Genomic DNA, 56,446 nt, shown 5'->3' with positions numbered 1-56,446 from the left:
CCAGAGATCGACGATCGTAGAGAGGCCGGCGTCGTTCAGGCCGAGCGCGTCCGCGACGGTCTGATCGGCAGTTGGCGCCACCACGTCGAGACCGCCGACGGTCACGCCGCGAAAGACCACGCCCCGCCCGTTACCGTCCACCACGTAGCCGTCGTGCGTGCGAAGCCAGCGGATCGCATCGGATGACTCGGGCACGGGAGCCGCCGGCGCGGTCGAAGCTTTGGCCGCGGCGGGGGGCGCGGGCGGCGGTGCCGATGGTTTCGCAAGCGCGTAGAGTTGGCGCACCGGTGGCGCAACGACAACACGGCGCTCTGCCTTCGCGGCCGGCACTGCCTGACGCTGCGGCTTCCGGGGCTGAGCCGGCGGTTGCTGAGCCTGTCGTCGTGCGCGCTGTTGCGCCGTCTGCTTCGTCAACGACACGAGCGGCCCGGGCGCGGACGCTGAAGCCGGAACCCGGACCTTCCGGGGCGGCCGGCGCACCACGAGACGCCCGCCGACGGCGAGCCTCGCGATCCGGTAAGCGCGCCGCGCGCCGCGCGGCGAGGCCACCTTGGGGCGCGGGGGGCGTACATGGGACGCGCCGGCCCGGACAGGGCGGCGGCCCGCTGCCCGCGGCTTGACCGGGCGTTCGAGAGCGCGCGGCTTTCGATTCTGCGGCGCCTGCGCCGGCCCCGCAACGCGTCCTCCGGGAGCCGTCGGTCGGACGGCCCCGGCGGCGCGCAGGCCCTTAGAGGGGCGGGTCAAGCGGTAGACGCGCGGAACCGGTGGGCGGGCCGTTGAGAGCGCGATCCTTGACCGACGCGCCCGCGCGGCGGCGCGGACTCGCGGCTGCTCGATCGCCGCGGCCGCGCGCGGCAATGGGCGCTCGCGGACCGATTTCTCGGCGACAGGCCGGGTGGCCGCCCGCTCTGTCCTGACGCGCGCGGCGCGCGCCTCCGCGACACGCTCCGCCCGTTCGCGTTCGAATTGCGCATTCCGGAGGAGTTCCGCCTGCCGCTCCCGGCGCTTCTGCTCACGCAACTCGGCCAGTCTCGCTTCACGCGCCTCGCGCTCGCGCGCCTCGGCTTGCGCACGAAGGGCCCGCTCGGCCGCGAGCCGGTCCAAGAACTCGCGATGTCGCCCCGCCAGGCGCTCGGCCTGCCGGCGCTCCGCCGTCTTCACGAACGAAGCGTCCCGGCGATGCCGGTCGTGGCGTCCAGTGCGGCGGCGAGTGCATACACGTCGCCCGCGACCGGCGCGGTCTTGACGTTCGGTGCGAGGGCGGCCACGAGCGCCGCGAGCGCCGCCGCCGCGGCCGCGTAGGACGCCGCCCGCGGCGACGGAACCGCACCCGCCACGAGCGCCGCGAGCGCCGTTTCGAGCGCGGCGATCGCCGCTGCACCCTGCACCAGAAACACAAAATCCCACGCGGCCGCGGCGGCCAGCACCTTGGCGATCTCCACGACGAGCGACCGCGCGGGCTGCGACGGGGGTACGGCGGCCGTTACGAAGCGGACCCAGTACGGATCGTCGAACATCGCCTGCTTGTCCCGCAGCACCGTGTACAGGGTGCGCGGCGCTGCGACACCGGCCGCGGGCGGCGTCTTCGTGATCTGAAACGACGCCGATCCCGCGGTGCCGGGCGCGCCGAACTCGGGCTGATAGAACCGCAGTGCCGGTGCCGCCGAGGCGGCCGCCGGCGCGACGAAATAACCCTGCACCGTCGCCGCGACCGATGCCACCGCGCGGTCCGCCATGGTGGCCTCGCCGAGGGCCGCGGCCAAACCGAACGACGCGATGAAATGGTCGAGCGGCGTATCCGGGCTCACCTGCCCCGCCTGCTGTGCTCTCAGTTGCGCGTTCACGGCTTCCTGGTCCACCGTACGCTGCGAAAGCCGGTCGGCGACCTCGGCCAGGATCGGCTGCGCGGCCTGGAGCCGCTCGACGGTCGTCTGAAGAGCATCCGCGCGCTGTTCGGCGGACACGGCGCGACCTTCCAGCGCCGTGTAGGCGAGCCGTGCTTCGTCGATGCTGTTGGTAATAAGGGGCATCGGCTCGATCACCCGGGGATCTCGATTAAGACCGGTTCCGGCGACGACCTAAGACGCCGATCCGCGCCGGCGCTCGCCGAGGGCCTCGAGCGCATTGAGGAACCGCTGCAGGCCCGACGCCGGCCGCTTCGGCTCCGGGCGCGCTGGACCGCGTCCACCGGGCCCCGCGCTGGGCTGCGCCGGGCCGGTGGGCCCCGCGGGCTGTGGGCCGCCCCGGCCGGCGGGCGGCGTCCCGCCACCCGCCGGCTGAACAGCGGGCGGCGGAGGCGGGCTCGTGAGCTTCGGAATCGCTCCGAAGGAGAGGGTCATGGTCGAGAGGTGGGCGGGATCGGGGAGGGCCTTCGGATCCGGGATGACGAGCACGGCTTCGTTGCTCGGCGTAACGTTGATCAGGGTCTTGACTTCGATGTCCATCTTCGACAGAGTCGCCTGCACGCCGGTCCCCTGCCGCGCCGCCGCCTGAACCTTGTCGACCACGCTCTTGAGGGACATCGCCAGGTCGAGCGGTGCGACCTGCTGCGGCTGCGCCGCGGTCGCGGCCGCGAGCTGGGACTTGAGCTGGGTGATCTGGGCGTCCTGTGTCGCGACCTGCTGGGTTAGGCCGGTGTTGGCGGTGGTCAGATTGGCAGCCTGGGTCTTGAGGTCGTTGGTCTGCTGGGTAAGCTGGTTGATCTGAGTGTCCTGCTGCGTAATGTGGGTTTGCAGATCGTTGAGCGTGCCGGCCGGGACGTTGGCCTTTTGCAGATCGCCCATGACCCGCTGGATGTCGACCGCCCGAAAGCCTCCGGCGCTGAACATCGCTGGCATGGGCCTCAGCCTCCGCTGATGACGCGGACGGCGCCGGTCGCGTCGTCCACCGCAACCGCGGTGGGCTTCACCGCCGGGTTGGCCGGCGCGTACTGCAGGGCGTACCAGGTGCGGGACGCCGAGTTGAAGTTGACGTCGAAGCGCAGGACGTTGCTCTGGGCGTCGGTGGGGGCCGGCGCAAGCCGGCCCGCTACCATAACCGTCAGGAACTTCGCCGCCGCGGTGCCCAGGGCGGCCGCCTGCACGTCGGCGGCCGCCATTCTCGGCGGTGCGCCGGCCTGGGGCTGCGGCACCGGCACGATCGAGAGGGTGACCTGACTCGCGGCCTGCGCGTCGTAGCTGAAGTGCGTCTGAAACGATGCGCTGATCGGCTGCGCCACGAGCCGCATCCGAAGCGGCGGTGCCGGCCCGCCTCCCCCCGACGGTTGATCCTGGGCGATCGTCAATGACAGCTTCAACTGAAGGTCGACGCGCGGCATCTGATACCACGTCGCCTGCAGCCCGCGCTGCGCCAGCACGGGGTTGCTGTCGATCGCCTCCTGCTGCTGAATCGAGTTCTGATCCATCGCCTGCTGCGCCTGGGCGATGCCCTGGCCGAGCGCGATGATGAGCGATTCGATCGGCGCGGAGAATGTCTCGACCGCGTTCGCCAGCGGGTCGTCTGCCATGGCGTCACCTCACCCCCGCGGCCTAGGGTCCCTCGACGACCTTCGGCGTCGATCCCAGCGCGTTGATCGTGACGGTCGTAGGCACCGTCGGCCTCGGCGGCGGCACCGGCCGCATCACCACGTGCACGCTGGAGGACGCGTCCACCGCGTACGAGTACGTGTTCTGCGTCCGGAAGTTGACGTGTGAGGCGAAGGCGAAGATGCCCGACTGGGTGCTGCCGTCGGTATCGGTCTGGTCGCCCTCGCGCAGCTGAATCGACAGCTTGAGGTCGATCGTGGCCTCGGTGAATTGATAGAACGTGGGCACGATGCCGGCCTGCAGCGCGGTCAGCTTGACGGTCGGAGACGGGACGCCAGACACCCGCACGCCGGTCACCTGCACCGACCGCGGGCCGCCGGCTCCGGACACATTTACGTTGACGCCGGCCGGCGTCAACACCTCCGCGATCTCCGGGATCACGTCCACCATCGTGTTCGACAGGACCACGAGGGTGTTGATGGACGCCAGGTCGAGCGCGCGCTGCCCGTCCGCGATCCCTTGGGCGATGCTGCGCACGATCTCCCCGAAACCCGCCTCCTGCAGTTCGTTGCCGACGCGCGTGAACGGCATCACGCCCTCCGTCTACGTGTCGCTGGTGGTGACGGTGACCTTGCTCGGATCGACCGCGTTCACCAGGATGAATCGCGGCATGATCCGCTTGGGCGGCGGCACCGGCTTGAGGGTCGTGCGCAGCAGGCTCGACCCGTCGACCGAGTACGAGTACTTGCTTGCCGTGGAGTAGTTGACGTGCGAGGATACCGTGGCCGAGCCGAACAGGAAGTTCGCGGAGGCGCTCACGTCGACGCCGACGTCGAGCGAGCTCGACTCCTCCGTCTTGCTCGAGATGGACATCTTTACCTCGATGATCGACTCGGTGAACTGATAAAAGGTCGGGGTGATGCCGGCCTGGAGCAGCGTCAGCGAGACCGGATCCGAGACGGTCGTCGTCGGCCGGACACCGGTCACCTCGATGCTCGTGCCCTTTGGCGTGAACGGGAACGGCTGGAGCACCTCGGTGATCTCCGGCACCCAGTTGAACGACGTCTTGGCCAGGACCATGAGCGTCTGCACCGAGGCCTTGTCGAGCGCCATCTGTCCCTTGGCGATGGCCATCGCCATGTCGAAGATCATCTTCGGGAATGGGACATTGAGTAGTTCCTGGCCAACATCCGGCACGGCAACCCCTCCCTTGGAGTACGGTGTTGACTCGCCCTACCCGGTCTTCGGCGTCTGCAACTGTCTTGTGAGATTCTCAAGAAACACGCGCTGCAGCTGTTGCGCGGCGAACCCGGACGGATCCAGCGTCACACCGCCGACGAACCCCACCCGAGGATGCTTGGCGACCACGGCGACCGCAGCGGGCGGCAGCAATACCAGCGGACCGCTCCGCGTCGCCATGAGAATGAACCCGCCACATTGCCGGACCTGCTCCTCGATGGCCCGCGCCGCCTCGCCGGTGGCCTCGTCCTTGAACGCAACGATGTACATCTGCACGTCCATCCCGGATCAGCCTCGCGCCGCGGCAGGCTCGCGTTGCCGGTCGGCGTGAAGCCGGCGCAGCCAGGCGGCCGCCTCCTCTTCGCTCGGCGCGTACCGCTCGCGGCAGACGGCGCGCGCCGACGCGGCGGCCCGGCGGAAGCGGGCCGCGTCGGTCAGCAGCATGCGGGCCCACCGCAGGGCCTCGGCCCTGTCGCGGGTAGTCAGCTCGGGCCACAAGATGCGCTGGGGCAGGCACGCGTCTGTGCCGATGCAGGGCACGCCGTACAGCGCCGCGTCGATGAGCGAGACGGCGTCGAACGCTCCGCCGACGTTCAAGAGCAGCACCGAACGGGCGAGATCGAGGCGGCACGCTTCCGGCGGGGAGCCCGGGGACCAGCCCTCGATCGACGGGAAGATCGCCGCCAGCGCGTCCAGGGTCCCGCGATCGGGACCGGCCGTGCCAATGTATCCCGGCCGGCGTGGCACTCGGACGCGCGCCACATCACACGGCGGCGGCAGCGTCGGGATCTGCACCTCCGACGAGCGTCCTCTGAGATCGGCGAGAATCGACGCTTCGAGCCTGCCGAACTGGCGCTCGACGACCTTCACCGATACCCTCGCGCCGGGCAGCTGCGGGCCGAACTGCGGGAGGAGCGTCTCGATCGGCGCCGCACGTGCCGCGGCGGGCCGGACGCGCGACCGCCGGCTGCCTATCGAGCGCAGGAGCGCGTCCCACTTGTCGACCACACCCTCCCATCCGTAGGCCGCCGCAAAGTGCCGCGACGCCACCGAACGTTCCCGCATCAGGGCGCGGTCGTCATAATATCGCCCAAGCCGTCGCGCGGCGTCTTCGACGTCGATCAAGGCGCGGCGGATGCCGAACTCGTTCTCGGTCCAGTCCTCGACGGCGATAGCCTCGCCGTGGCCCTCCACCAACTCCCGACTCGCACTGTAACCGCACGCCATCGGCACGGCGCCGGCCGCGGCCGCCTGCAGCGTGGGCAGGCCGAACCCCTCGCCGCTCGACGCGAGCAGATGCACGTCGGCGGCCTGGTAGTAGGCCGCCAGGTCGCGCAGGGGCAGGCCGCCTCCGGCGACCGTCTTGAATCCGGGCGTAAAGCGCACCTGGGACTCGAGGTGGAGGTGACGGACGTCGGCGCGCACGTCGTAGGCGTAGATGCCGGAGCGCGTAAACTCGTCGTCGGGATCCGTGTGGAGGTGCAGCAGCGCGTCGGGACGATCGGCCGCAAACCTGGCGAACACATCCAGCAGGCGCGGCAGCAGTTTGCGGGGCTGATTGCGGCTGTCGGACAGCACCACGAACCGGCCGCGCGCGCCGACTTTCGCCTTGGCCGCTTCGCGGTTCGGCGGCGGGCTGAACACCTCGAGGTCCACCCCGTGGGGAATGTACTCGCAGGAAATCCCGTAGCGGCCGACCACCCGCCGGCCATACCGGCTCATCGCGACGGGTACGTCGACCTCGCGCAGCAGCTGTACCCAGCTCGCCGGCAGGCCATCGCCCTCCGTGTCGCCGTCGATGGGAAAGTACAGGACCCAGGGCGTATCGGTCAGTTCCATCTGCCGCCGCAGGTGCGGAGACGCGAACTGCGGCAGCCACCAAACGTCGCCGAGCGCGACGACCGCGTCGGGGCGCTCCCGGATAAGCAAATAGTGCAGGGCATCGCCGCCGAGCGGATCGCTGCCGGGCGGGTGCACCCGGCAGCCGTTCCAATCGTACGACGCCTTGGTCTGCCATCCGAGAATGCTCACGCGGTAGCCGCGCCGGGCCAATCCACCACACACGAACCGGGTTACGTTGCCGAACCCGGACGGGGTATCCGGATTGTCCGAAACCCAGAGAATGTGCACTACCGCGCTCCTCCGACCGGCGGCTCTGGGTGGGGTCTGCGAAGGCCAGGGGCGCCGCCGTTTAGAGGAGGCCCGCAGTTGTTCTCTGTTACTTTACTTCTCTAAACATTCATGTAAGAAATCTCTAGTGCTGTTTGTTCATCTGCTAATTGTTCACTCATCCATCCAGTTCCTTCTGCTATACTCGTTTGCGTTGACACTCGACGTGGTCATCCCCAGTCTGCGGCGCGACTCCGTTGGGGGCGCCCTCTACAGCCTCGGCAGGGGGACGGCGGTGCCGGACCTGATCACGATCGTGAGCAATGAAGTGGCCCCCTCGCTTGTCCCGGTCGGGTTACGCGTTCGCTTGGTGCGCTTTCGGAGCGCGCGGTATCCGATCGGGACCATGGACGTCGCCCTGCGGCGAAACATCGGCATCTGGGCATCGCCCTGCTCGCACATCATCACGTTCGATGACGACCAGTTGGCTTCGCCGGATATGGTCGAGGCCGGGGCGCGGTTGTTTGAGCGGCAGGCATTCTTCTGGGGACATTACCGGTTTCTCGATTTCGCCGTCCGCCCGGTCGATGAGATTCTCCAACTGCCTGCCTCCGCGGGGCGCCCCCGTGAATTCCCGCCCAACGCCTGGCACGGATGGCAGAGTGCCTACGGCGGGCTGTTCGGCGGGGAGAAATCGATGCTCCAGGCGGCGGGCGGCTTCGACCTCGCCTACTGCGGACGGCACGCGGGCGAAGACCAGCATCTGGGACGCCGCTTGGCCGACGCAGCAGGGCACGCCGGCCGTGTCTTCGTGCACGAGCCCCCCTTTGCGTGGCACCCGACGGCGAAAGTCCCGTGGTCCGCCCCCGCCTACACGAACACGTGTGCCGGCCCGCATCAGTTCGAAGAGCACCGCCTCGGAGCCGTGTCCGTTCAGCAGTGCCGGGTGTGCCCGTACTTCCAGCCGCCGCCGGGCGACGTCCCCACCGGCGAGGTCCTGATGCGATTCGATCCGGCGGCCGTCGATGTCACCGTGGAGGATGCCGCCGCGCGCTAAAGAGCGAGTCCCACGGCCGGGTTGGCACCGTGCGACCGAAGGGGGACCCCGATGACGAATGGACTGGCGCTCGGGATCGACGTCTCAGCATATCAGCCCGCCGACGATTGGGCGGCGATACAAGCGTTCGGCGTGACCAAAGCCTACTGCAAAGCGACCGAGGGCGCACGGTGGGTCGACCAAACGTACTTCGCGCACATGAACGGCGCGCGCGGCGCCGGGATCCAACCGGGCGCGTACCATTTCTGGCGGCCCAACGATCTTCCGGACGCGCAGGCGCATTGGTTCTGCCGGCAGGCCGGGTGGAACCCGGAGTGGATGCCGCCGGTCCTCGATCTCGAGGTATTAGCGCCGGGCCAGTCGGCAGCGGATGCACTGGCGGCGATCAACGTATGGCTCGACATCGTGGGCAGTTTCGTCGGGAGACCATGTCGGATCTATACGAACGTCGCGACGTGGCAGGCGCTGGGGAACCCGACGAATTACAAGCAACACGACCTCTGGATCGCCTACCCGGTGGCGTCGGGCGGTGCGGCCACGCCTCCCGACATCGGCGGATGGGGGGCAGGGGGGTGGACCGGCTGGCAATATACGTTCGGCGGAACGGTCCCCGGCATTTCGGGAGCGGTCGATCTGACGCACTGGCGGGCCTGAGACAACCGCCGCCGAGGACCCGCCGGCTCACCAGGGAAGCAGGCCGGCGCCAACATGATTGAGGCGACGGATGGTCAAGAACACCCCGGCGGTCGTGCCCGGCGTGGCGATCCGGCTCGTGAGGCAGATCGGAACGTTGACATCCCCAGGCCGTGATGACATAATCCTGGATGCTTGCTCGGCAACGTTCCGGGGGGAGGCGGTGCGCATGGTGCTCATCCGACCACAACTCACCGTCGTCCGTCCGGACGCCGCTCCGCACTAACTCCAGCGTCTTCCACCCATAACGCGTCCGGCCGCGGATGACGCCGCGGCGGCCTCGTACTGTCGTTCGCGTTGCGGACGTGTCCTTCGTGCGCGCGCACGGCGCCGTTCAGCTCGCCCAAGGGAAAGGGTGACATCCATGTCCGCCCCGTTGCTCCAGGTGGAAAATCTCGTCAAAGACTACGGCGGCTTTCGCGCGGTCGACCGTGTATCGTTCGAGATCCCGCGGGGCCGCATCATCGGCCTCCTGGGACCCAACGGCGCCGGCAAGACCACGACCATTCACATGCTGCTCGGCATTACCACGCCGACGTCGGGCCGCATTGTCTACTTCGGCCAAGACTTTGCGGCGAACCGGCAGGCGGCTCTGCAGCGTATCAACTTCGCGTCATCGTACAACACGCTGCAAGGCCGGATCACCGTTTGGCAAAATCTGGTGGTCTTCGGCCATCTCTACGGCCTCCGGCGGCCCGACGACAAGATCCGGAAGTGGGCGGAGTATTTCGCCGTCACGCCGCTGATCAACAAGCGCTATTGGGATCTGTCCACCGGTCAGCGCACGCGCGTGAACTTGATCAAGGCGCTGCTCAACGATCCGGAGCTGATCCTGATGGACGAGCCGACCGCGGCGCTCGATCCGGACATCGCCGACAAAACCCTGACGCTGATCGAGGAGATCCGCCGCGACGCCGGCGTCTCGATCCTCTACACGAGCCACCGCATGAACGAGGTCACGCGGATCTGCGACGAGGTGATCTTCCTCGATCGCGGACGGATCTTCGCTCAGGACACACCGCTCGGGCTGACCAAGCGGATTCGTTCCGCCACGCTGCGCCTCACGATCGAGGGCGACCGCGGCACGGTGGCCGCGTTTCTCGGCGAGCGCGCGCAGCCGTTCGACTTCACGCAGGACCACACGGTCGTCATCAGCACGACGGAGCAGCAGATCCCGGACCTCATCTTCGGGCTGAGCGAGCGCGGGGTGTGGATCACCGACATCGAGGTCGAGAAGCCGACGCTCGAGGACGTCTTCTTGAAGATCGCACGGGGTGACGCCGATGTTTGAGCGGATCAAAGCGATACTCTTGCAGGAGCTCTACATCACGCGGGGCTCGCTGGAGGTGATCGTCGACTTATTTTACACGTCCCTGATCACGGTCGTGGTCTTCGGACTGGTGTCCGGGTTTCTGACCGGCGTGATGAACCCGAACACGGGCTCGTATCTCATTCTCGGGATGCTGTTGTGGGACGTGATTCGCGTGACCCAGTATTCGATCACGGTCGGCGGCCTCTGGAACATCTGGTCGCACAACCTCAGCAACATGTTTGTGGCGCCGCTGTCGCTCGTTGAGTACGTCGCGGCGCAGATGCTGTCCGGACTGCTGAAGATGCTGATGATCTTCGCGATGATCTCGGGGATGGCGGCCGTGTGGTTTCATTTCCAGATTTGGCGGGTCGGCGCGATCAACCTCGCGCTGTTCCTGGTCAACCTGACGATTTTCGCTTGGGCGCTCGGATTCGTGCTGCTCGGCGTCGTCTTCTTGATGGGGACGCGAATCCAGGCGCTCGCATGGGGCGCCGTCTTTCTGTTCCAACCGTTGACCGCGGCGTTCTTCCCGCTGCAGGTGCTGCCGCCGGCGGTGCGGACGGTGGCATACGGCATTCCACCAACGTGGGTGTTTGAGGGGGCGCGGCGCGCCCTCGCAAATCCGTCCGTCGACTGGACGGGGGCCGGCATCGCCTTCGGCGAAAACATTGTGTACCTTGGGGCTGGAATCCTCGCCTTCTATCTGATGTGGATGCGGTCGCGCGAGAGCGGGCAGTTTGCCCGCAACGATGGTTAGAAGCTGAGGGGCCGCATGACCTCGATCTTCCTGGTCCTGGCCACGTTTCTCGCGTCCTCCGTCGAAGCCGTGGAGGCGCTCACCATCGTGCTGGCGCTCGGCGTGACACGCGGCTGGCCGTCGGTCCGGCTCGGCATCCTGACGGCGGCCGCGGCCCTTGCGGCGCTCGTCGCGATCCTGGGCCCCGCGCTCCGTCTGATCCCGATCGACGCCCTGCGGCTTGTCGTCGGGTCGTTCCTGCTGGTCTTCGGCCTGCAGTGGTTGCGCAAGGCGATCCTTCGCGCGTCCGGCTTCAAAGCGCTGCACGACGAGGATCGGGCGTACCGGCAGCAGGTCCACGAGGCGCTGGCCGCGGGCGAGACACCCGGGGCCGGCGTGGACTGGTATTCGTTCGTCGTCTCGTTCAAGGGCGTCTTTCTCGAGGGCGTCGAGGTCGTCTTCATCGTGCTCACCTTCGGCGGCGGGCACGGCCATCTGCCGCTGGCCATAGGAGGAGCCGTCGCCGCGGTCGTCCTGGTCTCAGGCGCGGGCTTCGCAGCTCACCATCCGTTGACGCGCGTCCCGGAGAACCTGATGAAGTTCGCCGTCGGCCTCATGCTGACAACATTCGGCATCTTCTGGGCCGGCGAGGGCGTCGGCGTCGAGTGGCCCGGCTCGGACGCGGCGATCCTCGCGATCCTGGCGTTCATGACGCTCTTCAGCACCCTGCAGGTGAGATGGCTGAGCCGCGAGCGCGCCAAGCGGCTCGTCGTCGCCGGCACGGGCGGAGCGGAGGCCCAGTGACGTACCTCGGTTCGTTCTTCGCGTTCTGGAAAGATCTGCTGATCGGCGACGACTGGACGGTTGCCGCCGGCGTCGTCGTCGCCCTCGCGGTCACGGCCTGGCTGGTGCGCACACACGCCGGACTCCTGCCCTGGGTCTTGCTTCCGGTTGGAATCGCGATCGTGCTGACCGCATCGTTGCGTCGCGTCTGACGACGCCTCGCCGGCCGGCCGGTACATCCCGCGCGACGCCCGCGGAAATCCTCGCCCGCTTCGACGCCGAGCGGAGGCTCGAACCGCCGCCAGAGCCGGGGGTCCGGTACGAGCGTGCGGGGGACATTTTGCGGGTCATCGGCGCCTGGAACGCCATCATTCCGTGCGGGCCGCTTGCGGCCGCGACCGCGGATGCCGTCATCTCCGAGCAGGTGGCTTTTTTTCACCGGCTCGCCTCGGCGCGGGACGCACGGAGGGACGGTAACGGTGCCGCGGACCTGCCGCCCCTCGGCGACAGTCCGGAGGTGGAGTGGAAGGTTTACGGGCACGACCGACCGGCCGATCTCGGCGCGCGTCTCGCCGCGGCGGGCTTCGAATCGGACGAGCCCGAGACGCTGATGGTGTTCGATCTTCGGGGCGGCCTCCCGGACGTTCCAAACGACGGCACGATCGCACGCGGAATCGACGTCCGCCGTGTCACGGATGCGCCGGGGCTCGCCGACCTCACCGAAGCCGCCCGCGCCGCATTTGGCCGTGATCCCGCGTGGCGCGCGGAACGCATGAAGCAGTACGAACGGCAGCTGGCCGATCCGGCGGTGAGTTTCTACGTCGTACACGCGGCCGGCCGGCCGGTGGCGAGCGCGCGCGTCGATTTTCCTCGCGGCCGGTCGTTTGCGGGGCTCTGGGGCGGCGGGACCGTCCCGACCTATCGCGGCCGCGGCATCTACCGCGCGCTCGTTCGCGTCCGCGCCGAAGAGGCCCGGCGGCGCGGTTACCGCTATCTCAGGGTGGACGCACGCGAAACCAGCCGTCCGATCCTCGATCGGCTGGGGTTCATGCCGCTCGCACGCATCGTCGAGTGGCGGCTCCGTCTATGAATCTGCGGCCTCCCCGCGAATCTTGGATGCCGCCGCATCGGCGCACTCACGAAGAGTGCCGCCGGTAAGTTTTGGCAGGTTGGTAATGTTTGGTCCGGACGCGCCCTTGTGGTAGTGGCACTGGTGCCACCGATCGGTCTCAACGTTCTGCCATGAGATGTACCCGCGGCGAAGGACCCTGCGCGGCGCGGGCATCGTCCCGGTAAAACTGTAGCGAGTCCGCGGCGCCGGCGCCGGTGCGTAGAACTCCGGAGTCACGAAATCGCTGACCGTGATGCCGTGGATCGAATAGTTGCGATGCTCGCAGGGGTCGCACGCCTCGACGATATATTTGGCGATCCCGGATCCGTCGACGATCCTGCCGCCCTCCAGCTCGATCGATCGTGACGGGTACGTAAGATTGCCGCTCGGATCGACCAGCATCTCGATGATTTCGTGGCTCACCCCGATCGTCCACCGATCGTTCAGGGGCATGACCATCACCTTCGCGAACGGTCTGCGATTCTTAAAATGAAAGCCCGGGGCCTCGCCCGGTGGCAGGACGTCGACCAAGTAGACCGGCCACGTATGCGCCGGCACCCGACGGGTCGCCGGCAAGTAGCCCACCTTCGCCGTGATGCCCCAGAACTTCGGCAGATCACGCGTCACCTGAGTGTTGATCGCTGCGGCGAGGCCGCTCAGTAGATGAACGTCCACCGTACCGGTTCTATCGATGATGGCAATCTGCGCGGCCGGCATGATACGGCGCTACCATCCGTTATCGATGTGCAGCAGTATCACCCGCTTCCAACGGCTCTTGACCCGGGCCTTGTGCACGCGGACGGTGAGGACGCCGGGTTTTCGCGCCACGGAGATGCTGCCGGACTTACCCGCCTGGAGGTGAATCACGCCGCCGCGCTTCGACGGCCGGAGTTTCTGCGCGAGCCTCAAGATGGCGGTCGTGTTCGGTCCGTACTTGGGACGCTTGCGCTTTGCCGCCATACTCCCCTCCCCCCTTCTCTCTGGTGAACGACCTTATCGCCTGTTCCATCGTCCTCAGCCGTTACGAGCCAACGCATAGTCGACCGCCTGCTCCAAAGTCATGGCGGCGCCTTCTTCAATCAACTGGGAAATCATCTCATCGCCGAGGGCGGCGCGCGTGGCCTCAAGTGTGGATTCGTATTGGCTGCGGTCCGGAGTCGTCAAGGATGCGCCCAAGGCCCTGAGTAAGGTACGCGTCGCGCCAATGAGGCGGGCCGCGCGCGGGTGTTCGCGCGCCAGCCCCGCCGCTCCCGCGAGACCGGCGAGATATCCCGCGATCCCGAGCTTATGCACGAGCTGTTTTGCCGACGCGAGGCCCTCTCTGAGGAGCCGCGCGGCGCGCTCGGCGTCGCCTTCTTGGAGTGCGACATAGCCGAGGTTTCCCGTCGCGGTCGCAGCGCCCCGCTGGTCGCCGGCCTCCCGGGCGAGCGCCAGGCTTTCTTCGTACGCGGCGCGCGCGGTTCGGTAGTCACCCTCTGCGCGGGCGACTTCCCCGAGCGAGTTGAGCGAGATCGCGATGGGCCGCTTATCGCCGGCCGCGCGCCGCCGGGCCAAACTTTCGAGGAGTAGAGTCTTTGCCCGCGCGAGATCGCCCTGGTAGAATGCCACGTTGCCCAACAAGTATAAGGCTCCGCCCATTCCGGCCGCATCATCGAGGCCGCGAAAGATGGCCAGCCCTTCCGTGCCGAGATCCGCGGCGCCGGCGTAGTCACCCTGCCGCCACGCGAGAAATCCGGCCTGCCCAAGCACCTTCGCCCGAAGGGCATCGGGGACGAGGTGCCGGCGAAGCATCGTCTCGAGCCACATTCGGCCTTCGCTGAAGTCCCCGCGCACGTACCAGAACTGCCATAGCCCCAAAGCGAGACGCATTCCGGCGCCGGCGGTGCCCTCATCGGACCTGCTCCATTCGAGCGCGGCGCGCAGATTGTCGTATTCGCTCTGAAGCCGGCGCAGCCAGGCCACCTGCTCCGCGCCGCCGAGCTGGGCCTCCGCCTGCTCCGCCAACATGAGGTACCAGTCGCGGTGGCGGCTCCGAATTGACGCCGATTCGTTGGCTTCCACGAGGCGCTCGGCGCCGTATTCGCGAACGGTTTCGAGCATGCGGTAGCGGACCTGCTCTCCATGCGTTTCCATCACGACGAGCGACTTCGCGATCAGTTGTGTTAGAAGATCCAGGACGTCGGACGAGTCGATGCCTTTGCCCGCGCAGATCGCCTCACAGCCCTCCAGGGTCGAGCCACCGGCGAAGACGGCGACGCGCCTCAACAACGCCCGCTCCTTCGGAGACAGCAGATCGTAGCTCCAATCGAGTGCTCCGCGAAGCGTACGCTGGCGCGGTGCCGCGGTCCGGCTGCCGCCGGTCAGCAGGCGGAATCGTTCGTCCAGTCTCGTCGCGATCTGTCCAACGGACAGCACCGGAACGCGGGCCGCGGCCAGTTCGATGGCCAGGGGAATGCCGTCCAGGCGGCGGCAGATCGCCGCTATCGCCTGCGCGTCGTGGCTCGTCGGCGCAAACCCCGGCCGGACCGCCGCGGCACGTTCGATGAACAGCCTGGGCGCCTCGTATTCCATCAACTCGTCGAGCGGGGCCCCGTCGCCGGATGCGGGTAGGGACAGAGACGGAACGGGCCAAACAACCTCCCCGGGCACGTTGAGCGCCTCGCGACTCGTCGCCAAGACACGGACGGCGGGGCACGATCGCGTGATAATGCTCACGAAGGTCGCACAGGCAGCCGCGAGATGCTCGCAGTTGTCGAGAATAAGGAGAAGAGTCCGCGGCCGCAGATACTCGAGCAGCGTTTCCTCGAGCGTCGAAGCGGGACCGGCACGCACATTGAGCGCCGATGCCACCGTATTCAGTACGAGGCCGCCGTCGGCGAGCGCGCCGAGCTCCACAAGCCATGCGCCGTCGGGCAGCGCTTCGACCAGCTCCCGCGCGGTCTCGATCGCCAAGCGGGTTTTGCCGGAACCGCCGATACCCGTGAGCGTCAGGGTGCTCGTCGTCGACAACAGGTGCTCGATTTCTGCAAGCTCGCGATCCCGCCCCACAAAACTGGATTGCCGGGCCGGGAGATTGTTGGGAGCCGCGTCCGCCGACCGCAGCGGCGGAAAGTTATCGGGGAGATCCGGGTGCAGCGTCTGGAAGATCCTCTCCGGCTGCGGCAGATCGCGAAGGCGGTGGGAACCGAGGCCCCGCAGCACAATCGACGCCGCCGGATCTTCCTGAATCACCGTCGCGGCGGCCGCCGACAGGAGAATTTGACCGCCGTGGCCGGCCGCACAAATACGCGCGGCCCGATGCAGGTCCAGGCCGACAAGCTCACCCGCCTCCGAGGCGGGCTCGCCGGTATGGATGCCCATCCTCACGCGCGGGACGATGCCGTCGGGCCACGCGTGCTCGAGGATCGCCCGTTGCGCCGCGACGGCCGCGCGTACGGCGTCCTCGACGCGCGCGAAGGTGACGAACAGGCCGTCGCCCTGGTGCCCGATCTCTTCACCGCCTTCGCGGCGGCAGATTGTCCTGAGCAGCCGGCGGTGTTCCATGAGCACACGGGCGTAGCGTGAATCGCCTAAGCGGCGGACGAGATCGGTTGACCCTTCGATGTCGGTGAAGAGAAGCGTGATCGTCCCGGACGGCTGTCGCGACATGCTGGACCTCCGGGCGCCGGAACCAAGTCCGAACCGGTCATCGAGCGTTCGACGCATGGCCGACCGATCCTCTCGTTCGTAGCGCGAGTCACACGGCTTCGTCGCCGCCGGACGTGGCGACTTCCGATCCGGCACCACGGCACCGCTTCCCTGCGTACGAGCGCGCCGCCGCTCTCATTGTGAACAACGGGTCGGCGGCGGCAATGACGGCGTTTACATCGGCCGTGTGAAACAGCCCACAATCCGGTCACGCCCCGGGCTCCGACGGTGTGATTCGAACCGGCAGGCCGTCGCCCCAACCGTACTTGGCGCGGGCCAAGTCTTGAACTATCGTCCACTCACCGGCGTCGCGCTCTTGATCCAACGCCGCCGCCGTCGCTTCCAAGATGCGGCCGCCGACCCGCACCCTCACATGAGGCGTGTGGGCGACGTTCCTGACCCAATCGGCCCGGTCAAACCCTTCCGCGAAGATGTAGAAGCTGTGGCGGTGGACGACGAACCAGATCTCAATCTCGTGGAGACGGCCCGTCTTTCGGCCTATCGTGGTGAGGTACAGATATTGTTCGCCCTGTACCGCGTCGAGTGAGGGCATGGCCAAAGTGTCGCGTCGATCGAGGACAACGTCAAGACAGAGCCTCAGAAATGCCCGGCGCGCGTGGAGGAAAACCCGGCCGCTCTTTGCGAACAGCCATCCCATGAAAATCGGCGTCGTCTTCCCCCAGATCGAAAGCGGCACCGACCCCGGCTTCATCCGCGACTACGCGCAGACCGCGGAGTCGCTCGGCTACGACTACATCCTCATCTACGATCACGTCGTGGGCGCGAACACGGCGAGCCGGCCCAACTGGAAGGGCCCGTACACGAGCAAGAACATCTTCCACGAGCCGTTCGTGGTCTTCGGCTACATGGCCGCGTGCACCAAGAAGATCGAGCTCGTCACCGGCGTGATCATCCTCCCGCAGCGGCAGACCGTGCTCGTCGCCAAACAGGCCGCGGAGGTCGACGTGCTGACCGGCGGACGGCTCCGGCTCGGCATCGGCGTCGGCTGGAACGCCGTCGAGTTCGAGGGGCTCGGCATGAACTTCCACGACCGCGGCGCCCGTAGCGTCGAGCAGATCAAGCTGATGCGAGAGCTCTGGACCCGTGAGACGGTCACGTTCGAGGGGAAGTGGCACAAGATCACCGACGCCGGCATCAACCCGTTGCCGGTGCAGCGGCCGATTCCCATCTGGATCGGCGGCGAGTCGGAGATCGCGCTGCGCCGCGCGGCGCGGATCGCCGACGGATGGACTTCGAGCCGGCCGATCCGCCCCGCGGGCAAGCAGCCGGCCGGGGAGCCGGCCCGTGACGATCAGGTCCGGCGGCTCCGCGAGCATCTGGCGGCGTTCAAGCGCGACCCGGCGTCGTTTGGGATCGAAGGTCGCGCCGCGACGGCGGGCGGCGGGCCGGACGACTGGCGGCGTCAGATCGAAGGCTGGAAGAAGCTCGGCGCGACGCACCTTGGGGTCAACACGATGCAGGCCGGCCTCCCAAACCCGCGGGCGCACATCGACGCGATCAGGCGCTACCGGGAGGCGGCAACGAGCTAGATCATGAGAACGGAGCCGGGAAGCACGCGCGCCCCGTTGCCACCGGCTCCGGACGTGCCCGAGGCATCGAAGAGCGGTTCGGCCGTCGCCGCCGGCTTCGACCAAGAGATCCGGTTCGCCGTTGTCATGTACGGCGGGATTTCGCTGGCCATTTACATGCACGGCGTCGCGCAGGAGCTGCTTCGCATCGTGCGCGCCACGTCCGGCGCGAATCTGAACACAGACAAAGTGCCCGACGAAGTCGCGCAGATCTATCAGAAGCTCGGCACCATGGTTCGCGATCTACGGCCGTTGGCCAGGGGCGCGGCTCCGGGACAGGAGATCCCGCGACGCCGCACCCGGTTCGTGATCGATATTCTCTCGGGCACGTCGGCGGGGGGCATCAATGCCGTGTTCCTCGCCAAGGCTCTGGCACTCCGCTCGAAGGGGCTCGATGACTTGCGCCGCACGTGGCTCGACGTGGCGGACATCGACAAGATCTTCACCCGCGGCAGCGCCTTCGCCCCGACGCTGTCGTTATTGAACGGCGACTTTATGTATCAGCAGCTGCACGACGCGTTTCGCAAGATGAACACCGGCGATCATGATCCGGAGCGCGGCTACAGAGCAGTCGAGCAACTCGATCTGTTCGCCACCACGACGGACTTGAACGGAGTCTGGATACCGCTCCAGCTCGCGGACATGAGCGTTCCCGAGCCGGCCCATGCGGGATTTTTCCACTTCCGCTACGACAACATCCCGCTGTCCGGCACCGCGGCCGCCGCCAAGGTCGAGGGCCCGCTGACGAAGCCTCCGCTTCAACGCAACGACTTCGCTCCGGACCTCGACGCGATGCTGGCGTTCGCCTGCCGGTGCACGTCGTCGTTTCCGATCGCGTTTGCCCCCATGAAACTGAGCGATATTCGCCGGTCGATCGGCAACGGAGACTATCGAAAATACGCCGAGCGGTACCAGGGATTCTTCGGTTGGATCCCGCGCGACAAGCTGGTGGACATCGAGCGCCCGTTGACAACCGAGGAGCGCGAGTTGGCCGACGGAGGTTATCTGGACGACAAACCGTTCGACCACGCGATCAACGCGATGAAGTTTCGCGCGGCCCCGTTGCGCCACACTCGCAAGCTGCTGTTCATCGATCCGTTTCCCAAGAACGCCGCCGCGGCATCGGATCAGGCCCACTTCAACTTCCTAGAAAACACGATCCTGGGATCGATCACGCTGCCGCACGATCGCCCGATCCGGGATCAGATCAACCGCATCAAGGCGTCGAACCGGCTGCAAGAACGGCTGCAGGCGGTCCAGGACAGGACGATGACGCCGGATCCGCGCGTGTTGCCGATTGCGCCGGTCAGGGATCTCGCCGCCATATATGGACCGATGTATCAGGCGTACCACGCGGTACGGCTGCTTGACTGCACGGACGACCTCGCGCACACGTTCGGTGGGTTGCCGGAGGGGAGGCTCTCTGAAGACGCCCAGCTCGCCGTGCGGTATGTGGTGCAGGCCTGGCGGGACGCGACGTATGCGCCGAACCCCGTGGCGGGAAGGAAACTGGAAACCCAGTTCTTCGACGAGTTCGACTCCAATTTTCGCATGCGGCGCGCAAGACATCTATTGGAATGGGCGCAGGGCGCGGAGTTCTGGGACGATGCCCCGCAGCCGCGGAACGCGGCCTTACGCGATTTGCTCGTCATACATCTGACCCGCCTGAACCGCAAGCGCGACCAACTGGCGCTTGCGGGCCCCGACAACCCGGCGTGGAACGAACTCGCGGCGCTCGGCGGCATCGTGAACCGTAAGGCGATCGCGCGCATCCTTGAGCCGATCAACGACGACGACCGCCTGGCCCGGGCGGCGGAGATCGTGTCTCAGTCCCTCGAGGAGTTTCGCCGCGCAGCGGACGCCGTGTCACGGAACTGGAATGAATTGTTCGGCCTCAATCGCCGCGAGCTCAAAGAGTTCCTCGACAATGATCCCGACGTGGAGCGCCAGTACCGTTTCTTCGACTTTCATGACATGGTGTCGCTCCCGTTTCTTGAAGGCTCGGATGTCAGCGAGCACACCGAGACCGAGATCTATCGCATCAGCCCCGCCGACGGGATTCAACGCCCGGGCGGCGTCCGGAACAAGCTCGCCGGATATGGCGTGGACGCATTCGGCGCCTTCCTAAAGCGCGAATGGCGCCAGAACGACATCCTGTGGGGCCGGCTCGATACGTGCGAGCGTCTCGTGTCGGCCGTGCTCACGCATCCCGACGATCAGGCGCTGCGCGACGCGTTCGTGAGCGACTTGCGGAGCGCCATCATCCGGCAAGAAGCCGATCTTCGCAGTTCCGCCGATCTCGAGCCGGCGCTTCGAGCGATTCGGGACGGACGCCTGGCCGATTATTTGACCAACCGGTATACGCTGCCGCCCGATCCGCCGCCGGGCGATTCCGCGCGGCGGCTCGGGCGCGCCGCGGACATCCTCGGCCGGATGATCGAGGACGACCTGCAGGTCAAGAATCGGATCACCGGGTTGCTTCGGGGCTTCGGCAGCTTTGTTGTCCAGGCTGTCGCCTTGCTCACGCCCGGAACATTGGGCCGCGTCTTCGTAAGATACTGGCTCGAGTTACTCGCCTTGTCCGCCGCTCTCGTCCGCGCATACGCATGGCTCGCCGGCGACGGATACGCGAAGTCCCTTGGGAACGCGGGGCTGGCGCTCGTGGTGGTGCTGTGGCTCGCGTCCTGGGCCGCCGGCAGCGTCCTCGAGAGTCCGCGCCTCCCGTTTTGGGCGCGTTCGTTGAAGTGGCTCGCGGCGATCCCGCTGGTTGTGGTTCTCGCGATCGTCGTGCGCCACTGGCGCGACGTGCTCGACGTCTGGCCATGGCTGTGGCGCATGGTGGCGGGGCGATGACCGCGTTTTCCGGCTCGGTCGAGAGCCGCCTTATCGCCTGACCGCGACGACCTCGAGGTACTCCGACGGGATGATCACCGTCCCGTCCCGCGCCCGATTGTGCCGGCGGAGCAGCTCTAGCAGATCGCGCTCCAACGCATCCCGCTGCGCGGCGTCCAACGACTCAAAAGTCTTGCGGGCCGGACCGCAGAATTTGCGGCCCTCGATCCATTTCTCCTCCGACGCCGCGCGCAAATGCTGGTACCGGGATTGCACGTGAAGGGACGCCACGCCTGGGTCGAACAGCGTCCGTACGTGGTCCTCGGTGCCCCACAGGACCGGCGGCCGGAGACCCCGCGGCGGAGGCGCGTACCGCGCGTTGATGGCGAAGCTCTGGCCCATGAAGCCGCTCGGCGTCCAGGCGGTCAGCGCGACCGTGCCGCCGGGCCGGCAGACGCGGAGCAATTCCGCCGCCGCGCGCTCATGGTTCGGGGCGAAGATCACACCGACGGTCGACAGCACCACGTCGAAGGTCGCGGCGTCGAACGGGAGATCCTCGGCGTCGCCCTCGCGGAATTCGATCTCCAGCCGTTCCGCGGCCGCGCGCTCGCGGGCGCGTTCGAGGAGCGCCGGCACGAAATCGATGCCGGTGACGCGTCCGCCGCGGCGCGCCGCGGCAAGCGCGGTGTTGCCGCTGCCGGTCGCAACGTCCAGCACCGTCTGCCCGTAGTGCACGTCCGCCGACTCGCAGAGCAGCTCGCCCATGATGACGACGCCCGTGGCGGCGACAGAGAAATCGCCGGTCGCCCAGGTCTCCTGCAGCCGTTTCTTGACCGCGTCGAAGTCGATCACCGCCGCCTCACCTCTCGTGGAACCCGCGTGCCACGCGCGCCCACTTTTCCGGCTCCTCGAGCGTGAACGGCCAGTACGAGGCGACGCGATCCACCAGCCCGGCATACCGCTCGCGCAGCTGATGGCCGACCTCTTCGTAGGTGCCCTGGATCGCGATGGCGTTCAGCAGGCCGTCCGGCACCTGTCCGGCGATCTCGTTCATGCGCCCCTGCGCGACCATCTGCCGAAGCCGGTCGGCCACGTCGGCGTAGCCGAGAATCTCCAGCAGCAGCCGGTACGTCGGCGTCGAGCCGTAGAAGGCGATTCGGGCACGCGCCCGCGCCAGCGTTTCGGCCCGCTCCGCCGCGGTGTCGCCGGGAGCGATCATCACGGGAGCATATAGTTGAAGATCCTCCCGCGACCGGCCCGCCTTCGCCAGGCCCTCGGCCAGGTGGGGCAGCACGAACTCGCGGACGTACGTGACGGAGTGAATCGGGTGCAGGATGAAGCCGTCGGAGACCTCGCCGGCCAAGCGGCAGAGGACTTCGTTGACCCCGGCGATCAGAATCGGGACGGCCGGCTGAGGATTGGGGCCGGGGTTGAAGAACGGGCCCATGAGGTTCAGGTTGTAATACGTGCCCTTGACGCGGAGCGGCGCCCCCTCCTGCCACGTCCGCCAGATCGCGCGCACCGCATGAATGTACTCGCGCAGCTTGGGCGCGGGCGGATCCCAAGCCATCCCGAAACGACGCTCGATGTGCGCCCGCACCTGCGTGCCGATGCCGAGCAGAAACCGCCCGCCGGAGAGCCGCGCGAGGTCCCACGCCGTCTGCGCGGTCAGCATCGGGCTGCGCGAGAAGGCCACCGCGATGCCCGTGCCGAGCTCGAGACGTGACGTGTTGAGCGCGGCGCTCGTCAGGGCCACGAACGGATTGTGCTTCGTATCGTTGGCCCACAGCGCCGCGAATCCCGCGTCTTCGGCCGCGCGCGCGACGGCCGGGACTTCGGTCAGGGCGTCCATCGCGAGCGCGCAGTCGAGCTTCACCGGCGGGCTACTTCCAGGACATCACCCACACTTCGCGGCTCTTGGGCAGCTTGTCCCGGTCAACGGTGACGGTGTGACCGGCGTTCTTGGTCTGCCCTATCACACCGGTGAAGTTCTCCAAGGGGCCGATCGGCCAGCCGGCGTTCACCTCGGTCTTATAGTGCATCGGAATCACAACACGCGGCTGGATCTGATCGAGGACCTGTTTGGCCTGGGCCGCGTCGATCGTGAAATGGCCGCCGACCGGGATCATGACGACGTCCGGATGCCCGATCGCCGTGACCTGCGATTCGTCGAGCAGATGGCCGAGGTCGGCGAGGTGGACAATGCGCAGGCCCTCGCCTTCGATGATGAAGACGGTGTTGCGGCCGCGCTGCGAGCCCTTGGTGTCGTCGTGGTACGTCGGCACCGCCGAGACGCTGACCTTGCCGATGGGCTGCTTCACAATCTTGCGCCAGTCGCCATCCGACAAGCCCCGAACAACGTCGGGTTTGCCCTTTGCCATCGCGACGTTCGTGTGGTCGCCGTGCTCGTGGCTCACAAGAACGGCATCGGCATCCACCGACGGAATCGGGTACCCCACCTTCTCATCGAAGGGGTCGATTAAGATCTTTGTGCCGCCGCTCGTGACGAGAAAGGTCGCGTGGCCAAGATAGGTGATCTGCATTGCGCCCTCCTTTCGCGTGCTCCGGAAGACGGGGAACCTGCGGGGTGAACGGACCCGGGCGACGCGTAGCTTGGTCCGGCCTTCGATGCGGCGCGACGGGTCTCCCGCATCGCGCGGCCCGGCGAGCCATTCCGCGCAAATCGGCGATTCTCGACGGCTGCAGACGCCCGGCGGCGCATAAGGCTCATATCGTACAAATGTTCGGGTCATAGGTGGATTGCTTACCGTACATTAGTTCGATATTATCCACTCTGGAACTATGCCACGCCGGAGGTATCGGATGAAGCGCAATGGCGGTCTGACGCCGCGGCAGCAACAAATCCTGGATTATCTTGTCAAGACGATCCAGGACAAGGGGTATGCGCCGTCGGTCCGTGAGATCGGCGATGCACTCGGCCTGAGCTCGCCGTCGACCGTACATCAACACCTCACCGCGCTTGCCGAGAAGGGCTTCGTCCGCCGTCACGGTGACCGCATGCGGGCGCTCGAAGTCGTCGACAAGACACTCATCCACGACGGCGATTCTGTCCGGCTGCCGCTAGTCGGCCGCGTGTCGGCCGGGACGCCCGTGCTGGCCGACGAGCAGGTTGAGGACCGGATCGAAGTACCGCGCCGCCTCGTCGGAGACGTGCGCGACTGCTTTCTGCTACGCGTCCGTGGCGACAGCATGATCGGCGCCGGGATCATGCCGGGGGACATCGTGATCGTGCGGCGCCAGCGGGCGGCCTCGGCCGGAGACATCGTGGTCGCCGTGATGGGCGAGGACGCCACCGTGAAGCGGCTCGCGACGCTCGAGGGCACGCCGATCCTCAGGCCGGAAAACCCGGCGTACCAGCCGATTCAAGGGGAGTTCGAGATCGCCGGTCGCGTCATCGGGTTGATGCGCGCCTATCAGGGGGTACGGGGATGATGCTTCTGACGACCCGGCGCCGCACCGGGTGGCCTGCCGCCGGCCGCCGGAAGACCGGCGCGCGCGGAAGCCTCAGGCACGCTGCGACCTACCATCGCGGAGCCCCGCCGTTACGCGCCGTGCGGTCATCGGGGACGACGGCCGGGGCCGCGTGGTGGCACCGCGCGATGGACGATCAGGAACTGGTGGGCGCGAAGCTCCTCACGCTCGCGGCGCTGCTCGCGCTTACCGCGGTCCTGGAGCGGGTAGTGTAAGCATAGGAGACGGTGATGGCGATGCTGCAGCTGAACGAACCGAGGACGTCGCCGAAGCTCAAGGTAATTCATGCCTACGTCGCGGCCGCGGAGCCCGTCGACGGCCGGAGCGGCATGGGCGTCGTGTTCGTAGACTCGCGGGGACGTGTCCTCAAGCGCATCGGGCGCTCGCTGCCCGGCGTACGCTCGCACAGCCTTGCCGCGTTTCGCGGAATCCTCTACGCGCTCTGGAACTCGCGCCGCTTCGGCGTGCGCCATGTCGTCGTCCACAGCGACACGCCGGTCGTGGTGGCGCAGGTCAACGGCGACCGCGAGATCGTGAACGACTTGGTCGGCCCGTACCTCGAGGTGCGCGCGCTGCTGCACGCCTATCGCGAGGCGCGCGTGCTGGCCGACAGTTCCGCCTGGGGGCGCGAGGCTGCGGCCATCGCCACCGTCGCCCTCCAGCACAACACCGACGACGTCGTCGAGGACGATCTGCCGCTTTGGTCCGACGCGCCCGCGGCCGGTTCTTCCACTAAATAGCCCGCACCAACCTCGCGCAAGCCCGCTCCGTACACCCTGTGCTATGATCGTGGGGTGGAGGCACCGGACATGGCTCTTCGCAACCTGGAGATCGCGATGGTGCAAATGCTCGGGTTGATGATCATTTCCATTCCGCTGCCGATCGCGCAGTCAATCGGGCACTGAGTATCAGCGCCATCGAGTGAACGCCAAAGACCCGTCTCCCTTCATCGCGCAGGGCGAAGAACGCCGGGCGGCCGGCGATCTCCAGGGCGCGCTGGACGCGTTCTCGAGCGCGTGCGGCGCGGCGCCGGCGTCGGCGCACGCGCACAACAAGCTCGGCACGTGCTACGTCGACCTCGAGCGGTGGGACGACGCGTTCGCGGAGTTCTCGAAAGCGGCGCAGCTGGATCCACGCTACGCACCGGCCCACAGCAACCTCGGCAACGTCTACCGGGAGCGGGGGCGGCTCGATGAGGCGGTGGCGTGCTACCACCGCGCGATCGCGATGGATCCCGAGTACTGGGTCGCCCACCAGAACCTCGGCGTCGTTTTCAAGCAGCAGGGCCGGATCGGCGACGCGGTGCGGGAGTTCAAGGCGGCGACGCGGCTGTCGCTGCGTGCGCCGGCCCGCGGCGAGCCCGGGGCGGGCGCGCGGGCGCCGCGAGGCGGCCGGGCCGGCTGCCTCGGATCCGGAAGCGCGATGCTGATGCTCGTGCTGGCGGTGTTCGCATTGGCACGTCGATAGGCGGCGGTCGGGAATAAATCGAATCCGGGCGGGGTTCTACCCAGGCGGATGACCCTTCTCGCAACGAAAGGAGCCGCTAAATGGCGGGCAAGGCTGTCGCAGTAACGGAGAAGAGTTTCGACGCGGACGTGCTGAAGTCACAGGTTCCGGTGCTCGTCGACTTCTGGGCGACCTGGTGCGGGCCGTGCAAGATGATCGCCCCGATCGTCGAGGAGTTGGCGGGCGAGTACGAGGGCAAACTCGCGGTGCGTAAGCTCGACGTGGACGAGAACGGCACGATCGCCGCCCGGTACAGCGTCATGAGCATCCCGACGCTCGGAATCTTCCGCGGTGGGGAGCTGATCGAGCGGATCGTCGGCTACATGCCGAAGGAGCAGCTGAAGCGCCGAATCGACGCGGCGCTGACCTCCAAGGTCTAAACCCCAGACGACTCGCGTACGGCGGCCGGGCCTCCCGAGAGGCCTGGCCGCCGCGTTTTCGGGACGCCCGCGGATCGGCCGCGTCCCCGGTCCGGGCGGGCGTGACCTTCCTCGGGCCCTTGGTTTTCACGCCCTCCAGAGGCTCCCAAATGCTTGACAATATCATTGTCAACTCTATTGACAGGAGTATCAGCAACTGCTATGCTAACCGAGGACTTCAAAGAGTTCCGAAGACCAGGATCGGGTCGGATGGACACGCAGGATCGGTCGACTCGCAAGACGCCGCACGAGCAGAGGAGCGTACCGGGTGTGAAGGAACGCAGGCCCGACACGCCGGTGTACGTCATCAGCATCGCCGCAGACCTTCTCGGTTGCCATCCGCGCACGCTTCGCATCTACGAAGAGCACGGTCTCATGTCGCCGTCCAGGCGGCGCCGGATTCGTCTGTATTCCGAGCGCGACATCCAGCGCGGCCGGATGATCCGATACCTGATCGAGGAACGCGGCTTGAACCTCGCAGGGGTGCGCCTCATTCTCGAGATTCAGCAGCACTACCACGAGGAGATGACCTGGGTCTTCGACGACGACGAGTCGCCGGACGAGACGCAGGACCACGGGACGACTCAATCTGCGGCCCACAGGGCGCGCAGCAAGGGAGGGAGCTAGGCATGAGCGGTATCATTCGCTGGGACCCCTTCGCAGAGATCGGCACGCTGCGGCGGGCGATGGATCGGCTGCTCGACGACGTCGTGGTGGGGACACGTGCCCCGCGGACGCCGGACAACGGCCTGCCGGCGGCGGCGTGGGAAGCCCCGGTCGAGATGTACGAGACGGGCGACGAGGTCGTCGTGCGGGCGGAGATGCCCAACGTCGATCCGGCGAACGTGGACGTCACCGTGACCAAGGAGGCGATCACGCTGCGGGGCACGGTCCGCCGGGCAGAGGAGAAGGAGGACCGCGCGTACTACCGGCGCGAGCTGCGGTACGGTTCGTACGTCCGCACGCTGCCGCTGCCGGCCGAGGTCACGGGCGGCGAGGCGAAGGCCACGTACAAGGACGGGGTCCTGGAAGTGAAGATCCCGAAGTCGGAGCGGGCCAAGCCGACCACGGTGAAAGTGCAGGTCGCACAGTAAACGCGATGGCGGAGGGGCCGAGCCGCGGCCGCGCCGACGGGCTGCGCGCCGACACAGCGGCGCGCAGCAACGTCATCACAGCCGTAGGCCCGGTCCCGACCGGCACAGGAGGAGCAATCACATGGCAAAGGTAGTGGGGATCGATTTGGGCACCACCAACTCCGTGATCGCGGCGATCATCGGCGGCGAGCCGACGGTCATCGCCAACGCGGAGGGGAGCCGGCTCACGCCCTCGGTGGTCGCCTTTACGAAGACCGGGGAGCGGCTGGTCGGCCAGATGGCGCGCCGTCAGGCGATCCTCAATCCGGAGAACACGGTCTACTCGATCAAGCGCTTCGTGGGCCGGCGCTACAGCGAGGTCGAATCGGAGCGCCGGATCGTGTCCTACAAGGTCGAGGAGGGCAAGAACGGCGCCGCGGTCGTCAACATCCCCGCCGCCGGCAAGACCTTCACGCCCGAAGAGATCTCCGCGATGATTCTGCAGAAGCTGAAGACCGACGCGGAGGCGTACCTCGGCGAGAAGATCGAGAGCGCGGTCATCACCGTCCCGGCCTACTTCAACGACGCGCAGCGCACCGCGACGCGCAACGCCGGCGAGATCGCCGGGCTCAAGGTGCTGCGCATCATCAACGAGCCGACGGCGTCGGCGCTGGCCTACGGCCGGCAGCTCGAGGAGAAACACGCCAAGACGATCCTGGTGTTCGACCTCGGGGGCGGGACGTTCGACGTCTCGATCCTCGAGATCGGCGAGGGCGTCTACGAGGTCAAAGCCACGAACGGCGACACGCACCTCGGCGGCGACGACTTCGACGAGCGCATCGTGAACTGGCTCGCCGACGAGTTCAAGAAGCAGCAGGGCATCGACCTGCGCCAGGACCGCCAGGCGCTGCAGCGACTGCGCGAGGCGGCGGAGCGCGCGAAGATCGAGCTCAGCACCGTCGTGCAGACGTCGATCAACCTGCCGTTCATCACGGCGGACGCGACCGGCCCGAAGCACCTCGACATGACGCTGTCACGCGCCAAGTTCGACGAGCTGACGGCGGACCTGGTCGAGCGGTGCATCGGCCCGTTCAAGCAGGCGCTGTCGGATGCGAAGCTGACCGAGAAGGACCTCAACGAGGTCATCCTCGTCGGCGGGGCGACCCGGATGCCGAGCGTCCAGGAACTGGTGCGGCGGCTCACCGGGACGGAGCCCAACAAGGAGGTGCACCCGGACGAGGTGGTCGCGGTCGGCGCGGCGATCCAGGCCGGCGTGCTGGCGGGCGACGTTCGCGAGGTCGTGCTGCTCGACGTGACACCGCTCTCGCTCGGCATCGAGACGCTCGGCGGGGTGAACACGATCCTGATCCCGCGGAACACGACGATCCCGACGCGCAAGGCGGAGACGTTCAGCACCGCGGAGGACGGCCAGACGGCCGTGGACGTGCACGTGATGCAGGGCGAGCGCCAGATGGCGCGCGACAACCGGACGCTGGGCAAGTTTCAGCTCGACGGCATCGCGCCCGCGCCGCGCGGCGTGCCGCAGATCGAGGTCACATTCGACATCGACGCCAACGGCATCTTGAACGTGTCCGCGAAGGACAAAGCCACCGCGCGCGAGCAGTCGATCAAGATCACCGGCACCGGTACGCTGGACAAGGCCGAGGTGGACCGCCTCGTCAAGGACGCCGAGGCCCACGCCTCGGAGGACCAGAAGCGGCGCGAGGAGGCCGAGGTCAAGAACCGCGGCGACACGCTCGCCTACCAGACCGAGCGCATGCTCAAGGAGGTCGGCGACAAAGTACCGGCCGACGAGCGCGCCAAGGTCGAGACGGCCCTCGCGGAGCTCAAGGAGGCGGTAAAGAGCGCCGACAACGATCGCATCAAGCGCGCGACGGATACGCTGCAGCAGACGAGCTACAAGATGGGCGAAGAGATGTACAAGCGCCAGACGGCCGGGGCGGGCGCGGGGCCGGGCACGGGCGGCGCGCAGGCAGGCGGCACGGGACAGGGCGGCGATGACGTGATCGACGCCGAGTTCAAGCCGTCCGACAAGTCCTAGGCCCGAAATCCAATGATGTTCGCATGCCGCCCCTCGCGGGCGCCGCTAGGCGACTCCGCGCGGGCAAGGTCGCGAACGCAGAGGTAGATACCGATGGAACACGAGGCGCGGCGCGAGGAGCCGGCCCCCGAAGCCGCGGAGGCACGGCCGGAGTCCTCGCGCCAGAACGGCCCGGACGAGCTCGAGGGTCTTTCTATGGAAGATCTGCGGGCGCGGGCCCGAGAGGCAGGCAACGAGGCGCGGCGGAACTGGCAGCAGTTTCTCCACTCCGCCGCCGACCTCGAGAACTACAAGAAACAGGCGGCCCGCGATCGGCAGGACGCGATCGAGCGCACGCGCCGGCAGATGCTGACGCTCGTGCTCGGGGTGCTCGACAACCTCGAGCGGGCGATGGCGTTCGCGGGCGTGCCGGACGGCCCGGCGAAGTCGCTGCTCGAAGGGCTCCGGATGACCCACCGCCAGATCCTCGACCAGCTGCGGGCGATCGGCGTCCGGCCGATCGAAGCGGCGGGGGCGGCGTTCGACCCGCGCCTGCACGAGGCGGTCGCGGTGGTCCCGGCGGAGCAGTCCGCCCAAGCGGCCGGCACGGTCGCCGGCGAAGTGCTGAAGGGCTATCTCCTCAACGACGAGGTGCTGCGCCCCGCGAAAGTCGCGGTGGTCGGCGACGCGTCGAGCGCGAACGGACGCGCCGGCCCGAGCCACGAGGCCGGGCGCTAGATCCGGGCGGCGGGAACGTCGCGCCGCCGCGGAGATGACGATGGAGTTCAAGGACTACTACAAGATCCTGGACGTGCCGAGGAACGCGGACGAGAAGGCGATCCGCCAGGCGTTCCGGCGGCTCGCCCGCCAGTACCATCCCGACGTCAACAAGGACAAGGACGCCGAGTCCCGCTTCAAGGAGATCAATGAAGCGTACCAGGTCCTGAACGACAAGGAACGGCGCGCGAAGTACGATCAGGTCCTGGAGATGCGGGAGCACGGCGGCGGATGGGAAGACATCCTCCGCGGCGCGGGCGCCGGAGCCGGACGCGACGGCTCGACCTTCCGCGTCTACACGACCGGCGACCCCGGACAGTTCAGCGAGTTTTTCGAGCAGCTCTTCGGCGGGCTCGGCGGAGGCGGCTTCGGCGAGAGCGCCTTCGGGACCGCAGCGCGGCGCGGCCGCGCACGGACGCGCCCCCGCGGGGACGCGGGGATCGACATCGAGGAACTGCTCCGGCGGCAGCAGGCGGATCATGCGCCGGCGGACGTCGAAGGCACGGTCGAGATCACCCTCGAGGAAGCGTTCCGCGGGACCAAGCGCACCGTAACCCTTCCGGCGGCGGACGGACGGCCCGCCCGCTCGCTGGACATCACGATCCCGGCGGGAGTGCACAGCGGGCAGCGCGTCCGCGCGGCGGGCGCCGGCCACGGCGGGGACCTGTATCTCCGCGTCGAGGTGCTGCCGCATCCCGTCTTCGCGCGGGACGGCGACGACATCACCTGCGCGGCCGACGTGCCCGTGTGGACCGCGGCGCTCGGCGGCGAGGCGCAAGCGCCGACGCTCGGCGGGCCGGTCACGGTGACGATTCCGGCGGGGACGCGCGAAGGTCGGACGCTCCGGCTCCGCGGTCGCGGGATGCCGCACGTCCGCGGCGGCGGCGCCGGCGACGAGCTGGTGCGCGTGCGCCTGACGCTGCCGCAGCCGCTCACCGACCGCGACCGGCAGCTGTTCGAAGAGATGCGGCGGCTGCACGGCACCGCCACGCCAAACACGTAGCGAGGAACCGCCATGGCAATGCGATTCGACAAGTTCACCGAAAAGGCGCAGGAGGCGATCGTCGGCGCCCAGGCGCTGGCGCGCGAGTACAACCACGGCCAGATCGAGGCCGAGCATCTGCTGCTCGCGCTCCTCAACCAGACCGACGGCGTGCCCGCCGCGATCCTGACGCGGGTCGGCGCGAACCCCGCGGCGCTGCGCAAGACGCTCGAGCAGGCGCTCGCGCAGACGCCGAAGGTGTACGGTCAGGACGAGCCCGGGACGGGCGCGTCGCTGCGCCGGGCGCTCGAGGCCGCGCAGCAGGACGCCCAGCGCCTCACCGACGAGTACGTCAGCACCGAGCACCTGCTCCTCGGCATCGTCGCGGACCGGAACACCGGGGCCGGCCGGCTGCTCGCACAGGCGGGCGTCGACCGCGAGAAGATCTACGCCGCCCTCCAGACGATCCGCGGCGGCCAGCGGGTCACCGACCAGACGCCCGAGTCGAAGTACCAGGCGCTCGAGCGGTACGGCAAGGACCTCACCAAGATGGCCCGGGAGGGCAAGCTCGACCCGGTGATCGGCCGGGATGAGGAGATCCGCCGGGTGATTCAAGTGCTCGCGCGCCGGACGAAGAACAACCCGGTCCTGATCGGCGACCCGGGCGTCGGCAAGACCGCGATCGTGGAAGGTCTCGCCCAGCGAATCGTGCGCGGGGACGTCCCCGACACGCTCAAGAACAAGCGCGTGATCCAGCTGGACCTGGGGGCGATGATCGCCGGCGCGAAGTACCGCGGCGAGTTCGAAGACCGTCTCAAGTCCGTGCTGCGCGAGGTGACGGAGGCGGCCGGCGAGATCGTCGTGTTCATCGACGAGCTGCACACGGTCGTCGGCGCGGGCGGCGCCGAAGGCGCGATGGACGCCGGCAACATGCTGAAGCCGATGCTGGCCCGCGGGGAGCTGCACGCGATCGGCGCGACGACCCTCGACGAGTACCGCAAGCACATCGAGAAGGACCCGGCCCTCGAGCGCCGGTTCCAGCCGGTGCTCATCGAGGAGCCGAGCGTCGAGGACACGATCTCGATCTTGCGCGGCCTGAAGGAAAAGTACGAGAACCACCACCGCGTCCGGATCACGGACGCGGCGGTGATCGCGGCGGCAACGCTGTCCAAGCGCTACATCACCGAACGGTTTCTGCCCGACAAGGCGATCGACCTGATCGACGAGGCCGCGAGCCGCCTTAAGATGCAGATCGACAGCAAGCCGGCCGCGCTCGACGAGGCGGACCGGCGCATCATGCAGCTCGAGATCGAGCGGCAGGCCCTGCGCAAGGAGACCGATCCCGCCTCGCGCGAGCGGCTCCAGGGCATCGAACGGGAGATCGCGGGGCTGCGCGAGGAGAGCCAGGCCCTGCGCGCCCGCTGGGACCAGGAAAAGAAGATCATCGCCGGGCTGGGGGAGACAAAGCAGAAGATCGAGGAGACGCGCGTCCAGATCGAGCAGGCGGAGCGGGCCGCGGATCTCGAGAAGGCCGCGCGCCTTCGGTACGGCACGATGCGCGAGCTCGACGCGACGCTGAAACGGCAGGAAGACGGCCTCAGGGCGCTCGGCGAGGGCCGGCTGCTCAAGGAAGAGGTGGACGCGGAAGACATCGCCGAGGTCGTGAGCCGCTGGACCGGCGTGCCGGTGACGCGGCTCATGGAGGGCGAGATGCAGAAGCTGGTCCACCTGGAAGACCGGCTGCACGAGCGGCTGGTGGACCAGGAAGAGGCGGTGCGCGCGGTGGCGGACGCCATCCGGCGGTCGCGCGCGGGCCTCGCCGATCCGCGCCGCCCGTTGGGGTCGTTCCTGTTCCTCGGCCCGACCGGCGTCGGCAAGACCGAGCTCGCCCGGGCGCTCGCGGCGCTCTTGTTCGACAGCGAGGACGCGATGGTGCGCATCGACATGTCGGAATACATGGAGAAGCACACCACGAGCCGCCTCGTCGGCGCCCCGCCCGGATACGTCGGCTACGACGAGGGCGGGCAGCTCACGGAGGCGGTCCGCCGGCGGCCGTACCGGGTGATCCTCTTCGACGAGATCGAGAAGGCGCATCCGGACGTGTTCAACATTCTGCTCCAGCTGCTCGATGACGGGCGGCTGACCGACGGCCACGGCCGGACCGTGGACTTCCGGCAGTCGATCGTCATCATGACGAGCAACCTCGGCGGCCAGTACCTGCGCAACCTGGATCCCGAGGACATGGCGGCGTTCGAGCTGGTGCGCGTGCAGATCCAGGAGGAGCTGCGGCGCAGCTTCCGCCCGGAATTTCTCAACCGGATCGATGAGACGATCGTGTTCCGTCCGCTCAGCCGGCGCGATCTCGAGCAGATCGTCGGCCTGCAGACGGCGACGCTCGTCAAGCGGCTCGCGGATCTCAAGATCACGCTCGAGGTGACACCCGCCGCGCGCTCGTTGCTGGCGCAGGAGGGGTACAACCCCGACTACGGCGCGCGGCCGCTCAAGCGGCTGATCCAGCGCAGCATCGAGAATCCGCTCAGCCGGAAGCTGCTGGCCGGCGAGTTTCGCGAAGGCGACACCGCCGTCGCCGACGCGCAGGGGGCGGAGATCGTGCTGCGGAAGGCCACTCCGGCGCCGGCCAAGCGAGGACCTCAGACCGCTCCCGCATCCTGAGTCCTGCGGCCGGGACGGGGAGGGCCCCAGATCCTCGAAGTCATCGTCTTCATCAGCGGCGGCGTGCTGCTCGCGCTCGAAATTGTCGCGAGCCGCGTCGTCGCTCCGTACTTCGGCAACTCCGTCTACGTCTGGGGCAGTCTGATCGGGGTGTTCCTCGCGGCCCTGAGCCTCGGCTATTACCTGGGCGGGCGCATCGCGACGCGATGGCCGCAGCCGGGCCCGTTCCTGGCACTGGTGCTGGCGGGCGGCGCGGCGACGTATCCGATCCCCCACGTCGCCGGAGCCGTGCTCGCCGACATCGCCGGGCGCGACCTCGGCCCGCGGTGGGGGCCGCTGCTCGGCAGCACCGCGCTCTTTTTCGTCCCGGCGGTGCTGATGGCGACCGTGTCCCCGTACGCGGTCCGGCTCAAGGCGCGCACCGTCGAGGGTGTGGGCAACGTCGCCGGCGCGCTCTACGCGCTCAGCACTCTCGGCAGCATCGCGGGTACACTCCTCGCCGCGTTCGTCCTGATCTCGTGGCTGGGCGTCCATGCCATCATCCAGCTGCTCGGCGGGATCGAAATGGGCCTCGGTGTCGCCGGCTTCTTCTTGGTCCGCCGCGACGTAATGCGGGCCGTCGGGGCGGCCGGCGTCACGGCGCTGATCCTGTTCCTCGCCTCGGCCGTCCCGCCGGACGCTCCGGACGTCGTGTACGCGCGCGACACCGTCTACCACCGCATCACGGTGAGCGACGAGGGTGTGATCCGCTACCTCCGCCTCGATCGCTACTGGCAGAGCGCGCGCGACCGCGCGGCGCCGCTGCGCACGGTCTTCTCCTACACCGACTACCTGCATCTGCCGCTCGCGCTCATTCCGCACCCCAAGCGCGTCCTGTTCGTCGGCATGGGCGGCGGCACGGCGCCCTCGCGGTTCTTCCACGACTACCCGGACCTCGCGATCGACGTCGTCGAGATCGACCCCGCCGTCGCCGAGACCGCCAGGCAATACTTCGCCCTGCCGCGGTCGCCGCGCCTCACGGTCCACGTGCAGGACGGACGGCTGTGGCTGCGGCGCACGGCGGACCGCTACGACCTGATCGTGTTGGACGCGTACCTGATCGACACAATTCCCTTCCACCTGGCGACGCGCGAGTTCTATACCGAAGCGGCCGCGCGGCTCGCGCCGGGAGGCGCCGTCGCCGCGAACGTGATCGGGGCGCTGCGCGGGCCGCAGAGCCGGCTATTTCGCGCGATCGACAAGACCTTCGCGTCCGTGTTTCCGGCGGTCTACGTCTTTCCGGTCGACGGCGACGCCGGCGAGTCGCTCCAGAACATCATCATCGTGGGGACCGCCGGGCCGCGGCTCGGCCCCGCCGCCGTGCAAGCACGTGCCCGAGAAGCCGCCGCCTCGGGCCGCGTGACGATCGCGAGATTTGAGCAGGACGCGGCGACACTCGTCGACCGGCCGATCGGGACCGGCGACGTGCCGCTGTTGACCGACGACTTCGCGCCGACCGACGTGCTGGCCGCGCCGAGCCGCTAGGTCCCGATGCCGGTCCTCAAACTGGCCCTCGGCGACATCGTCCGCACGCGCAAGGCCCATCCCTGCGGCGGGGACCGTTGGGAGATCGTCCGCTTGGGCGCGGACATCGGGCTTCGGTGCCTGCGCTGCGACCGGAAGGTCCTGATGCCGCGCTCCAAATTGGAGCGGCGAATCAGGGAGTTCGAACGGCGCGGACCGGACGCCGCGCCCGCCGGATAAAATCGCAACCGCGTAAGAATACTCGAGGGCGTGTCTGAGGACCACCGTACTCGTGCATAAAATCGATCATGCACGGCGGCGCTCTGAGTTTGGCGGCACCGTTGCTCCCGGAATCCCCCACCCAACTTCCCCCAATGCCGGCGACGACGGCCGCCGCACCGCGGAGTCGGGCGTGAGCTCCGCGCACGACGTGACCGCGGTCTTCGCGTTGATCGCGGACAGCGCCCGCGACGTGCTCGGCGCGGACCGCTGCGGGATCTTCCTCGGCGAACCGGGCCGGGCCCCGACCCACGCCTTCTCGCGCGGCCTATCGGAGGAGTACGCCGCGGCCGCCGCGGCCATGGTCGCCGCCGGCACCGGCGCGGCGTCGACGGCGATGTCCCGCCGCGAGCCGATCGTCATCGCCGACGCGCCGCGGGACGCGCACACCGAGCCGGCCCGGCTCGCCGCGGCGAAAGCGGGCTTCCGGACGGTGGCGCTCTTCCCGCTGTTGTACCGGGACCGCGTGATCGGCGTGCTCCGCCTGTACCACGACCGCGTCCGCGCCTACACGCCGGCCGACGTCGCGCTCGGCGCCGCGTTTGCGAACCAGGCGGCGATCGCCGTCGAACACGCCCGGCTCCTCGACGACGCCGAGCGCCGCGCCCACGACCTCGCCGTCCTCAACCGCGTCATGGCGCGGATCGCCGCGGCCCTGCGGACCGAGGAGCTGTTCGACACCCTCGCCGAAGAGCTGCAGGCGACGTTGCGCTATCCGCTCGTGACGCTGTTTCTGTTGACGGAGGACGGCGCCGCGCTGCGGGTGGTCAGCCGGCGCGGGTACGGGGCCGGCCTGCCGTCTCAATTCCCGGTCGACCGGGGCGTCGCCGGCCGCGTCGCACGGACCGGCGTCGCGATGCTCGTCCCGGACGTCACCGTGGATCACGACTATGTGGCCGTGGATTCGCGGGTCAGGCAGGAGGCCTGCGTACCGATCGTCGTCGGCGACCGGGTCGCCGGCGTCATCAACGTGGAGACGACGGAAGAGGTCCTCGGGCGGTCGGATCTCGAGCTGCTGACCGCGCTCGCCAACGAAGTCGCGGCGGCGATGCGCAACGCCGCGCTGTTCTCGCAGGTGCAGGCGGCCCGCGACGAGCTGCAGGCCCTCCACGAGGCCGCCCAGACGCTCAGCGCCTCGCTGGAGATGCCGGCGGTGCTCGAGGCGCTGGTCAAGGTGACCTGCCGCCGGTTCGGCTACGACCGCAGCGCGATTCTGCTCGCGGACGACCGGGGCGATCTGGAGGTCCGCGCCGCCTGCGGTGCCGGCCACGCCCTCGGCGCCCGCATTCCGGCGTGGGAGGGCGCCGAAGGACAGGCCGGGCGCGACCGGAGCACGGTCGTGGTCACCGCGCCGGGCGCGGACGGCGAGCGGGTCGAGGCCACGGTCGCGCTGCCGCTGCTGCGCGAGGGACGGCTCATCGGCGTGTTCAGCGTCGGCACGGCGGACCCCGGCCGCCTCGACGCGCGTGCGCGCCACACGCTGACGACCCTCGCGGGCTACGCGACGGTCGCGATCGAAAACGCGCGCCTCTACGAGCAGACGCTCGCGCTGGCCGCCACGGACGGCCTGACCGGCCTCGCGAACCACCGCGCGTTCATCCAGACGCTCGACCAGGAACTCGAGCGCGCCCGGCGCTACGCGATGCCGCTGTCGGTGATCATGATCGAGGTCGACCGGTTCAAGCGCTACAATGATACCTACGGGCATCTCCGCGGCGACGACGTGCTGCGAATGGTGGCGCGCATTCTCGAGAAGGAGCACCGGAGACACATCGACTTCGTGGCGCGCTACGGAGGGGACGAGTTCATGGTGCTGCTGCCGCACACGTCGCGCGCGAACGCCGCCTACGTGGCGGAGCGCATCCGGCACGCCGTCGCGGATGCGCCGTTCATCGTCGGCCGGGAGATCACCTCGGTCACCGTCAGCCTGGGCGTCGCGGCGTTCCCGGAGGACGGGGACACGACAATCACGCTGATCGACGCCGCGGACCACCGCATGTACGCCGCCAAGCAGGGCGGCGGCAACTCCGTCACGGCCTCCGCCCCCTAGGGACCGCATCCCCGTCGATGGCCCTGGCCTGCGGCCTCGTCGGTCTGCCGAACGCGGGCAAATCGACGCTCTTTCGAGCACTGACCGCCGCTCCCGCCGAAATCGCGCCGTACCCGTTCACGACGGTCGCGCCGGGTGTCGGCGTGGTGCCGATTCCCGACCCGCGGCTGGAGGAGATCGCGCGCGTGGTGAAGCCGGACCGCCTCGTGCCGGCGACGATCGAGATCGTGGACATCGCGGGGCTGGTGCGCAACGCGCACCGCGGCGAGGGCCTCGGCAACCAGTTCCTGGGCCGCATCCGCGAAGTGGACGCGATCGTCCACGTCGTGCGGTGCTTCGGGGGGCCGGTCGCGCACGTCGAAGGCGGCGTGGATCCTGTCCGCGACATCGAGATCGTGGAGACTGAACTCATGATGGCGGACCTCGACACGGTACAGCGGGCGCGCGCGGAGATCGTGCCCCGCGCCCGGACGGGCGACCGCGCCGCGCGCGACGAGGACGCGGTCCTCGGACCGCTCGAGGCGCACCTCGCCGCGGGCCGGCCGGCGCGGACGTTCACGGGCGGCAAGGGCGCCGCGCCCGCGCTCGGACGGCTGCATCTTCTGTCGTCGCGGCCCGTGCTCTACGTCGCGAACCTCGACGAAAGCGATGTGTCGGGCGGCGACCTCGCCGGCGGGGCGTGCCTCGAGGCGGTGGCCGCGCGCGCCCGGGAGGAACGCGCCGCCGCGCTCGGCCTCTGCGCCCGTCTCGAACTGGAGCTCACCGACCTCGATCCGGCGCAGGCGGGAGAGTTCTCGAAGGAGCTCGGCCTCGCGGAGCGCGGCCTGCCGCGCCTGGCCCGGGCCTGCCTCGAACTGCTGCGCCTGCGGACGTTCTTCTCGATCGCGTCCCGCGAGGTGCGGGCGTGGACGGTTCCGGCCGGCACGCACGCGGCGGAGGCCGCCGGCCGCATCCACACCGACATGGAGCGCGGGTTCATCCGCGCGGAGGTGGTGAGCGCGGGCGACCTCGTCGCGAGCGGGTCCCTCGCCGCCGCGCGCGAGCACGGGCGTGTGCGCCTCGAAGGCCGCGCCTACGAGGTGCGGGACGGCGACGTGATCACGTTCCGGTTCGCGGCCTGAGAGGCCCTATGATATAATCGGTTGGTCTACCCAAGGCACCCTGTGCCTTCCTGCCCTGTCCCGCGCCGCCCGGCGTGTCGGCCAGGGCCGCCGGGGATCGCGGGCCGGCAGTCCATCAGGAAGGATGTGAGACGGATTGGCTAATTACGAGATTGTGGCCGTGCTGCGCCCGGACCTCGAGGACGACGCGATCGAGGCGGCGGTCGGGCGCATCCATCAGCGCATCACCGAGCAGGGCGGCACCGTTGCCAGCACCGACCGCTGGGGCAAGCGGCGGCTCGCCTACGCGGTCCAGAAGTACCGAGACGGGTACTACCTCTTTTCTGTGTTCTCGCTCGAATCGCCGCAGGTCGCCCGCCTCCGCCAGACGCTCGGCCTCAACGAAGACCTGTTGCGCTTCGTCGTCGCGGACCACCACCCGGCGCCGCCGCGTCCGGCGGCCCCCGCCGCCGCGGGGCATACGGCCGCGGCCCCTCCGGCGGCCGCGCCGGCGACGGCCCCTTCGGCATCCGCACCAGCCCCGGTCCCCGCGGCTCCCGCTTCCACCGGCAGCGAATCATCGGGGCCGGGCAGGGGAGAGAACAATGTATAACCGCATCATCCTGATCGGCCGGCTGACGAGAGATCCGGAACTCCGGTACGTGCCGAGCGGTGCGCCCGTCGCCAGCTTCACGCTTGCGGTCGACCGGCCGTTCCAGAACCAGCAGGGCAACCGGGAGACGGACTTCATCGACGTCGTCGCCTGGCGGAAGACCGCGGAGCAGGTGAGCCAGTACCTGACGAAAGGCCGAATGGTCGCCGTCGAGGGACGGCTGCAGATCCGGTCCTACGAGACGCAGGACGGACAGAAGCGCAAAGTGGCCGAGGTCGTCGCCGACGGCGTGCGGTTCCTCGACCGTGCGAAGCCGGGCGCGGGGCCCGGGGCCGCCGAGCCGGCTGCGACCCCGGCCGGCGGGGGCGACGACACCGCGCAGGGCGGCCCCGACGAGGACGTCCCGTTCTAAACCGCGCGCGACACAGGGAGGATTGGAATGCCTGAACCTAAGGACAGAGAAGCGCGGCCGCGCCGCGATTACCGGCGGCGGCCCAAGCGCAAGGTCTGTTCGTTCTGCGCCGAAAAAGCGACGTACATCGACTACAAGGAGATCAACCGCCTGCGCCGGTTCGTCACCGAGCGCGGCAAGATTCTTCCGCGGCGGGTCTCGGGCAACTGCGCGCGGCACCAGCGGGCGCTCGCCGTCGCGATCAAGCGCGCGCGCGAGCTCGCGATGCTGCCGTACACGGGAGAGTAGCGCTCTGACTTCCCGCTTTACGCGTCAGCCGACCCGCGGCCTGACCGAAGGCGCGATCCTCGCCGCGCTCACCGCGATCATCGCGGCCGTCGGCCTCATCGCGCCGCCCGTGGCGGTCCTGCTCGCGCCCCTGCCGATCATGCTGCTCGTGATCCGGTGGGGGCTGCGCATCGCGGTGCTGGCCTCCGTCATCGCCGCGGCGGCGCTGTTCCAGTTCGGCGGCCCGCTCAACGCGATCTCCGCCGTGGCGATGTTCGCCCCGCTCGGCCTCACCCTCGGCTGGGGCGTGCGCCGCGGGCTCGCGGCGCAGTGGACGATCCTCGCCGGATCCGTCTCGTTCTTCCTCGCGACGCTGGCGATGCTGGCCGCGGCGCAGGGGCTGGTGCATCAGGACGTGATGGGCGAGTTCATCACCGGCCAGGTCAAGGCGCTGCAGACGGCAATGGACGTGCAGCGCCGGCTCGGCGCGCCCGCGGCACAGATCGAGGAGATGCGCAAGCTCACCGAGATGATGCCGCAGTTCCTGCGGACCGCGCTGCCGGTCGCCCTCGCCCTCGGCGCGATCCTGTGGGCCTACCTCTGCTACAAGGTCGCGCGGTCGGTGCTCCGGCGCGTGGGCCACCCGCTGCCGGCCGTGCCGCCGATGCTGACCTGGCGGCTCTCGACGTTGCTCTCCACCGTCATGCTCTGGGGCGGCGCGCTCGCCTCGCTGGCCGCGATCCGGGCCCCGCAGCTCGGCGGGATCGCGCTGGACGCGATGCTGGTCAACCTCTTCGTCTTCGGGTTCCAAGGCACGCTCGTCGGGGTCACCTGGGCGAACCGCCGCGGCTATCCGGCGTTCATCCAGGTTCTGTTCGGCTTCATGCTGCTGGGCGCCGGCATTCTGCCGCTCCTCGGCCTCGCGATCCTCGGGATGCTGGATACGTGGTGGGACTTCCGGCGGCTGCTGCCGCGCCCCGGCGCCGCCGCGGGCGGCGCCGACGCACCGGCGCAGGCCCCGGCGGCGCAAGACGACGCCAAGGGCGCGCGACCTCGGCCGGCCTCCAAGGTGGTGCATCAGCGATGAAGGTGATTCTCTTGAAGGACGTCGCCGCGCTCGGCCACGCGGGCGACGTGCGCGAAGTCAAGGACGGCCACGCGCGCAACTATCTGCTGCCCCGGGGGCTCGCGGCACCGGCCACGGACGCGAGCCTGCGCGCGCTCGAACAGACGAAAGCGGCGGCCGGACGGCGCGAAGCGCGCCTCGGCGAAGAGTTGCACGCGCTCAAGGACAAGCTCGAGGCGCTCGTCGTCGAGGTGCGCGCCCGGGCGGGCGAGGACGGGAAGCTCTTCGGCTCGGTGACGGCCCAGGACGTCGCGGACGCGATTCAGCGGCAGGGCATCGACGTGTCCAAAAAACAAATCGAGCTCGGGGAAGCGATCAAGAACACCGGCTTCTACAAAGTGCCGGTGCGCCTGCACCCGAAGGCCACCGCTAAAGTCGAAGTCAACGTGATCGCGGCCGGCTGAGTAGACCACCGAGGCCTCGGGGGCACCATGGTGCGTCTCTGCCTGCTCGTGCTCGCTCTGGCGGTCGCCGCCCCGGCGGCCGCGGCTCCGAACCACGCCTATCTCGTCGTGCCGGGCCGCAGCGTGGGTTCCGTCGCGATCGGGATGCGGCTCGAGACGGTTGAAGGCCTGCTCGGCAGGCCGTCCAAAGTCGACCCCTCCGGACGTACCCAGTGGTATGAGTGGAAGGATCCGGAGGACCGGTTCCGTTCGATCGCTGTTGAGACGCTGCGAAATAGCGTGGTCTTGATCAGCCTCGCCCACGATCCGCGATATCGCACGCGCGAAGGACTCGGGGACGGCACGCCGCTCGCGGAGGTCGAGCGTGTACTCGGCCGGCCTTCGTCGGTGATGCGCCTCGGCGGCTTTTCGATCGTGCAGTACCGAAGAATGGGCATCGGCTTCGTAACCGACGGCTCCGGCCGGGTAACCGGCATCATCATCGCGCCCGGGGTCTGAGGGCGACGCCGAGCGCGCCTCCCGCACAACGAGTCCGGACCGAACAGTCTAGACGGTCGGCCGCGTGGGCATAGTGTACCTTCGCCGGGACATCCGGGGGGATGCCGGATGAGTGATTCATGTCCAGCGCACATCCAGGCAGCCGAGCGAACTATCGCGTCGAGAACGTCGGCCCCGCAACGGTCGTCCGCGTCTTCGACGACATCGACATCGCGAACGCCGGCGGGCTTGGGGACGCGCTGTTCGCCGAACTCGGACGCGACCGACCGCTCGTCGTAGACATCGGCGGCCTCAACTACATCGACAGCATCGGCCTGCACGTCATCCTTCGTGTCTTTCAACGCGCCGGCGTCGTCCGCGTCGACGCCGTATTGGTCGCCGCGGGGCCGAGCCTGCGCCTCGTCGAACAAGTCGGCCTGAACCGGATCGTTACGGTCGTCACGGACGTCGACGCGGCGCTCCAAGCGCTGCGGATTAAATCACGCCCCGCCGCCGGCCGCCGCTGACGGCCGCATCACCGCGGGTCCCCAGGTTATCCGGAGCCTGTGCACGAAATATGAAGCGATAATCACAGAATTTTCCTGCGCTTCCCCCAATTACCGCACAAGGACAGAACCTGCTCGCTATGGCATGTACTAGCTCGTTCATAAGGCGTAGTTCAACTGCTCACGCGGGATAGACAGAGGCGAACATATGTTCTATGATCGGTCCAGGCCCGTCGCCGGAGTCGTGGCATGAGCATCGCGCAGCAACTGGAGCGGGTTCCTCCGCAGAATCTCGAGGCCGAGCAGGGCGTCCTCGGCTCGATGTTGCTCGACAGGGACGCCATCGCCCGCGCCATCGAGGGCCTCCGCGCCGACGACTTCTACCGCGACGCGCACCGCGTCATCTTCCAGGCGATGGTGGAGTTGTTCGAGCGCGGCGAACCGGTCGACCTCATCACCGTCACCAACCGCCTCGCGGCGAACGGCAAACTGGACGACGTTGGCGGGGCGACCTACGTCGCCTCGCTCCCCAACGCCGTGCCCACCGCGGCCAACGTCGACTTCTACGCCAACATCGTCCTCGAGAAGTCGATGCTGCGCGCGTTGATCAGCGCCGGCACGCACATCGCCGCGATGGGCTACGACGGCGCGGACGACGTCGCGGCGATGATCGACCACGCCGAGAAGCTCGTCTTCGGCATCGCCTCGCGCCGCAGCGTCCAGGACTTCGAAGCGATCAAGGAAATCCTCAAACAGAGCTTCGAGAAGATCGACAAACGCTACCAGGAACAGGGCAACGTCACCGGGATCGAAACCGGGTTTTCGGATTTCGACATGCAGACCTCGGGACTGCAGCCGGCCGACATGGTCATCGTCGCCGCGAGGCCGTCGGTCGGCAAAACCACCCTGTGCTTGAATATCGCATCGCACGCCGCGGTCGCAAACAAGGTACCGGTGGCGATTTTCAGCCTCGAGACCAGCAAGGAGCAGCTCGTCGAACGTATCCTCTGTGCCGAGGCGCAGGTCGACAATACACGGCTTCGGCGCGGCTACCTTGCCGACGAGGACTGGCGCAAGCTGGCGCGGGCGATGGGCAGCCTCAGCGAGGCACCGATCTTCATCGACGATTCGGCGACGATGTCGGTCATCGAGATGCGGGCCAAGGCGCGCAAGCTGAAGGCCGAGCACGGCCTCGGGCTCATCGTCATCGACTACATTCAGATGATCCAGTCGTACAAGCGCACGGAGAACCGCACGCAGGAGCTCAGCGAAATCGCGCGCAGCATCAAGTCGCTGGCGAAGGAACTGGACGTTCCCATCATCGCGATCTCCCAGCTGAGCCGCGCGGTCGAAGCCTTGGGCCAGAAGAGGCCGATGCTCAGTCATTTGAGGGAATCGGGCGAGATTGAGCAAGTGTCAGACCTCGTCGTGTTCTTGTACCGCGAGGATTACTACGATCAAGAGAAGGCGCAGAAAGAGAACAAGGAAAACATCTGCGAATTGATCATCGCAAAGCACCGGAACGGGCCGATCGGGACCGTCGAGCTGTACTTTCACAAAGAGCACAGCAGATTCGCGAACTTAGAAAAACGCCGGCAGTAAAGGGGGCGGTGTAGTAACGACGGCGGTAGACTTTTTCTTATGACTTCTCCATGGCACGGTATCGTCGGAGCGCCTCGGTCAACCGGCGCAGCGCTTCGGGCGTGTACGGCTCGCATTGGAACATGATGTGTTGCACGCCGATTTCCGCGTAGCCGCGCATCGCCGCGGCGATCTCCTGCGTCGTCCCCGTCAAGGGATGGCCGAAGAAGCTCGGCTTCTTTGCCTGCAGATCGGGGAACCAGAGCCCGATGAACGCCGAGACGCCGATCGTGGCCGGATCGCGCCCGACCTCCCGGCACGCGGCTTCCATTCTGGCGAGCGGCTCCGCCATGGTTTCCGGTGGGCCCATATAACCGGCGTTCCATAGGTCGGCATACCGTGCGGTCAGCTTGAGCATACGCGGCCCTTGGGTTCCCACCAGTAACGGCGGCCCTGCCGGCCGGGGACCCCGCGGGACGTTCTCGCAGTTTCGGGCCTGATAATACCGTCCGGCGAAGTCGGCATACCCGTCACGCAGCAGCGGCACGAGAATCTGCAAGGCTTCTTCGAAGCGATCGACGCGATGATCGAAGGGCAGTCCGAACGCCCGATACTCCGGCTCGTTCCATCCCGCGCCGACACCCAGGATCAAACGCCCGTGGCTCACCTCGTCCGCGGCGGTCGCCATTTTCGCCAGAATCGCCGGATTGCGGAAGGAATTGCATAACACGAGCGTCCCGATTTCCACGCGCCGGGTCGCCTCCGCCAGCGCCGCCAGCATCGTCCAGCATTCCCAAATACCCCTGGTCGGCTCACCCGGATTCCGATATAAGAGGTGGTCGGCGAGCCAGACGCTGTCGAACCCGTCCTTCTCCGCCTGCTGCACGACAGCGCGGATCGTATCGTAGGGGCGCTTGCCGTAGCTTTCGCGGTCGTTCGCCAGGAAGACCATCAGTCCGATCTTCACCGTCGTTCACCCCCAACTGCCAGTTGCGCCCCCGGGTACCGGTGGATGGAGCGACATCCACATCCTACAACCAGCGCCGGACACCCGCCTTGTAGCTCGTGTACTCCGTACCAAAGCGGGCTTCGAGATATCGCTCCTCGCGGGGGATGACGACGAGGGACATCACGGAAATCGCCGGGACGAGCGTGATGAAGATCCACGCGTCGGCGACCCCGAGCGCGATCCCGGTCTGAAACAGCGAGAACGCGAGGTAGATGGGGTTTCGACTGAAGCGGTACGGCCCGACCTTGACGATGGCGGTGGTGGGGCGATTCCCGGCGACGGGTGTGCCCGCGGCGCGTAATGTTCGGCTCGACCAGATGAAGAGCGTGCCGGCAAGAGCCGCGATCAGGGCGCCGATCGGCACTGCCGGTCTGAAGACGAACGAGATCGGCCGGGCAAGATGCAGCGCTAAGCCCAGGGCGATCGCGATCAGATAGATGGCTGGTGGACGCGCCAGGCCGACGTTCGCGGCAAGGGGCCTGGCGTGCCGGTCCTGCGAACCCCGCCGAGTCCTCCGGACCGTGACACGGCCCCCTTTCCAGCCTACGTCATGCCGCCATCGCTACGACGAACTTGGGCTGTGCATCAGCGTCGGCTCGATCTTCGTGGCCGCGCGAGGCGGCGGCCGGTCCGGCGCACCACGTCGACCAGCGCGGCGAGGTCCGCCTCCGTCGTCGCGTAGTGGAGGATGCAGGCGCGGAGCGCAAACCGGCCCCGCAGGACGGCGTTCGTCAAGAACGCCTCGCCGCCGGCCTGCACCTCCTGCATGATCGCCTTGTTGAGGTCGTCGAGCCCGCCGTCGCCGCCCCGGCGGCCGTCCGGCGCGTACCGGAAGCAGACGATCGACAGCGTGACCGGTGCCATCAACTCCAGGTCCGGCGCGGCGTTCACCATCTCGCCGAGCCGCCGGGCAAGCGCGATGTGGCGCGCGACATGCATCGCCGCGCCGCGGCGACCGAGGTGCGCGAGCGTCATCCACAGCTTCAGCGCGCGAAATCCGCGCGTCTGCTGGAAACCGTACTCGGAGTACCAGGGCAGACCGCCGAAGCCTTTGCCTTCCTCGGTCTGCAGGTACGGCGGCACCAGACTGAACGTCTCGCGCAGCAGGCGCGCGTCGCGGACGAAGGCACAGCCGCACTCCACCGGCACCGAGAGCCACTTGTGCGGATCGACCGCGAGCGAATCCGCCCGCGCCATGCCCGCGTACCGGCCGGCGGCCGACGGATCGAGCACGCCCGGGGCGCCGTACGCGCCGTCGACGTGGTACCAGAGCCGCTCCGCGCGGCAGATATCGGCGATCGCCTCCAGCGGGTCGATCGCGCCCGTGTTGACCGTGCCCGCGCTCGCGCACACGCAGAACGGCACGCGCCCCGCCTCGCGGTCCTCCGCGATCGCCTCCCGCAGCGCGCCGGCGTCGAGCCGCCACGCCGCGTCGACCGGAACCGTGCGGATCGCCTCCGCGCCGAGCCCGAGCAGCTCGGCCGACTTGCGCAGGCAGCTGTGCCCCTCTTCGGACATGTACAGCACGAGGCGGGGCCGCCCAACGAGCCCCTCCCGGCGCACGTCGCCCCCGAGCGCCGCCACCGCGCGCTGACGGGCCGCGGCGAGGCAGGTCAGCGACGCCATCGAGCCGCCGCTCACGAGCAGGCCCGTCCCGCCCTCGAGCGGATACCCGAGCAGGGCGGCGAGCCACCGGACCGCGCAGCGTTCGAGATAGATCGCGGCGTGGTCCCCGCCCGCGCAGCTCGGGTTTATCGCCGCGGCGAGCAGCTCGCCCAGCACCGCGACCGGCGCCGGCGGCGCGTTGACCCACCCGAAGAAGCGCGGGTGGCCGTTGCCCATCGGATGGGGCAGCACGGATTCCTGAAGCCGGCGAAGCGCCGCTTCGGGGGAGAGGCCGTCGTCAGGGAGCGGCTGCTCGAGCAGGGCGCGGCGCTGCTCGACGGTCATCGGCCGGTACACCGGCCTGTCGCGAGCGCCGGCGAGGTACTCCGCCACCAGGTCGACCGCGCGGTGGCCGAGGCGCCGGAACTCCGCGGGGCTCATCGCGAGCGTCCGCGGCTCGTCGCGGGGCGCGGCGCCGCCGCGTCCGGTATCGACCGCGGCCGCCGATCGCACCTTGACACGAGCACGGCGGCGGCGGGTCATCGACGGGGCCCGCGCCGCCGCTGGCCGGAGAGATGGCCGGCGCGCCTCGGATCTCCCGCCAGGTCCATCGCGAGGTAGTAGACGCACGGCACGCGACCAGGGTTGGCAAACTCGTGCCGGCAGTTTCCATCGTAGTAGATGCTGTCGCCGGGACGAAGTGTATACGGTGTTCCGCCGATGGTGAGCCGCAACGCGCCCTGCTCGACGGCGACGTATTCGCGGGACCCCGGCGCATGCGGGGAAAATTCGCCCGCGTTGACACCGGGACCGATCGTCGTGCGCATGAACTCGAACTCGACGCCTCGAAGCACGGGCGAAAGAATCCGGCGTTCCCAGCCGGACGGATCTCGCGCCACGTCCTGATCCTCGCGGCGCAACAGCACGACGTCGCGCGTCTGCGGCTCGCCGAGCAGCCGGGCGATGCTTGTGCCGAGGCCCGTCGCGATGCGGTCGAGGACGAGGACCGTCGGTACCTTCTGCCCCCGTTCGACGCCCGACAACATGCTTCGGCTCACACCGGCGCGTCCGGCGAGATCGGCGAGCGACAGCTCACGCCGTTGACGTTCCTCGCGAATCCGGATGCCAAGGTCGAGGATGTTGACACCGGTTACCGGACGAACGGCGACCGCCATGGCGTCGATTGGAGCTATTCCACTATAGAGGAATACGTTCCTCTATAGAGAACCGAGGCGTCTGTCGGCCTTCGGCGCATTCCTCAACGCGCGGTCGCCTTCAGCGTTCCCGAATCGGCGCCGCACGCCCCGCTCGGCGCGACGTCGTAATGACCGGACAGAGATCGAGGCGCGCCGGTCGAAATGGCCACTGTGGCTGTAAGCCGGACCGCGCCGTCTGCCGCCTTGGCGGTGAGGAGATACTCGCGCCCGCGGTAGTAAGTGCCGGACGCCTTCAATCCGCCCACACATCGGTCTCCGCCGAATTCCAACGTCCCAACGATTTCCGCGCCTCCCCACCACGCGGGCTTTCTCGACAACGTGGCGGAGAAATGTCCGTTGGCCGGGAATTGAGCGCTCTTCCAGGTCCCAACCCAGCGGCCGGCGAGACCGGCGGGGGCCGCCGTCGCGGGAGTAGCCCCCGCAAATCCAGGCAGCACGGCCGCGGCGAGACCCGCTCCAACCCGCCACCCCCCGAGAAAAAGCGCAAACTCTATCAGGACGAACGTCACGACCAGCCGACGCGGCCTTCTTGCCTTGGGATTCCCCATGCATTCAGGGTAGCAAGTGATTGGTGGCGTTTGTCACGTCGGCAGAGCTCCGCTCGTCATGGTGGTGACGACACGCGAAAGGAGCAGATGATGCGGGTTTTCGTTGTGGGAGCAAGCGGTGCAATCGGTACTCGACTCGTCCCTCAATTGACCGCTCGAGGCCACGAGGTGATCGGCACCTTCCGATCGCCGGGGCACGCCGAACGTGTGCGCGCGCTCGGCGCGGAGCCGATCCGGCTTGATCTGCTCGACGCCGGCGCCGTGCGCAAGGCGGTGCTCGAGGCCAAACCCGAGGCGATCGTCCACGAGGCGACCGCGCTGACGAACCTGCGCGACTTCAAGCACTTCGACCGCAGTTTCGCGCAGACCAATCGGCTGCGAACCGAAGGCACCGACGCGCTCCTGGCCGCCGCGCGCGCGGCCGGCGTTCGGCGGTTCGTCGCCCAGAGCTTCGCCAGCATGCGGTACGCGCGCGAGGGCGGGCCCGTCAAAACCGAGGACGATCCGCTCGACCCCACGCCCGTGGCGGCGATGCGGGAAACCGCCGCCGCGATGCGCCGCCTGGACGAGACCGTCACGGGCGCGGGTGGGATCGCCCTTCGCTACGGCGGCTTCTACGGCGCGCCGAACGATGGAATGCTCGAGGCGGTGCGCAAAGGGAGGTTCCCAATCGTCGGCGACGGCGGCGGGATCTTCTCGTTCATCCACCTCGAGGACGCCGCGGCGGCGACCGTGCTCGCGCTCGAACGCGGCCGCGCCGGCATCTACCACGTCGTTGACGACGAGCCGGCGCCGATGCGCGAGTGGCTCCCGGTGCTCGCGAGCGTGCTCGGGGCCAAGCCCCCCCGCCGTGTCTCCCCCTGGCTTGCACGGCTGTTCGCGGGCGAAGCCATGGTCGTGATGGCCACCGGGTCCCGCGGTGCCTCGAACGCGAAGGCGAAGCGCGAGCTCGGTTGGACGCTGCGCTACCCGAGCTGGCGGGAAGGCTTCGTGGCCGCCTTCGCGCCGGCGGGCCGAAGGGCGGATGCGGGACTCGTCGCAAGTTAGCGCGCTCCGCGGGCGGCCGGCGATCGCGCGCCCGCCAAGCGCCGCCGATAACGTGGCCGGCTTCTACGTCGTGCTCCACACGCCGTGAAGCTAGCGGGCTCGCCTGCCGTTGGTTCGCCGGCGATCCGGCTTGTTCGCGCCCCGGAGATTGAGGGCCACCGCGGCGCGGATAAGAGCCTTCAAGGCCCCCTCATTGAGCTTGTCCCCTTCGTGGATGTCGATGGCGCGCCGAACACCGCCCTCCAGGCTGGAGTTGAATAAACGTGAAGGATCATTCAACGCCGCCCCCCTGAAGAACGTCAGCTTGACCGCGTGCTTGTAGGTCTCGCCCGTACAAATACCGCCGTTATGGGACCAGACCGGGATCCCAGGGTTCGTGGGTTTCACCCATTTCCACTCCTCGACGATCTCGGGGGCCGCCTCATGGATCAGCTCGCGCACTTTTGCGAGCGTCTTCCCGCGCCAGTCCCCCAGCGTCTTGATCCTTTCGTCGATTTGTGCCGAGGCGGATTTCATGGGTTCTTCCCTCCACGCATCAGGCTACGGGGCGTGCGTCGAGCTCGGCCTGAAAGGTGACTCGATCGACCACGGCTCGGCGCACCCCGGGCAGAGTGCCGAACCCGGTACTGTATCTCCCCAAGTTCGCGATCACGCCTCGCAAGGATAGGGGCGGGTTCCCCTGGAATCGAGAGCCGACCCCAGACGCCCGCAACCCGCCGCCTTCCCTGGGCCCGGGAAACAGAGGAGGAATGGGATGCCTCGTGTTCTCAGAGCCGTGACCGCGGTCCTCGTGATTGCCGTCGGCGTCGCCGCCGCCTACGGCACCGTCTTCTCGAGTCCCGGGACGCCCCTGACGGTGAACGACTACGTCGGCGGGATTACCAGCAGTGCGCCTCAGGACTTTGCCGCGGACGCGGAGGGAATCTTCGCCAAGCACAACCTCAGGGTGAACTTCGTAATCCTGGAGGGCACCTCCCAGGCCGTCCAGGCCGTCGCGGCCGACCGGACGGGCCGCGCCTTCGTGCAGGGAGATATCCTGGACGAGATGCTGCTGGCCGACAAGAACCCCAGCGCGCCCCCGCTCATCGGCATCGCCGGGAACGAGCCGAGGAATCCGGTGGCCCTGATCTTCTTGCAGTCGAGCGGCATTAAGTCCCCCCGCGACCTGGCCGGCAAGACGATCGGGGTCCCGACCGGCAGCCTGTCCGAACAGTACCTCGACATCTTCCTCCAGAAGCAGGGGATCGCCAAGGACAAGGTGAGGATTCAGAACATCGGCTTCGGCGCGCTCCATCCGGCGCTGATGCAGAAGCGGGTCGACGCCATCTGCGAGTTCGCGCGGGGCCTGGCCAGCCTCGACATCGTCGCGAAGCAGCAGGGCCAGCAGATCGGATCGTTCCTGTTCGGCGATTACCACATGCCTTCGCCGCTGGGCGCCGTGGTGGTCCAGAAGGGCCTCGTGGACAGGAATCCGGGGACCGCGGGGGCGATCGCCGCCGCGCTCAACGAAGGGCTTTACTTGTGCGTGGTCAAGCCGGATCAATGCATCAAAGACTTCATCGCCAAGAATCCGGGCCGTGACTACGATCAGACGCTGGCGGAGTGGAAGGTCGCGCTCAAGGCGCAGTACGGGCTGGACGCCGGGACGGTCCGGAAGATGAAGCCGCTCCAGCTGGGGTGGTTCGATCCACAGCTCGTCGCGGCGACGCTTCCGGAGCTCAAGGCGATGTTCAAGATCGAGAAGGCCTTCAGCCCGACAACCCTCTACACGAACCGGTTCGCCGAGCACCCGTAGCGGGCCTGGGGCGTGGCGCCGATCGGCAGCCCGAGAAAACTTGGCCTGCCGGGGCTGGCCGACTACGGCCTGCCGATTCTCTCTTTCGTCGCCGGCATCGTCCTGTGGCAGCTCGTGGTGCAGCTGTTGCGAATCCCGGCGTACCTGTTCCCGTCGCCCTTGGCGATCGCGCAAGTCTTCTTCACCGGCCACGTCAACTGGCTGCAGCAGACGCTGATCACCCTGAACGAGGCCGTCACGGGCTCCGTAATCGGCATCGTCGTGGGTTTTGCGATCGCCCTCGTGATCACGCTCTCGCCGATCCTGAGCAAGATCCTCATGCCGTACATCGTGGCGCTTCAGGTACTGCCGAAGGTGGCGATCGCGCCGATCATCTACATACTGCTGGGCTTCACCAACACGTCGAGGATCCTGCTGATCGTGATCCTCACGTTCTTTCCGATCGTCATCAACGTGAGCACCGGCCTGACCGACGTCGATCGCAACCTGATCTACCTCCTGCAGTCGCTCCGCGCCGGCAGGGCGACGATCTTCTACAAGGTGCGGCTCCCCAATTCCCTTCCGTACTTCTTCGACGGACTGAAGATCGGCGTGTCGGGCGCCCTGGTCGGCGCGATCGTCGCGGAGTTCGTCAGCTCCAACGCGGGCCTCGGCTTCCTCATTCTGAACTCGCAGTATACGTTCAACACCGTGGCGGCGTTCGGCGCGTTCACCATCCTGACGGCGCTGGGCCTGCTGCTGTACGGCATCGTCGTGGTGCTCGCGCGGCAGCTCATGCCGTGGTACCGGTCGAGTTAGGACATGAACTCCGTCGTCGTCCTGGAGCACGTCAGCAAACACTACACGACCGTCAAGGGGAACGAGGTCCAGGCGGTCAAGGACGTCTCCCTGTCGGTGCGCACGGGCGAGACCGTCGCGATTGTCGGACCGAGCGGGTGCGGTAAGAGCACGCTCCTCCGCCTGATCGCGGGGGTCGAGCAGCCCGGAAGCGGGAGCATCCGCCGGGAGACGGCCGGCGGGCAGTTCGTCGTCGGGTACGTCTTCCAGGATTCGAGCCTGATGCGGTGGAGGACCGTCTACGACAACGTCAAGCTGCCGCTGGAGGTCGTCAAGAAACAGGATTTGGGGACCGTCGACCGGCTGATCGGCATGGTCGGCATGAAGGGGTTCGAGCGGAGTTATCCGATCGAACTGTCCGGCGGCATGCAGCGGCGGGTCTCGATCGCGCGCGCCTTCGTGCACGAGCCGTCGATCGCCCTGATGGACGAGCCGTTTACCGGCGTAGACGAACTGACCAAAGAGGCCCTGCAGACCGAGCTGGGCACCCTGATCCGAACGCTCCGCGCCACCGCCCTGCTCGTGACCCACGACATCGAGGAAGCGGTTTTCCTCTCCGATCGGATCCTCGTCATGTCGCCCAGGCCGGGCGAGATCGTCGAAGAAGTGCCGGTGCGCCTGCCGCCCGCCAGAGATCCGGCGATGCGCTCCCACGTCGAATTCGTCGCCGCGGCCAACAAGGTCCGCGCGAAACTCCTGGAGATGCATGCGATGCGGGTCGACGCGGCTACCTGAACCTCGGCATCACTTTTTCGGCGAACGGCACGATCACTTTCTCGTGCTCCACCTCGGACCGCGGAGCGGAAAAGCACCGCAACCAGATCTCGTCGATGCCGAAGGACCTGATCTCTTCGATTTTTTTGATGCAATCCTCGGCCGTGCCCGCGACCGAGAACCGCTTGATGACCTCGTCGGTGAGATACCGCCGGTCCCGGTACGCCGCCTCCAGCCCCGCCCGTCCCCGCTCCCGGCACTGCACGAGGAAGGGCGGCAGGGCTTCGTCAAAGCCCTCGAGGATGGCGGGGTAGGCCTCCGGGGAGGTATTCACCAGCGCCTGCGTTACGAACGGCCTGACGTTCTCCACGGCCTGCCGTCCGTCGTCGGAGATCGAGGTGTAGACCCACGAAATCAGCCGGACGTCCTCCAGGCGCCGGCGCGCCTTCCAGGCTCCGGCCCGCACCCGCTCGATCGCGAACGCCAGCTGCGCCTTCGACACGTAGGTCGCGATGATCGCGCCGTCCGCGATCTCGCCCGCGAGCTCGAGGTTCAGCGGACTTCTGCTCGCGATGAGAATCGGGATGTCCGGCCGCACTTCAAACCGCAGGCGGGCGTTGGTGAGCTTGAACAGCCGGCCGTCGAAGTTGACCGCTTCACCGCTGAACAGCCCCCGCACCATGGTGATCGTTTCGCGGAGGGCCTCGTTGACATGCTTCCGCTCGAGGTGCATCTCCGCGAATCCGGATCCGCCGGCGCCCAGGGCAAGGAGGGCCCGCCCGCCCGAAAGTTCGTCGAGGCTCGCGACGGCGGTGGCGAGCATCGCCGGGATCCGGCAGTACGGATCGGACACGCACGGTCCGAGCTTGATCGTCGTGGTGCTCAGAGCGTCGGCGGCGAGCGTCACGAAGACGTCCTTCTCACCCGAAAATCGCTGATCGGCGTGGACGAAGTGTTCGAAGCCGAGTTCCTCGGCCAGTCTCGCCACCGAAACGACTTTCTTCAGCGGCTCCACCGGCGCCATGCCGAGTCCAAACCTGACCATCGGACTAGGCGAGGCTGAGGCGCATCTTCCCCATGCCTTCGCGACGCATCCGCGGGGCCTCGTGCGCGAGGGCGTCGATCCCCTCGGTGATCCTCCCGACGAGATTCGTCGCGAGCGGGCCGTCGATGCCCCGTACCGCGCTGTCACGCTCGTAGATGAAGCCGATGACGAGCACGTCGCGGACGTGCCTGGGCCACTCGGGTTCGACGAAGATGGCCGGTTTGTAGTACAGGAACAGATCACCGACGGTCTGGTAGATCGTCTGATTCTCTTCCGGGACGCGGCCGGGAGTATCGAGCACGGCGTAAACTTCGCGGCCGTTCTCCATGCTGTGGATCGCCTGCGCCTCGATCGGAAGCATCTTCTTGAGCCATTTCGCGCTCTCGGGCGCGTCCTGCTCGGCCAGTTCCGCGAACGCCTCGACGCTTCCCAGCGTGATTTTCACCCGCGTCATTGGTCGAGTCTCCTCACGACGAGCTTCTGCAGGCCGTGATGGCGGATCGCTTCGCACTTCCGCGCGAAGGCCTTGGGGATGTCGATGAACGCGGCGAAGAGCGTGGAAACTTGAAGGATCGAGTCCCGGCCGCTGCGCGCCGGGTCGTCCGCGGCCCGGCCTCCGGCGGCGGGGTCGCCGTAGAAGATGGCGAGCTCGGACAGCTCCCGCTGGAACTCCGCGCTGTAGGCCAGCTGCTTGCCGCGCGACATCCGGGGGGATCGCCAGAAGTACACGATGTCACCGGGTGCGGTGGTGCCGCGCCGGGCCGGCCCTTCGGGGGGCAGTCGAAGGATCTTCTCGCCGTGAAGATGCAGCATGATCTCGCGGCTCGACCAGTTGGCGTGGATCGCCATCCCTTCCAGCGGCAGCGCGTTCCAGACGGCGTCGCAGGTCTTCGGCACGACGTCGTCGTGCATCTCGGCGACGGCGCTCGTTCCGCTCAACTCGAAGAGCAGCTTCCTCATCCCGGTCACCCCAATTTCTCGATGAGGAGGTCTTTTTGGCCGCGGTAGATCATGTCTTCGCACGCCTCCGCGAAGCCTTCCAGACCGGCGGAGATGTTCGCAAAGAGGTTGACGGCTTCCGGGCCCCGCGGCCCCTGCGGCCGCGTGTCCCGGTCGTAGACGATGCCGATCTCCGCCGATTCGGCTCGCCCGTAGGGCGAGCCCCGGAAGTAGTGCGCGGGCCTGTAGTAATAGAAGATGTCGCCCGGAACGGGCAGGTAGGTGAGGACGTTTTCGGGCGGCAGCACGAACTTGTTGTCGAGGTGGGCCAACACCAGATGCCCGGACCAAATGTCGTGAATCGCCTTCACGCGCAGCGGCAAGAGGCGCCAGATCGCCTCGCAGGTGTCGGGGCAGTCCTCGTCGAGAAGGTCGGCGATCGCGGAGATGTCGTCGCCCGGCAAAGAGATCCGGATTTTACGTGACAGACGCACTCCCCCTGTGTTCGGCGCGGTAGCGAGGGTCTTTCGAGTCTTCTCTCCCGCCCGCCGGACTCCCCGCTGCCGGCGACTCGGCCGCTATCGCAGGAACCGGCGCAGCTCCGGTCCCTTGCCCGGCTTCGCTTCGCACCGATTGACGCGTGTGATGCTCATGTTCCGCGCCCGCCGTGCCGGCGTCTTGTTACAAAGACGTGCCACGTGACCGCGTCCCAGGCATTATGGATCCCGATGAACAACAACACCAGCACCGCCGTCGCGACGCCGAACGGGGCCTCGCGGACGTGAGCGCCGGCCGCGTACGCCGATGCGGTCAGCAACGCGTAGGCGACAATAGGAAGCACGGCATGGAACGCCCAGTCCTCATAGTCCGGGCGATATGACGTCTGCGCCCGCATGCGCCGGCACACGATGCCGGAATAGCCAAGCCCACCGAGGCCGACGAGTCCCAAGAACAGCGCCGCGGCGCCGCTCCCCGGCCACGGAGCGCTCAAACCGGCCGAGAGCAGCAGCGCGGCCGCGAAGTGCATGATGGTCGGTGTCGCAAACGCGCTGCCGGCCTGCGCCGACGCGACCGGCGTGTCGGCAATGAGCGTCATGACGACGAACTGCAATCCGATCAGCGCGCCGGCGGCCGACCCGACGATGACATAGAAGTTGTCCCAGCCCGCGAAGGGTCCCATCCCATCACCGATCAGGGACGTTCAGCGCGGGCGCGCGCGATCACCTCTTCCATGCGGTAACCGAAGATCTGCGGCGCGCCGATGCCGGCCGCCGACAGCCGGCTGTTCAGCTGGCTGCGGTGATGAATCTCGTGCTCCGCCATGCCCATCAGCAGGCGCCAGACCCGGACCTCTCGGCCTTCGAGATCCCGAACCCGGTCCCGCAGCCGCGCATCGGGCAACGCCAGAAGCCGAGGCATCTGCTCCCGGTGAGTGGCGGCCAAGAGCTCGCGAGACGCCTCGAGGTCGAGCCTCGGTCCGGGGTCGAGCGCGTCCGTCCAGCGGTCTTCAGCCACTTTGACCACGAAGAACCGTTCGGCGCCGGCGAGATGCCGGATGATGGTGCCGCAGTCGAGTGCGCCCGGCCGGGGCGCCCAGTCGAGGATCCCAGGCGTGACGCGGTCCACCGCGGCGAGCGTTCGGCGGCGGACACCCTCGAAGTACCGAACGAACTCCGGGATCGACGTCAGCACGACGCCGCTCCTACTCTTCGATCGCGCCGCCGATGCGGCGCAGAT

Annotated in this window: 63 protein-coding genes (2 of these 63 only partly in view); 36 read left to right on the top strand and 27 right to left on the bottom strand. The window is 68.0% G+C overall.

Annotated features, from left to right (window positions below):
• From VFL28_11370 to VFL28_11335, 8 genes are all read right to left on the bottom strand, one after another.
• Positions 1 to 195 carry the start of a cellulase family glycosylhydrolase gene (locus tag VFL28_11370; GenBank protein ID HET7265261.1) on the bottom strand. Its footprint begins 738 nt before the window's first position, so the window shows 195 of its 933 coding nt (coding positions 1-195); the start codon lies at positions 193 to 195; the stop codon falls past the left edge of the window.
• 962 nt (positions 196 to 1,157) lie between these two features.
• The gene (locus VFL28_11365; protein HET7265260.1) at positions 1,158 to 2,042 is read right to left on the bottom strand and encodes a hypothetical protein; all 885 of its coding nucleotides are present in this window, start codon (positions 2,040 to 2,042) and stop codon (positions 1,158 to 1,160) included.
• 36 nt (positions 2,043 to 2,078) lie between these two features.
• Positions 2,079 to 2,837: a hypothetical protein gene (locus VFL28_11360; GenBank protein HET7265259.1), complete on the bottom strand. Its 759-nt coding sequence runs from the start codon at positions 2,835 to 2,837 to the stop codon at positions 2,079 to 2,081.
• A gap of 5 nt (positions 2,838 to 2,842) precedes the next feature.
• Complete coding sequence (locus VFL28_11355; GenBank protein ID HET7265258.1) at positions 2,843 to 3,505, bottom strand: hypothetical protein; 663 nt, start codon at positions 3,503 to 3,505, stop codon at positions 2,843 to 2,845.
• A gap of 22 nt (positions 3,506 to 3,527) precedes the next feature.
• Positions 3,528 to 4,115 carry a hypothetical protein gene (locus tag VFL28_11350; GenBank protein HET7265257.1) on the bottom strand — a complete coding sequence of 196 codons (588 nt, stop codon included), beginning with the start codon at positions 4,113 to 4,115 and terminating at the stop codon, positions 3,528 to 3,530.
• A gap of 12 nt (positions 4,116 to 4,127) precedes the next feature.
• On the bottom strand, positions 4,128 to 4,721 hold the full coding sequence (locus tag VFL28_11345; GenBank protein HET7265256.1) for a hypothetical protein: 594 nt from the start codon (positions 4,719 to 4,721) through the stop codon (positions 4,128 to 4,130).
• A 36-nt stretch (positions 4,722 to 4,757) separates the two neighbouring features.
• Positions 4,758 to 5,045 (bottom strand): hypothetical protein, encoded by a 288-nt coding sequence (locus VFL28_11340; GenBank protein HET7265255.1) that lies wholly within the window; start codon positions 5,043 to 5,045, stop codon positions 4,758 to 4,760.
• A gap of 6 nt (positions 5,046 to 5,051) precedes the next feature.
• A complete protein-coding gene (locus VFL28_11335; GenBank protein ID HET7265254.1) occupies positions 5,052 to 6,893 on the bottom strand; it encodes a glycosyltransferase family 4 protein in 1,842 nt (613 codons plus the stop codon).
• 127 nt (positions 6,894 to 7,020) lie between these two features.
• Between VFL28_11335 and VFL28_11330 the strand changes: the two genes are divergently transcribed.
• The 7 genes from VFL28_11330 (at position 7,021) to VFL28_11300 (ending at position 12,543) form a co-directional block, all read left to right on the top strand.
• Positions 7,021 to 7,929: a hypothetical protein gene (locus VFL28_11330; GenBank protein ID HET7265253.1), complete on the top strand. Its 909-nt coding sequence runs from the start codon at positions 7,021 to 7,023 to the stop codon at positions 7,927 to 7,929.
• Between the two features lie 51 nt (positions 7,930 to 7,980).
• Positions 7,981 to 8,583, top strand: a complete 603-nt coding sequence (locus tag VFL28_11325) for a GH25 family lysozyme (GenBank protein HET7265252.1) — start codon at positions 7,981 to 7,983, stop codon at positions 8,581 to 8,583.
• 403 nt (positions 8,584 to 8,986) lie between these two features.
• Positions 8,987 to 9,913 (top strand): ABC transporter ATP-binding protein, encoded by a 927-nt coding sequence (locus VFL28_11320; GenBank protein HET7265251.1) that lies wholly within the window; start codon positions 8,987 to 8,989, stop codon positions 9,911 to 9,913.
• Positions 9,897 to 10,691 carry a hypothetical protein gene (locus tag VFL28_11315; GenBank protein ID HET7265250.1) on the top strand — a complete coding sequence of 265 codons (795 nt, stop codon included), beginning with the start codon at positions 9,897 to 9,899 and terminating at the stop codon, positions 10,689 to 10,691. The genes VFL28_11320 and VFL28_11315 overlap by 17 nt, the downstream gene beginning before the upstream one ends.
• Positions 10,692 to 10,706: 15 nt before the next feature.
• Positions 10,707 to 11,474, top strand: a complete 768-nt coding sequence (locus VFL28_11310) for a hypothetical protein (protein ID HET7265249.1) — start codon at positions 10,707 to 10,709, stop codon at positions 11,472 to 11,474.
• Positions 11,471 to 11,665: a hypothetical protein gene (locus VFL28_11305; protein HET7265248.1), complete on the top strand. Its 195-nt coding sequence runs from the start codon at positions 11,471 to 11,473 to the stop codon at positions 11,663 to 11,665. Before VFL28_11310 ends, VFL28_11305 begins: the two co-directional genes overlap by 4 nt.
• A 128-nt stretch (positions 11,666 to 11,793) precedes the next feature.
• Complete coding sequence (locus VFL28_11300) at positions 11,794 to 12,543, top strand: GNAT family N-acetyltransferase (GenBank protein HET7265247.1); 750 nt, start codon at positions 11,794 to 11,796, stop codon at positions 12,541 to 12,543.
• On the opposite strand, the gene VFL28_11295 is transcribed toward VFL28_11300, so the two are convergent.
• From VFL28_11295 to VFL28_11280, 4 genes are all read right to left on the bottom strand, one after another.
• A complete protein-coding gene (locus VFL28_11295; protein ID HET7265246.1) occupies positions 12,538 to 13,281 on the bottom strand; it encodes a hypothetical protein in 744 nt (247 codons plus the stop codon). The two genes, VFL28_11300 and VFL28_11295, sit on opposite strands and share 6 nt — an antisense overlap.
• Positions 13,282 to 13,290: 9 nt before the next feature.
• Positions 13,291 to 13,524, bottom strand: coding sequence for a hypothetical protein (locus tag VFL28_11290; GenBank protein HET7265245.1), 234 nt, complete (start codon positions 13,522 to 13,524; stop codon positions 13,291 to 13,293).
• 54 nt (positions 13,525 to 13,578) lie between these two features.
• Complete coding sequence (locus tag VFL28_11285; protein ID HET7265244.1) at positions 13,579 to 16,212, bottom strand: tetratricopeptide repeat protein; 2,634 nt, start codon at positions 16,210 to 16,212, stop codon at positions 13,579 to 13,581.
• Between the two features lie 247 nt (positions 16,213 to 16,459).
• Positions 16,460 to 16,804 carry a nitroreductase family deazaflavin-dependent oxidoreductase gene (locus tag VFL28_11280; GenBank protein ID HET7265243.1) on the bottom strand — a complete coding sequence of 115 codons (345 nt, stop codon included), beginning with the start codon at positions 16,802 to 16,804 and terminating at the stop codon, positions 16,460 to 16,462.
• A gap of 103 nt (positions 16,805 to 16,907) precedes the next feature.
• Here VFL28_11280 and VFL28_11275 point away from each other — a divergent pair, with 103 nt between their 5' ends.
• Both VFL28_11275 and VFL28_11270 read left to right on the top strand, forming a co-directional pair.
• Entirely contained in the window at positions 16,908 to 17,801 is an 894-nt protein-coding gene (locus VFL28_11275) for an LLM class F420-dependent oxidoreductase (GenBank protein HET7265242.1), read from the top strand.
• 54 nt (positions 17,802 to 17,855) lie between these two features.
• Entirely contained in the window at positions 17,856 to 20,693 is a 2,838-nt protein-coding gene (locus tag VFL28_11270; protein ID HET7265241.1) for a patatin-like protein, read from the top strand.
• Between the two features lie 30 nt (positions 20,694 to 20,723).
• Here the strand turns inward: VFL28_11270 and VFL28_11265 are convergent, their stop codons facing one another.
• The 3 genes from VFL28_11265 to VFL28_11255 are packed head-to-tail and all read right to left on the bottom strand — an operon-like array spanning position 20,724 to position 23,215.
• The gene (locus VFL28_11265; protein HET7265240.1) at positions 20,724 to 21,524 is read right to left on the bottom strand and encodes a class I SAM-dependent methyltransferase; all 801 of its coding nucleotides are present in this window, start codon (positions 21,522 to 21,524) and stop codon (positions 20,724 to 20,726) included.
• Between the two features lie 7 nt (positions 21,525 to 21,531).
• Complete coding sequence (locus tag VFL28_11260; protein HET7265239.1) at positions 21,532 to 22,548, bottom strand: TIGR03617 family F420-dependent LLM class oxidoreductase; 1,017 nt, start codon at positions 22,546 to 22,548, stop codon at positions 21,532 to 21,534.
• A 7-nt stretch (positions 22,549 to 22,555) separates the two neighbouring features.
• Positions 22,556 to 23,215, bottom strand: coding sequence for an MBL fold metallo-hydrolase (locus VFL28_11255; GenBank protein ID HET7265238.1), 660 nt, complete (start codon positions 23,213 to 23,215; stop codon positions 22,556 to 22,558).
• A gap of 280 nt (positions 23,216 to 23,495) precedes the next feature.
• On the opposite strand from VFL28_11255, the gene lexA reads away from it, so the two are divergent.
• From lexA to dnaB, 23 genes are all read left to right on the top strand, one after another.
• The gene (gene lexA / locus VFL28_11250) at positions 23,496 to 24,125 is read left to right on the top strand and encodes a transcriptional repressor LexA (GenBank protein ID HET7265237.1); all 630 of its coding nucleotides are present in this window, start codon (positions 23,496 to 23,498) and stop codon (positions 24,123 to 24,125) included.
• Positions 24,122 to 24,379: a hypothetical protein gene (locus VFL28_11245; protein HET7265236.1), complete on the top strand. Its 258-nt coding sequence runs from the start codon at positions 24,122 to 24,124 to the stop codon at positions 24,377 to 24,379. Before lexA ends, VFL28_11245 begins: the two co-directional genes overlap by 4 nt.
• A 15-nt stretch (positions 24,380 to 24,394) precedes the next feature.
• Complete coding sequence (locus VFL28_11240; GenBank protein ID HET7265235.1) at positions 24,395 to 24,904, top strand: reverse transcriptase-like protein; 510 nt, start codon at positions 24,395 to 24,397, stop codon at positions 24,902 to 24,904.
• 181 nt (positions 24,905 to 25,085) lie between these two features.
• Positions 25,086 to 25,631 (top strand): tetratricopeptide repeat protein, encoded by a 546-nt coding sequence (locus tag VFL28_11235; GenBank protein HET7265234.1) that lies wholly within the window; start codon positions 25,086 to 25,088, stop codon positions 25,629 to 25,631.
• A gap of 80 nt (positions 25,632 to 25,711) precedes the next feature.
• On the top strand, positions 25,712 to 26,050 hold the full coding sequence (trxA, locus tag VFL28_11230; GenBank protein HET7265233.1) for a thioredoxin: 339 nt from the start codon (positions 25,712 to 25,714) through the stop codon (positions 26,048 to 26,050).
• Between the two features lie 309 nt (positions 26,051 to 26,359).
• Positions 26,360 to 26,716: a MerR family transcriptional regulator gene (locus VFL28_11225; protein HET7265232.1), complete on the top strand. Its 357-nt coding sequence runs from the start codon at positions 26,360 to 26,362 to the stop codon at positions 26,714 to 26,716.
• Positions 26,717 to 26,718: 2 nt separating this feature from the next.
• Positions 26,719 to 27,183, top strand: coding sequence for an Hsp20/alpha crystallin family protein (locus tag VFL28_11220; protein ID HET7265231.1), 465 nt, complete (start codon positions 26,719 to 26,721; stop codon positions 27,181 to 27,183).
• Between the two features lie 121 nt (positions 27,184 to 27,304).
• Positions 27,305 to 29,224 (top strand): molecular chaperone DnaK, encoded by a 1,920-nt coding sequence (gene dnaK / locus VFL28_11215; protein HET7265230.1) that lies wholly within the window; start codon positions 27,305 to 27,307, stop codon positions 29,222 to 29,224.
• Between the two features lie 93 nt (positions 29,225 to 29,317).
• Positions 29,318 to 29,941 (top strand): nucleotide exchange factor GrpE, encoded by a 624-nt coding sequence (locus VFL28_11210; GenBank protein ID HET7265229.1) that lies wholly within the window; start codon positions 29,318 to 29,320, stop codon positions 29,939 to 29,941.
• A 40-nt stretch (positions 29,942 to 29,981) separates the two neighbouring features.
• Entirely contained in the window at positions 29,982 to 30,983 is a 1,002-nt protein-coding gene (locus VFL28_11205) for a DnaJ C-terminal domain-containing protein (protein HET7265228.1), read from the top strand.
• A gap of 18 nt (positions 30,984 to 31,001) precedes the next feature.
• Positions 31,002 to 33,635, top strand: coding sequence for an ATP-dependent chaperone ClpB (gene clpB / locus VFL28_11200; protein HET7265227.1), 2,634 nt, complete (start codon positions 31,002 to 31,004; stop codon positions 33,633 to 33,635).
• 63 nt (positions 33,636 to 33,698) lie between these two features.
• A complete protein-coding gene (locus VFL28_11195) occupies positions 33,699 to 35,159 on the top strand; it encodes a fused MFS/spermidine synthase (GenBank protein HET7265226.1) in 1,461 nt (486 codons plus the stop codon).
• Between the two features lie 6 nt (positions 35,160 to 35,165).
• Positions 35,166 to 35,378, top strand: coding sequence for a DUF951 domain-containing protein (locus tag VFL28_11190; protein ID HET7265225.1), 213 nt, complete (start codon positions 35,166 to 35,168; stop codon positions 35,376 to 35,378).
• Positions 35,379 to 35,550: 172 nt separating this feature from the next.
• Complete coding sequence (locus VFL28_11185; protein ID HET7265224.1) at positions 35,551 to 37,467, top strand: diguanylate cyclase; 1,917 nt, start codon at positions 35,551 to 35,553, stop codon at positions 37,465 to 37,467.
• Between the two features lie 17 nt (positions 37,468 to 37,484).
• Positions 37,485 to 38,588: a redox-regulated ATPase YchF gene (gene ychF, locus VFL28_11180; protein HET7265223.1), complete on the top strand. Its 1,104-nt coding sequence runs from the start codon at positions 37,485 to 37,487 to the stop codon at positions 38,586 to 38,588.
• Positions 38,589 to 38,724: 136 nt separating this feature from the next.
• A complete protein-coding gene (gene rpsF, locus VFL28_11175; GenBank protein ID HET7265222.1) occupies positions 38,725 to 39,180 on the top strand; it encodes a 30S ribosomal protein S6 in 456 nt (151 codons plus the stop codon).
• Positions 39,173 to 39,592 (top strand): single-stranded DNA-binding protein, encoded by a 420-nt coding sequence (gene ssb / locus VFL28_11170; GenBank protein ID HET7265221.1) that lies wholly within the window; start codon positions 39,173 to 39,175, stop codon positions 39,590 to 39,592. Before rpsF ends, ssb begins: the two co-directional genes overlap by 8 nt.
• Before the next feature lie 27 nt (positions 39,593 to 39,619).
• Complete coding sequence (gene rpsR, locus VFL28_11165; GenBank protein ID HET7265220.1) at positions 39,620 to 39,880, top strand: 30S ribosomal protein S18; 261 nt, start codon at positions 39,620 to 39,622, stop codon at positions 39,878 to 39,880.
• 4 nt (positions 39,881 to 39,884) lie between these two features.
• Positions 39,885 to 40,946, top strand: a complete 1,062-nt coding sequence (locus VFL28_11160) for a DUF2232 domain-containing protein (protein ID HET7265219.1) — start codon at positions 39,885 to 39,887, stop codon at positions 40,944 to 40,946.
• Complete coding sequence (gene rplI, locus VFL28_11155; GenBank protein ID HET7265218.1) at positions 40,943 to 41,389, top strand: 50S ribosomal protein L9; 447 nt, start codon at positions 40,943 to 40,945, stop codon at positions 41,387 to 41,389. The genes VFL28_11160 and rplI overlap by 4 nt, the downstream gene beginning before the upstream one ends.
• Before the next feature lie 27 nt (positions 41,390 to 41,416).
• Positions 41,417 to 41,887 carry a hypothetical protein gene (locus VFL28_11150; protein ID HET7265217.1) on the top strand — a complete coding sequence of 157 codons (471 nt, stop codon included), beginning with the start codon at positions 41,417 to 41,419 and terminating at the stop codon, positions 41,885 to 41,887.
• 119 nt (positions 41,888 to 42,006) lie between these two features.
• Entirely contained in the window at positions 42,007 to 42,393 is a 387-nt protein-coding gene (locus tag VFL28_11145) for an STAS domain-containing protein (GenBank protein HET7265216.1), read from the top strand.
• Positions 42,394 to 42,621: 228 nt separating this feature from the next.
• Positions 42,622 to 43,974: a replicative DNA helicase gene (dnaB, locus tag VFL28_11140; GenBank protein ID HET7265215.1), complete on the top strand. Its 1,353-nt coding sequence runs from the start codon at positions 42,622 to 42,624 to the stop codon at positions 43,972 to 43,974.
• A 37-nt stretch (positions 43,975 to 44,011) separates the two neighbouring features.
• Here the strand turns inward: dnaB and VFL28_11135 are convergent, their stop codons facing one another.
• From VFL28_11135 to VFL28_11120, 4 genes are all read right to left on the bottom strand, one after another.
• Positions 44,012 to 44,920 (bottom strand): LLM class flavin-dependent oxidoreductase, encoded by a 909-nt coding sequence (locus VFL28_11135; protein ID HET7265214.1) that lies wholly within the window; start codon positions 44,918 to 44,920, stop codon positions 44,012 to 44,014.
• Between the two features lie 64 nt (positions 44,921 to 44,984).
• A complete protein-coding gene (locus tag VFL28_11130; protein HET7265213.1) occupies positions 44,985 to 45,326 on the bottom strand; it encodes an isoprenylcysteine carboxylmethyltransferase family protein in 342 nt (113 codons plus the stop codon).
• A gap of 221 nt (positions 45,327 to 45,547) precedes the next feature.
• Entirely contained in the window at positions 45,548 to 47,110 is a 1,563-nt protein-coding gene (locus VFL28_11125; GenBank protein HET7265212.1) for a pyridoxal-dependent decarboxylase, read from the bottom strand.
• Positions 47,107 to 47,742 carry an XRE family transcriptional regulator gene (locus tag VFL28_11120; protein ID HET7265211.1) on the bottom strand — a complete coding sequence of 212 codons (636 nt, stop codon included), beginning with the start codon at positions 47,740 to 47,742 and terminating at the stop codon, positions 47,107 to 47,109. The genes VFL28_11125 and VFL28_11120 overlap by 4 nt, the downstream gene beginning before the upstream one ends.
• A 680-nt stretch (positions 47,743 to 48,422) precedes the next feature.
• Here VFL28_11120 and VFL28_11115 point away from each other — a divergent pair.
• Positions 48,423 to 49,379, top strand: a complete 957-nt coding sequence (locus VFL28_11115; GenBank protein HET7265210.1) for an NAD(P)-dependent oxidoreductase — start codon at positions 48,423 to 48,425, stop codon at positions 49,377 to 49,379.
• 90 nt (positions 49,380 to 49,469) lie between these two features.
• On the opposite strand, the gene VFL28_11110 is transcribed toward VFL28_11115, so the two are convergent.
• Positions 49,470 to 49,895 (bottom strand): DUF1801 domain-containing protein, encoded by a 426-nt coding sequence (locus VFL28_11110; GenBank protein ID HET7265209.1) that lies wholly within the window; start codon positions 49,893 to 49,895, stop codon positions 49,470 to 49,472.
• Between the two features lie 238 nt (positions 49,896 to 50,133).
• Between VFL28_11110 and VFL28_11105 the strand changes: the two genes are divergently transcribed.
• The 3 genes from VFL28_11105 to VFL28_11095 are packed head-to-tail and all read left to right on the top strand — an operon-like array spanning position 50,134 to position 52,746.
• On the top strand, positions 50,134 to 51,174 hold the full coding sequence (locus tag VFL28_11105) for an ABC transporter substrate-binding protein (protein HET7265208.1): 1,041 nt from the start codon (positions 50,134 to 50,136) through the stop codon (positions 51,172 to 51,174).
• A 12-nt stretch (positions 51,175 to 51,186) separates the two neighbouring features.
• Positions 51,187 to 51,972, top strand: a complete 786-nt coding sequence (locus VFL28_11100) for an ABC transporter permease (protein HET7265207.1) — start codon at positions 51,187 to 51,189, stop codon at positions 51,970 to 51,972.
• A gap of 3 nt (positions 51,973 to 51,975) precedes the next feature.
• On the top strand, positions 51,976 to 52,746 hold the full coding sequence (locus tag VFL28_11095) for an ABC transporter ATP-binding protein (protein HET7265206.1): 771 nt from the start codon (positions 51,976 to 51,978) through the stop codon (positions 52,744 to 52,746).
• Here the strand turns inward: VFL28_11095 and VFL28_11090 are convergent.
• From VFL28_11090 to VFL28_11060, 7 genes are all read right to left on the bottom strand, one after another.
• Positions 52,739 to 53,749 carry an LLM class flavin-dependent oxidoreductase gene (locus VFL28_11090; protein ID HET7265205.1) on the bottom strand — a complete coding sequence of 337 codons (1,011 nt, stop codon included), beginning with the start codon at positions 53,747 to 53,749 and terminating at the stop codon, positions 52,739 to 52,741. The genes VFL28_11095 and VFL28_11090 overlap by 8 nt on opposite strands.
• Positions 53,750 to 53,774: 25 nt before the next feature.
• Entirely contained in the window at positions 53,775 to 54,224 is a 450-nt protein-coding gene (locus tag VFL28_11085) for a DUF3830 family protein (GenBank protein HET7265204.1), read from the bottom strand.
• On the bottom strand, positions 54,221 to 54,730 hold the full coding sequence (locus VFL28_11080) for a DUF3830 family protein (protein ID HET7265203.1): 510 nt from the start codon (positions 54,728 to 54,730) through the stop codon (positions 54,221 to 54,223). Before VFL28_11080 ends, VFL28_11085 begins: the two co-directional genes overlap by 4 nt.
• 5 nt (positions 54,731 to 54,735) lie before the next feature.
• Complete coding sequence (locus VFL28_11075; protein ID HET7265202.1) at positions 54,736 to 55,203, bottom strand: DUF3830 family protein; 468 nt, start codon at positions 55,201 to 55,203, stop codon at positions 54,736 to 54,738.
• A gap of 155 nt (positions 55,204 to 55,358) precedes the next feature.
• Positions 55,359 to 55,889 (bottom strand): hypothetical protein, encoded by a 531-nt coding sequence (locus VFL28_11070; GenBank protein HET7265201.1) that lies wholly within the window; start codon positions 55,887 to 55,889, stop codon positions 55,359 to 55,361.
• Positions 55,890 to 55,900: 11 nt separating this feature from the next.
• Positions 55,901 to 56,401, bottom strand: coding sequence for a DinB family protein (locus VFL28_11065; protein ID HET7265200.1), 501 nt, complete (start codon positions 56,399 to 56,401; stop codon positions 55,901 to 55,903).
• A gap of 10 nt (positions 56,402 to 56,411) precedes the next feature.
• Positions 56,412 to 56,446 carry the final stretch of an RraA family protein gene (locus VFL28_11060; protein ID HET7265199.1) on the bottom strand. It continues 673 nt past the right edge of the window, so only the last 35 of its 708 coding nucleotides appear in the window; the start codon falls outside the window, past its right edge; it ends in the stop codon at positions 56,412 to 56,414.

Source organism: bacterium (genome assembly GCA_035691305.1).
GTDB lineage: Bacteria > Sysuimicrobiota > Sysuimicrobiia > Sysuimicrobiales > Segetimicrobiaceae > DASSJF01.
This window is presented reverse-complemented; position numbering and strand designations above follow the sequence as displayed.

Coding starts and splice junctions, on each gene's coding strand:
- VFL28_11360 (HET7265259.1), bottom strand. CDS start 2,837: ATGCCAGCGATGTTCAGCGCCGGAGGCTTTCGGGCGGTCGACATCCAG.
- VFL28_11355 (HET7265258.1), bottom strand. CDS start 3,505: ATGGCAGACGACCCGCTGGCGAACGCGGTCGAGACATTCTCCGCGCCG.
- VFL28_11350 (HET7265257.1), bottom strand. CDS start 4,115: ATGCCGTTCACGCGCGTCGGCAACGAACTGCAGGAGGCGGGTTTCGGG.
- VFL28_11340 (HET7265255.1), bottom strand. CDS start 5,045: ATGGACGTGCAGATGTACATCGTTGCGTTCAAGGACGAGGCCACCGGC.
- VFL28_11325 (HET7265252.1), top strand. CDS start 7,981: ATGACGAATGGACTGGCGCTCGGGATCGACGTCTCAGCATATCAGCCC.
- VFL28_11320 (HET7265251.1), top strand. CDS start 8,987: ATGTCCGCCCCGTTGCTCCAGGTGGAAAATCTCGTCAAAGACTACGGC.
- VFL28_11310 (HET7265249.1), top strand. CDS start 10,707: ATGACCTCGATCTTCCTGGTCCTGGCCACGTTTCTCGCGTCCTCCGTC.
- VFL28_11295 (HET7265246.1), bottom strand. CDS start 13,281: ATGCCGGCCGCGCAGATTGCCATCATCGATAGAACCGGTACGGTGGAC.
- VFL28_11290 (HET7265245.1), bottom strand. CDS start 13,524: ATGGCGGCAAAGCGCAAGCGTCCCAAGTACGGACCGAACACGACCGCC.
- VFL28_11285 (HET7265244.1), bottom strand. CDS start 16,212: ATGTCGCGACAGCCGTCCGGGACGATCACGCTTCTCTTCACCGACATC.
- VFL28_11280 (HET7265243.1), bottom strand. CDS start 16,804: ATGCCCTCACTCGACGCGGTACAGGGCGAACAATATCTGTACCTCACC.
- VFL28_11275 (HET7265242.1), top strand. CDS start 16,908: ATGAAAATCGGCGTCGTCTTCCCCCAGATCGAAAGCGGCACCGACCCC.
- VFL28_11255 (HET7265238.1), bottom strand. CDS start 23,215: ATGCAGATCACCTATCTTGGCCACGCGACCTTTCTCGTCACGAGCGGC.
- lexA (HET7265237.1), top strand. CDS start 23,496: ATGAAGCGCAATGGCGGTCTGACGCCGCGGCAGCAACAAATCCTGGAT.
- VFL28_11245 (HET7265236.1), top strand. CDS start 24,122: ATGATGCTTCTGACGACCCGGCGCCGCACCGGGTGGCCTGCCGCCGGC.
- VFL28_11240 (HET7265235.1), top strand. CDS start 24,395: ATGGCGATGCTGCAGCTGAACGAACCGAGGACGTCGCCGAAGCTCAAG.
- trxA (HET7265233.1), top strand. CDS start 25,712: ATGGCGGGCAAGGCTGTCGCAGTAACGGAGAAGAGTTTCGACGCGGAC.
- VFL28_11220 (HET7265231.1), top strand. CDS start 26,719: ATGAGCGGTATCATTCGCTGGGACCCCTTCGCAGAGATCGGCACGCTG.
- dnaK (HET7265230.1), top strand. CDS start 27,305: ATGGCAAAGGTAGTGGGGATCGATTTGGGCACCACCAACTCCGTGATC.
- VFL28_11210 (HET7265229.1), top strand. CDS start 29,318: ATGGAACACGAGGCGCGGCGCGAGGAGCCGGCCCCCGAAGCCGCGGAG.
- VFL28_11205 (HET7265228.1), top strand. CDS start 29,982: ATGGAGTTCAAGGACTACTACAAGATCCTGGACGTGCCGAGGAACGCG.
- clpB (HET7265227.1), top strand. CDS start 31,002: ATGCGATTCGACAAGTTCACCGAAAAGGCGCAGGAGGCGATCGTCGGC.
- VFL28_11190 (HET7265225.1), top strand. CDS start 35,166: ATGCCGGTCCTCAAACTGGCCCTCGGCGACATCGTCCGCACGCGCAAG.
- ychF (HET7265223.1), top strand. CDS start 37,485: ATGGCCCTGGCCTGCGGCCTCGTCGGTCTGCCGAACGCGGGCAAATCG.
- ssb (HET7265221.1), top strand. CDS start 39,173: ATGTATAACCGCATCATCCTGATCGGCCGGCTGACGAGAGATCCGGAA.
- rpsR (HET7265220.1), top strand. CDS start 39,620: ATGCCTGAACCTAAGGACAGAGAAGCGCGGCCGCGCCGCGATTACCGG.
- rplI (HET7265218.1), top strand. CDS start 40,943: ATGAAGGTGATTCTCTTGAAGGACGTCGCCGCGCTCGGCCACGCGGGC.
- VFL28_11150 (HET7265217.1), top strand. CDS start 41,417: ATGGTGCGTCTCTGCCTGCTCGTGCTCGCTCTGGCGGTCGCCGCCCCG.
- VFL28_11145 (HET7265216.1), top strand. CDS start 42,007: ATGTCCAGCGCACATCCAGGCAGCCGAGCGAACTATCGCGTCGAGAAC.
- dnaB (HET7265215.1), top strand. CDS start 42,622: ATGAGCATCGCGCAGCAACTGGAGCGGGTTCCTCCGCAGAATCTCGAG.
- VFL28_11125 (HET7265212.1), bottom strand. CDS start 47,110: ATGACCCGCCGCCGCCGTGCTCGTGTCAAGGTGCGATCGGCGGCCGCG.
- VFL28_11120 (HET7265211.1), bottom strand. CDS start 47,742: ATGGCGGTCGCCGTTCGTCCGGTAACCGGTGTCAACATCCTCGACCTT.
- VFL28_11115 (HET7265210.1), top strand. CDS start 48,423: ATGCGGGTTTTCGTTGTGGGAGCAAGCGGTGCAATCGGTACTCGACTC.
- VFL28_11110 (HET7265209.1), bottom strand. CDS start 49,895: ATGAAATCCGCCTCGGCACAAATCGACGAAAGGATCAAGACGCTGGGG.
- VFL28_11105 (HET7265208.1), top strand. CDS start 50,134: ATGCCTCGTGTTCTCAGAGCCGTGACCGCGGTCCTCGTGATTGCCGTC.
- VFL28_11095 (HET7265206.1), top strand. CDS start 51,976: ATGAACTCCGTCGTCGTCCTGGAGCACGTCAGCAAACACTACACGACC.
- VFL28_11090 (HET7265205.1), bottom strand. CDS start 53,749: ATGGCGCCGGTGGAGCCGCTGAAGAAAGTCGTTTCGGTGGCGAGACTG.
- VFL28_11085 (HET7265204.1), bottom strand. CDS start 54,224: ATGACGCGGGTGAAAATCACGCTGGGAAGCGTCGAGGCGTTCGCGGAA.
- VFL28_11080 (HET7265203.1), bottom strand. CDS start 54,730: ATGAGGAAGCTGCTCTTCGAGTTGAGCGGAACGAGCGCCGTCGCCGAG.
- VFL28_11070 (HET7265201.1), bottom strand. CDS start 55,889: ATGGGACCCTTCGCGGGCTGGGACAACTTCTATGTCATCGTCGGGTCG.